This is a genomic window from Chitinophaga sp. (assembly GCF_039596135.1).
Taxonomy (GTDB): domain Bacteria; phylum Bacteroidota; class Bacteroidia; order Chitinophagales; family Chitinophagaceae; genus Chitinophaga.
In genome coordinates, this window is the sequence record NZ_JBCNKH010000030.1 from 1 (window position 1) to 57,671 (window position 57,671).

Genomic DNA, 57,671 nt, shown 5'->3' on the forward strand with positions numbered 1-57,671 from the left:
AGGGGGGATGGATGAATGCGGAGAGGCAAAAGATGTTTTTATCTTTTTTGGTGAGGGGGGATGGATGAATGCGGAGAGGCAAAAGATGTTTTTATCTTTTTTGGTGAGGAGGGATGGATGAATGCGGAGAGGCAAAAGATGTTTTTTGAAGTCAAATTAAAGGGAATTTATAGCGAATGAATAAATGCCGATAAGCTTTCCCCCTCATCCAAGCCTAACTTTTTCCGCAACCTATAACGGGATACTCTCAAACTATCCTGGGAAATTGCCAACAAAGTGGCCATATCTTTTGAGTTCATATTGAGTTTTATGAGTGCAGCCAACCGTACATCATTATAACTAAGATCTTCTTTTTTCTTACGAAGATTGGCAAAGAAATCCTGGTGAATCTGTTCAAATACATCCCTGAATTCATTCCAATACTCATCGTGGTTAAAACTGACATTAATCTGTTGAAGCACCTGCTGGATTTGTTTCTTCTGATCCCGTTTGTCATCTTTAGCCATCACCTCCAGTTTCCCCTTCAGTTCTTCCAATAACTGGTTCTTCTGGATCATATGGAGGGTATTGGAAGCCAGTTCTTTTCCCTTTATTTCCAGTTCCTGTCTTAATTTATCTTCCTGCAGATCTTTATTTTCCAGTTCCGTCCGCATCAGTGCCTGCTGTGTGGCATGCATTAACCGCTGGCGGCTCAGAATTACGCGACCCAATACCAATAATAATATAATAACAACGATGGTCGCAATGGTGACAATAATGTGGATATCCCTGGTATGTTCCAGGCCAATGATCTCAGCGTCTTTTTTATTAATATCAAATAAAACACTGAGAAAAGCGGTCTGCCTGTTATTTTCGAGGGAGTATATATCGATAGTGGCTTTGCGGGAGAGTTCTGCGTATAAATAAGCGCTGTCTTTTTGCTGCATGAGGGCATATGTCTTGCCTAGATCTCTATAGGCTGCTCCCTTTTCATAGAGATCATTGGTCTTTTCTGCCAGCAATAGTGCCTGGCGCGTACGAATGGCGGCATCACTGTACCGGCCGGTCTTGCGGAAAATGTCTCCGAGGTTATTGAGCACTTCTATACTGGCTACACTTTCATGCTCCTGTTCATACAGATCATAGGCATGACTATAATAATAATATGCAGAGTCGAAATGAGAAAGGTCTTCGTAAATGCTACCAATGTTCTCATAAATCTTGGCCATCCCCTGTTTCTTTGCAAGTTTGCTGTATTGCAACAAAGCCATGCGCTGGTAGGCAAAAGCACTGTCATACTTGGCGCTTTTTTCATATAAGTGCCCTATTTTTCCATAAGTCACGGCAAGGCCCTCACCATCTCCGGATTGTTTATATATAGAAAGGGCTTCATCATACTGCTTTCGGGCAATGGGAATCTGCCTGTTATAATAATATAAGATGCCCATATCATTCAGGTTGGCAGCAAGCAGGTCTTTCCGGTTTTGTTCACGAAAAATCTTGTCGGCTTTGAGATGATATTCCAAAGCCTGGGGATAATTGCCCAGGTAATAACAGATATTACCCATCTTTTGAAGAGACACGCCTGTGGTGACATGATCTTTCTCCTCAACAGATTTACTATAAACTTCTTTCAATTTCAAAAAGGCGGAATCGGGAAATTCCAGCGTAGTCTGTTCCGATTGATCTACGTCCTGTGCAAATGCACTGTTCACTGCCAATAATAAGCACAATAAGAAAATACGCATACTGATGGCAAAGAAACACCTTTAATATTAAGAAATTGTTAAGGCTTCCCATCCAGGACATCTCTGATCATTTTGCGGATCTCTAAACTTACAAGGGCGCTCTTTTTCAGTTCCGTTCTTGTAAAGATGATGCCAGCGACATGATGGACTTCGTCCTGCCAGGGATGTGTACCAAAAGCACCGGGGCTGCTTGTTTCCAGGACTTTTCCATCAGGGCTGACCACATCAATCCAATTGCCTATGCCGTAGCGAACTGGTTTATCAGGCGTGGGAGAAAAAGGATTTCTGGGATAAGGCGTGTTTTCTATTTCTGCACCATTCGTTTGGTCCAGCAGCATGGCAGCGATGGCAGTTTCGCTTAAGACGCGCTTATTATTATAGACACCTTTGTTCACAATCATTTCCAAAAAGTGCATATAGTCGGTAGCAGATGTTCTGACACCTCCCGCAATCATGGGATTACGAAAGCTCATAATAATATAATTAGCATTCATATCACAGGGTCTTCCTATTTTCTCATTGAAGAGTGCCTGCCAGGATTTGCCAGATACCACTTCCGCAATTCTACCAGCGATCTGCATACTTACACCACCATAATTAAATTTTGCACCAGGGGCATTGATCATATCGGTATATGCTGCGATGGAATCGACCGCTGAACTGAGTGTCATAAAACGGCTGGCTTCATAATGCTGAGGTCCATTGCCGGGGAAACCAGAAGTATGTGAGAAGAGCTGGCGAATGGTGATATTGCCTTTGTGATATGTCGTAAAGATGGGCAGGTATTTGCCGATGGTATCTGCCAGAGATAGTTTCCCTTCGTCGACTAATGACATGATTACTGCACCTGATAACCATTTGGAACAGGAAGCGATGAGCCGTTTATCATCTACGCGCAGGCCCAGTTCTTTTTTATAAATAACCTTTCCATTTTGAGAGACCATCACCGCTATACCATCATCATAGGCACCTGCATGCGCTTCGATAAACTTGTCGACAGCGGAGAAATCGTATTGCTGCCCACAGACGATTGTGCTGTACAGGCAGAGTATCGTGATTAGTATTTTGCTCATATATCGAAGGTACATGATCAGCGCCATCAGCTATTATTATTCCCCGTGAAGCTGTTAAATTCCACCCTGAAATTTCGTTTTCTTACAATACCGCCTCCTGGGAAAGTTAGAATTTTGAGTCATAAAAATACAAACAATATGATTCTGATTACAGGCGCTACCGGCAACATCGGTACTGAACTCGCAAAACAACTGGCTGCACAAGGTATTGCATTTCGTGCATTGGTAAGATCTCCCAAAACCATTGAAGGGGCTGAAACTGTCATTGGAGATATGGGTAATAAAGACAGCCTGGCAAAAGTATTGCAGGGAATAAAAAAGGCGTTTTTACTCACCAACTCATCTGAAGAAGCAGAACAATTACAAAGTAATTTCGTAGATGCTGCCGTTGAAGCGGGGGTACAGCACATAGTAAAACTCTCCCAGTTTGCAGCAGAAAAAAACGCTCCCGTTCGTTTCCTGCGTTATCACGCTGTTATCGAAGAAAAGATTATTCAATCTGGTATAGCCTATACTGTTTTAAGACCGAACTTATTCATGCAGGGGTTATTAGGATTTGCTGATTTAATCAAACATACGCACCAGTTTTATGCGACCATTGGAGAAGCGAAGGTGAGCCTGGTGGATATCAGGGACATTGCAGCTGTAGCGGCAATTGCATTGTCACAACCTGGCCATGAAAATAAGATCTATGACCTGACAGGACCGGAAGCAATTACACATGCACAGATTGCGCAATATTTATCTGAAGCAACAGGTAAGAAAATTTCATTTGTAGACGCACCTGCTGCTGCTATGCGCCCCGCATTAATACAGGCTGGCTTTCCTGAATGGCAGGCAGATGGATTGCTGGAAGATTATGCACATTATGCAAAAGGAGAGGCAGCGATTGTGAGTAATGTAGTGTATGACCTGACTGGACGACCTGCCCGCAATTTTGGTGCTTTTGCCAGCGATTTCGCCTCCTTTTTTTGACACTTCACCCGGAAGTTCCCCCACTGTTTTGTCTGTATGCATGACCTTTACACCATGCATACAGGACATTACAGAGGCAGCATATTGATATTTCTGACAATATTGATTATTGCAGAAATCATATGGAGCTGGAAGAAAGATAAAAAAGTCTACCAGCTGGATGAAACGATTACCAATATATTAATACTGGCAGGGTTTCATTTATCCAAGTTATTATTTGCAGGTTATCAGTTATGGATACTGAACATTGTAACAGACATTACACCATTTCATTTGCCACATACCTGGTACATTTTTATCCTCACTTTCATTGTCGCTGACTTTTTATATTACTGGTTTCACCGGGCATCGCATCACTGGGCACCCTTATGGGCCTTTCATCTGATTCATCATTCCTCGCCATTGATGAACCTCACAGCGGCTTACAGGCTAAACTGGTTCAGCGCATTAATCAGTCCTGTATTCTTTGTACCGGCGGCATTGATAGGATTACCGCCCGATTTTATTGTCCTTTCCTATGTATTGAATCTATTGTACCAGTTCTTTCTGCACACAGAAGCTGTGGGTAAACTGGGTCCCATAGAAGGCATACTGGATACGCCTTCTGCCCACCGGGTACACCATGGTGCCAATCCCCAATACATAGATAAAAATTTTGGAGGTGTATTCATGATATGGGACAGGATCTTTCATACATATCAGCCGGAAACGGAGAAGGCACAATATGGACTGACTACGGGATATATCAGTAAGAATCCTTTTGTACTGGTCTTTTACGGCTTCATTTCTTTATTCAGCAATAAATTAAAACCATGAAAAAAATCTTCATTCTATTATCTATGTGCATCAGTTCATTTGCCATGGCACAGACTGTGCCGCAAACGAACAGCGCAAATCGCCAGGCGACTGCTACACAGAATGCAAATAACAGACAATCTACCCGTACGACAAATGCTGCCAACAGACAGGCCGCCACTGCCGATAATGTTGTGACAAAAGAAGAAGCAAAACAAACAGCAACGGCCAATAGTGCCAACAGGCAGGCTGACCGTATAAACAACAGGAATAACCGTGCAGCTACCGTGCAGCAAAACAGGAATAACAGAAGAAATCATTGATAACCCGCAAGGAGGGGATGCCCATCACATCCCCCCTTTTATTAGTATATTTTTTTAGTAACAAAATAATAACCCTTTCTTCCATACCTCCGCCCCTCTAAATACCGTAAATTTCCAGTTTCGTAAAACCCTCATAAAAACCCTACGAATGAAAACTAATCTGTCGTCTCGCCTGCTATATATTATAGCAGCAGCACTTATCGTCGCATCCTGTCAAAAAGAGCAAGACCTCACTCCCATCGCGAACAAGGACAAAACCGTAGCAGCAACAACCGCAGCTACCACCACGACCTTAAGCGAATCTTTCGAGTCCGGCACTAAAGCCGCCTATGCAGCAGGTAACGTTACGCTCAGCAGTGGTAGCTGGAGCCTCAACGATGCCCTCATTGGCACACTGTCTACTGACGCAAAGAACGGTTCCCAGTCCGTTCGTATCCGCAACACCGGTTCCCTCGATATGAATTTCGATGCGACCGGGGGCGCTACTACTATCACCATTGCCCATGCTGTATTCGGCTCTGATGGCAGCAGTACATGGCAGCTCTGGATTTCTACCAACAGTGGCAGCTCTTACTCACAGGTAGGCAGCACTGTTACCAGTTCGTCCACTACCCTGTCTACTGCTACCTTCACCGTAAGCGTAACTGGTAGCTACCGTCTCTCTATCCGTAAAGTATCTGGTGGTACCAACAGGATCAACATCGATGATGTGGTGGTGACTACCGGTTCTTCAACCGGCGGCGGCACAGGCGGCACTACCGGCGACAACAGTCACCTGCTGTTAGGTAACCCAAGCGGTGCTGTAGCCAGCTCTGTGTACACGACCAACTACCTGTACGATGCTACTTATTACATCGAATCTTACAACAGTGTAAGAGGTACGCCTAACTGGGTAAGCTGGCACCTGAACAGTGCTGACATTGGCAGCGCTTCCCGCCAGGATGATTATCGTGCCAACACTGCATTGCCTTCCGGCTGGTACCAGGTAGGTGCTACCAGCTATTCCGGCAGTGGTTTTGACCGTGGTCACAACTGCCCTTCCGGTGACAGAACATCGTCTACCACCGCCAATTCTTCTACCTTCCTGATGACGAACATGATTCCACAGGCGCCTAATAATAACCAGGTGACCTGGGAAGGTTTTGAATCTTATATCAGAACCCTTGTGAGCGCAGGCAATGAGTGCTACATCATCATGGGTAGCTATGGTACAGGCGGCACAGGTAGTAACGGCGCTGCCTCCACGATCGATGGTGGCAATGTAACTGTACCAAGCAATATCTGGAAAGTAGTGGTGGTACTTTCTAATGGCAACAGTGATCTGAGTCGTATTACCACCTCTACCAGGGTGATTGCGATCAATACACCCAATAACAACTCTATTGGCAGTGACTGGAAGAGCTACCGTACCAGCGTAGATGCCATTGAATCTGCTACCGGCTACGATCTGCTGTCTGCTGTATCTACCACAATACAGTCGACCATTGAAGCCCAGGTTGATAACCAGTAATTTTTTGATAAAGCCCGCTTTTGTGCGGGCTTTATTTTTTGTCCTATCTAGTTCTCTGAAATTTTTATAGGGAGAATCCCCTACCTTGCTATCGCACAGCACACCACGTTACAAACCCAAATCACATCTATTTATGAAAAATTTACTGTACGCAGTAGCACTAGCGGTCGTTGTTGTAGCCTGTAAGAAAGACGCACAACCTTTAACAACTCCAGACACCGAAGCTGCCACACCACCCGCATTGCCCACACACTTTAAAGTAGCATACTACGCATACGATGCTACGCCTAACCTGCTCCCATTAACGAACTTCGCTAACGAAGCGAATGTAGTCGTACTCTTTGAAGGCACTCCTTATGAAATAGCCGATTCTACACATTATGGAAGTAGCAGTAGTTACATTCTCACAGTGAACCCTAATTATCATTCCTACAAATCAATCATGGATCACGTACATGTTCTGCAAGCCAGAGGCGTAAAAGTGCTGTACAATATCGATGATGCAAACTCCTGGAATACCACTACGCCATTTACTACCTACAATGGTACAGGGTTGACTTACACACAGTTTGCCGCTTTCGTAAAAACTATGGTACTTGACTCTCTGCACCTGGATGGTATTGCACTGGATGTAGAGCATATGGGTAGTACAGCTGCCAATACCAATTTCAAAAACCTCGTAAAGGAATTTGGCAAATACTTTGGCCCCTTGTCCTCTAATAGTACCACTACGGTATATACAGCAGCTATTTACAGCACCGCTACCGCAGGGTATGCCATTGGCCAGGATACATCTGTAGCCAGATACCTGAATTTTGTAGAAGATATGGGATACTTCCAAAACAATACCACCCGTTTTAACCGCTGGGCAAATGTGATTGGCAGTTCCAAAACCATGATTGGGGTCACTAAATCTTACAATTCATTGAGCAATGCGGTAGCAGCAGCGCAATGGTTGCCTTCTTCCGGCAATAAAGCAGGCATCATGGTGTTTGCAGGAAATGTAGATTCCTCTTATACCAATACGATTTTCAGAGCCCTGCAATAAGGCTTCAAACGCTGCTACCTGCCTGTAGCAGCGTTTTTTCCCCCGGTTTCCCTAATTTCGCACTCAAATGAGTGCTGTTTTTCTGATTACACCACCCTTCACACAGCTGAATACGCCTTATCCGGCTACAGCTTACCTGAAAGGTTTCTTAAATACAAAGGGGATCTCCTCCTTTCAGGCTGACCTTGGCATAGAAGTGACCGTGGCCTTGTTTTCCAAACGAGGTCTGGAAAATCTTTTTGCGCATATCAACCAGCTGGCAATTCCTCATTCAGAAAATATCAGCCGCATCATTGCATTACAGGACGACTATATCGCAACGATTGATGAGGTGATCGCTTTTCTGCAAGGGAAGAATCCTACCCTCGCCCATCGTGTGTGTAAAAGGGATTTCCTCCCTGAAGCCAGCCGCTTTGCCCAACTTGAAGACCTTGACTGGGCATTTGGCTCCATGGGTAACCAGGACAAAGCCAAACACCTGGCTACCTTGTACCTGGAAGACCTCTCCGACCTCATCATGGAATGCGTGGATGAGCACTTCGGCTTTAGCCGCTATGCCGAAAAACTGGGCCGGTCAGCCAATAGCTTCGACGAGCTCTACACCGCGCTTCAGCAGGAATTTACCTACGTCGACCACATCCTGATCGACATCCTCAGCAAACACATGGAAAGGGAACAACCACAACTGGTAGCTATTTCTGTTCCATTCCCCGGCAATCTGTACACCAGCCTCCGCTGCGGGCAGTGGATAAAGAAACATTATCCACAGGTGAAAGTAGCTATGGGTGGCGGCTTTGCGAATACCGAGCTGCGTTCCCTCACCGATCCGAGGGTATTTGAATTCTATGACTTCGTTTCACTGGACGATGGGGAAGCGCCGATCGAACAACTCATTGCGCATATCAATGGTACTCCAACTGCTGACCTGAAGCGTACCTTCACCCTTGTAGATGATAAGGTCACTTATATCAACAACACCAATTGTAAAGATTATAAACAATCACAGGTAGGCACGCCGGATTACAGTGACTTCCTGTTAGATCAATATATCTCTGCCATCGAAGTTGTCAATCCCATGCACCGCATGTGGAGCGATGGCCGCTGGAACAAGCTTACTATGGCACATGGCTGCTATTGGGGTAAGTGTACTTTTTGCGATATCTCGCTCGATTACATTCGTGTGTATGAACCCATTGCGGCAGCATTGCTTTGTGACAGAATGGAAGAGATCATTGCCCAGACAGGTCAGAACGGTTTCCACTTCGTCGATGAAGCGGCGCCACCTGCGCTAATGCGTGCATTGGCACTGGAGATCATCAAAAGGAAACTGAATGTAAGCTGGTGGACGAATATCCGCTTTGAAAAGAGCTTCACCCGGGATCTTTGTCAATTGCTGAAAGAGAGCGGTTTGATTGCAGTATCCGGAGGGTTGGAGGTAGCTTCTGACAGACTGCTGGCACTTATTCAGAAAGGGATCACCGTAGCACAGGTAGCACAGGTGAATAAACACTTTACAGAAGCCGGGGTCATGGTTCATGCTTACCTTATGTACGGCTTTCCTACCCAAACCGCACAGGAAACCATCGACTCGCTTGAAATGGTGCGCCAGATGTTCCAGGCAGGTATATTACAATCTGCTTTCTGGCACCAGTTTACCATGACGGCACATAGCCCGGTAGGACTGGAACCGGAGAAATTCAGCGTAAAAAAAGAGAGTGATATTATTGGCACATTTGCCAATAATGATATCATCCACATTGACGATACCGGTGCTGAGCACGAAACCTTCAGCTATGGATTGAAGAAATCACTGCTGAACTATATGCATGGTATCTGCCTGAATGATCCATTGCAGAAGTGGTTTGAGTTTAAAGTACCCAAAACGAAAGTAGCACCTGACTACATTGTGAAAGCCCTGGAAGAAAGCGAACTGGCATCTGCCAAACCTACTGCAAAAGTAGTATGGCTGGGCAGAACACCGTCTGTAGAAACCATGACTAAATCCAAGAAAGGTGCTACGTGGGAAGTAGCCCTCCTTACATTCCAGGGTAAAAAGGAAAAACATACCATCAGCGTTGAACCCGATAAGGGAAAATGGCTGGCGGGTATGCTGGAACAATTATCTGTACGGCACAGCAAGACCTATACGCTGAAAGAAGTAATGGACCATTATACCGCTGCCGGGCTGGAAGATTTTGAATTATTCTGGGACAATAAGCCAATCAATACCTTATATAAGTACGGTTTACTGCAATTATAAAGCGGTTCTTAATATGCCTCATTTATTTTAAATTTGATATGTACTCAAAGTTGAATGAATGCTTGCGCCGTCCTATGAATTATCAGCTGTGTTTGCCTATGCCAGGAAGTTTTCCCTGGAACGGAATCTCTATTACATTGATAGTCAATTGCTCCTATTAGGTATACTCGAAACCTGCACCAGCGATATTGCTATCGACACCCCCGATCGCGAAAAAATGATCTTCTGGCTCAAGGCGCTTTCATGGGAAAAAGGTGAGGAGAAACCTCATAAGGATACCCTGCCCCTCACTGCAGAAGCCGAAAGAATGCTGGAAAACGCCGTCTTCTACCAGAAAAGGTTGGGAGACAAGCATTTAAACCCACAGCACATTATTCTTTCTATCTTAACTATAGAAAACCGTTGTCAATATAAGCTGCAATCCTTAGGCATTGTTTATGCCTCGTATATAGACATACTGAAGGCGGAAAGGAATATCCAGCAAGACATTCCGCTGCACACGCCCAGCATTAAACTGCCATTTACCACCAGGTATTACCCATTTCTCCACTGGCTGTATGGCGCTAAAAAGAAAAAACAAATCATCGAAAAATACTTCAGGGAGGCACAATCCTGCCTGCAATATAATGAAGGCAAAAAGTGCCGTGCCCTTTGTCAGCACATTCTGCATATAGATCCTGAACATGTAAACACGCTCTGGCTCACAGGCGTGTCGTACAGGGCAGAGCGCAACTTTGTACAGGCACTTCCCTACTATGAAAAGGTATTGGAGAAACACAGCGCCCATACCGGCGTTATTGCCGAAGTAGCGCACTGTTACAGTGAGATGGGGAACCATCATCGCGCCCTGCAGCTTTATAACTACGCCCTTTCTCTTAATCCGGGATCGTCTGAACTGCTCAATAGTCTTGGGTTTACCTGCATTCATATGCAGCTCTTTGTAGAGGCAATTTCTTATTTCGATCAGGCCATCGCCTATGATGAAACATGTGCTTTTGCCTATAACAATAAGGGTTATGTGCTCATGCGCCTCGGCCACCCGGTACAGGCAGAAGAGCTGATGTACAGGTCTTTACAATACAATAAAGGCAATGCATACGCCTACAGGAACCTGGGTATCCTATACACGAAACAAAAGAATATTGCTGCTGCCAGAGACATGCTCCTCACAGCCAAGCGCTATTATTTTAACCGTAAATATGGTAATGAAGTAGATGAGTTGCTCCGCAAATTACCCGCGTACGAAACTGTATAACCACTGTATGCCCCTATCATAAAAAGATGCCTTCATCAGGAACTTCCTGTAAATGAAAATCCCCACAGCAGCTGTCGTAATCCCTGCCAGTACATCCACTATATAGTGGTGACTCAGGTAGACTGCGGCAAACCAGATACCCACCGTTACGGTTGCAAAAATAACCTGGAAAAAACGGTTTACATGGTGCCTGGAATAATACAGCACGATCAGTGGATAAGCAGAATGCAAAGAAGGCATAGCAGCAAATACATTCGAACCTTTGCTATATAAAGAATGGAAAATATTCACCTGAAAGTACGCGTCAAAGCGTGCTAACCCTGCTGTATTGCCCGGTGTACCGGGTATAAACTCAAACCCATGCAACTGCACGTACCATGGCGGTGCAGCAGGAAAGGTATAATATACCACAAATCCCAACAGGTTTACAAAGAAGAAAGTAGCCGCAAAATGCAGTAACGCCAGTCTGTCGGTAAAAAATAAATACACGGCAAACATCAGTGGCACCGGCACCCAGCACAGGTAAAAAATCCCTGTCATCACATCTATCCATGACTGGGAATGTGCGAGCCAGTATTCATTAGGCGTCAGTATTTGCCCGCCTTCATGAATACCAAACCAATGTTTCTCAAACCCATAGATATCCGCTATATGCACCTTGAAGAACATGTAGTTCGGCGCGGCCTTCATATAGTCGAATATAATCCAGTAAACTAAAAAAATGGAAAATCCTATAATGAACCTACGACTGATCCAGGAGGCGTAATAACAGCCGTTAAAAATGGCAATCAGCCACACCTGGTCGGTTTTGAAGCCAACCAGGAGGGCAGAAAGTAACAGGTAGGCTATACTTGCAAGTGTAGTAAATATGATATCTTTTCGTCCAAATCGAGTCTTATTGTTAGTCTCCACTTTCCTTATAGCTGTTCTTCTTTTTGAGGAAAATCTGATCCGAACACCTTATCCCATATTGCTGAACTTACACCATAACCTTTATCTGCATTTTGATAATGGTGTTTCATATGGTGCTTCTTCAGCTTCTTCCAGAAAGCGTTCTTGAAATTCAGATGATGTAATGCATAATGGGAAATATCATAAAACAGATATCCTATTATAAACCCGGCAAAGAAACCATACAAGAAGTTGACAGGTATGATTGCCTTAAACAGGAAATAAAAACCCAATGCCAGCGGAATGCTCACGGATGGTGGCATTACCAGTCGCAGCGCATCGTTTGGATAATCATGATGCACACCATGAAATATAAAATGCAGCCTCAGGCCCCATTTGGATTTAGGTACAAAATGAAATACAAATCTATGAAGCACGTACTCCGTCAAAGACCAGAAAAACAGACCTCCTAACAATGACAGCAGGAACACCGGCACACCAGCATTTGTATGGGTCAGACCGTAATAAGATACATATGAAATAACAGGAATATACAGGATCAGGGGTACACTGAAATGTACCTTGGATAATGCCTCCATAAGCCCATTTTTAAACATGGGTACCGACTCCGTTGAATTGGAAACATATTGCTTTTTCATCACTCTAAACTATTATGTGTGGTGTTTTTACTGGCTTAAGGTTTGATCTGTTCTTTTACTTCTTTGCCTGTAGCCATGTCTTTCCCTTTCAGCTCTATGTACAATACATTCGGATGCCAGAATGTACCACCATCGATCTCTATGTAAATACGGTCCAGCACAGCCATGGAATTTCCGATTTTAGCATATACATGGTAATCGGATTGCCCGGTAGGTTTCATCAGGTACAGGTCTTTTTTTGTATAAGCTACGGAATGTAATTCATATTTCCCCTGTCCCAGGTCCTTTACTTTAATTCCGTAGGCAAATTTACGTTGTATAAAATTCAGTGGTTTCTTTTCTCCCCCATCTGCATAGCGAATCCAGTAAACATTTACCGGTTCATCTGCATCCAGCTTACCATCTTTTACATTCAGGTCGTATACAATCGTATTGCTGTTTGGCGTACGCTGAATATAAAATAACTGTCTTGGTTCGTTTGGTACCGGAAAGTTCGGTTCACCGGTAGTGAAGGCCATGGCTGGCAATATTACAGCTGCTACCAGCAGTACCTTTACGGTAGTTGCCGCACCCCTGATTACTCTTGTCACCTGGTCCTGTTTGTCCAGCGCTTTCTTTGCATCACGCATTCTGCCAATGGCAGTAATGTTTGTCATCACCGCCATGATAAACAGCGGGAATGTAAAGATAGAAATGGTTTCAAAAATATGAAAAGGAATACCAGGTACAAACAGCTTATAATCGCCACCGATGAAGTGGGCTGTCACACCACAGGCAATCGCAGATAAAGAAATCACTACGATACGCTCCGGACGCTGCATCAGGCCACCTTTACACTCTATGCCCAGGCCCTCAGCCCTTGCACGGGTATAGCTTACCATCATAGAACCAATCATCGCTACAAATGCTGCCAGTGAACTCAGGAAATAATGATGCCCTACCAGATAATAACAGATACCCAGGAACAGTACCATCTCACTATACCTATCCAGCACCGAATCGAAGAATGCGCCGAACCGGGAACCCATGTTACCCAGTCTGGCTACCTGTCCATCCAGCATATCAAAAAGACCCGCAAAGAGGGTCAGCGCACCAGCCCAACCTACATACGACAGGTCACCCCTGTTACCTTCTTCCACGCCGGTCACAAAGATGATCACCACCCCTATGTTCAGCAGAAACCCAACCAGGGTCACGGTATTAGGCGTAAAGCCTATTTTGATCAACCCCTTTACTATGGGATTGATAATCAGATAAATCAATTGTTGCAACTTGTCTCTCAATGACTTTTTCATACTCAGACTTTTTAACCTTACTGTTAAAAATCGAACCGTACACGTGTTCTGATACCCCAGTTAGCTACTCCTGGATTATTCAGGTAAGTAAACCTTTTTACCAGGTCCACGCGGATCAGTTTAAAAATGTTAGAAATGCCCACACTACCTTCTATATAAGGCTCCCTACCCAATGTGTATGTAAAGGAGGAACCATCAGTATACTTTGAAAACTGAATCAGGTCAGGATTGGCGGAAGGGCTGTTTTCAGTACGTAAGCCGCCATACAAAATCTTTCCAGCGAGCACTTCACGCCATTTCAGTTTCCTGAACAGCGGAATTTTGTTAAAGATAAAACCATTAAAGTTATGGTCAATGTTTAATCCTATATAGTGATCACTCACAAACTCCAGGAAGTTCATGAGGTTGTAACTTTCCAGCTGGTAAGCATAGGTCTGGTTCGCCCTGTGGATGGACAGTAATGGATAAGGCAGGTGGCTGCCAAAGATATTACTGCCTTCCAGCACTACTTCACTAAAGCCCAACTGCCCCAGGTAACACATCTTATAAATATTCAGACTTACATTCTGGTAATTGTACGCACTATTCCCAATACCTTTCACCCCTGCAATGCCTCTGAGGGTGAAGATCGGATACTTGTTCGGCAGTGGAATACGGAAACTCTTACCCTGGTAGAATTTTTCATTTGGCGCCCAGCGCAGTTCCCCGCTAAACTCTGCCGTAGTCAGGTTTGTTACCGGGGTATTTGGTTCTGATCCCTTATAGTATGCCAGACTACCGGCAGGTGTCTGTATCCAATGTTTAAATCCTACCTGGTAGCTGAGGTGGTTGGTAAACTCCTGGATGAAGGTCAGGTTAAAGATTTTGTTATACAGCCACTTATCGTTGTTACCCCGTTTGAATGACAGCAGGAAGTTATCTTCCTGTACGAACTGCAATTCCTGACCCGGAATCTTGGTTTCGTGCTGATAGTTAGCTTTCAATGCCACTACCGGCCAGTCGTAAATAGACTTATGGTTAAAGGCATATGCACCGCCGAAGTAATACTTCCACTTATAATCCTTTAAACCATAAGCACCATATGATTCGAAATACAGGCTTTTGCTTAACCTTGGCGTGGTTCTGCCACCAAAACGGGGGCGGAAACCTTCTACCGGGTTGAAGCTATAGAATGTATTGACCGGACCTATTTCGAAATACGGACCTGCCTGCTTATAACCTGCCAGCAGCAGCGTAAGGAGGTCAGCTGTACGCCTGAACGATTTCATGTGTTGCAGACTGTCAATATTGGAATACACTTTGGATTCAGCAACCGACAGGGAATCGTGCCTGTTTTGCACCCAGAAGTCATCTCCTTTCTGCACAGCTTTCTCATCTTCTACCACAGAAGAACCGTTGTAGAATTCTGATGGCTTCGGCTGGTTGATAACCATATTCCTTTTAGATACTGTACGCTCACCATAGATACCGCTGCTACCTTTAAAGATACCGAAGTCCGCCATCAGCGTTTGTTTGTTGGTAAAGTAGCGGCCATCAGCTGTCTTCTCGAAATCAAAGTACAGGTGGAAATCCCTTACCCAGTTCAGGTTGATTTCTTTGTTCGCAGTCATATCTGCTTTCTGTACCGCGTAGTTACCATCCAGTGTGATGAACAGTTCACCTTCCAGCAGCAGGTCTGTCTTGTTGCGGGGGTAAAACTCCAGTTTAACCAGCTTGGTGCTGTCCGGGGCTACGATGGTATCGGCGATATAGAATTTATAAAAAGTAGGTGCTGTGTTGGCAATCGGACTCAGGAACTGGTTCGTGAACAACATCAGCTGATTATCGTAGATATCCACATCCTGGTAGATGTGGTTCAGGTATTGGCTAAGGCCCCTGTTATCAATAAAGTCTTCAAAGCTCACTTTTTTATCGCCAGTCACAATTGTTTTCTTCTTCTCCGGATCCCGGCGATAGTATACATCGGCCAGTTTTTCCTCCAGGTAGATAGGCAGAATAGATTTGCCAGCGAACTTGGTGGTATCCTGGTTCTCAAAAATGAATTTATACTTGCGGGTCAGACGACCGTTGCTAATCTTTTCAGAGAGGTTACTCAGCGCGAATTCCAGTTTTTCGTACTGGTTGTATTGGGCATAGTCATAATGCGTCATACGGTTTTTTTCCCTGTTCTCGACTACGAGGCGGATCAGCTCCACAGCTGGGTTATCTTTATTGCGATAACGCTCTTTTTTCTTTTTAACTACAAATTCATTCAGGGTCTTCGCAGTACTTTCCAGCTTAACATTGATCGTTTGAACCACCCCGGGACGGATCTTCTGGGTAATGCTCTTATATCCCATGTAGGCAAAGCGAATGCTATCCCTGGTAATGGAGACGTCTAACTGGTATTTTCCATCCGCATCAGTACCGGTACCGATGGAAGTGCCAGGAATAAAAACGTTTACAAAAGGTAGAGGGGCCCCTGTGCGGCTATCAGTAATAAGCCCTTTAACAGTGGTGGTCGTTTGTGCGAATACCGAACTAAAGCCAGAGACGAGCAATAAAAGAATTCCGGATACTATATTTTTACATCCATTCATTAACCAAAATCATTTAAAAACAAACCGCTTTTGCATTCCATAGTTATACCCAACGGCGGTGATAACCGATGCCATAACCACAGCCACACGCTGATCGATAGCGGTATAATTTGTCAATACCCAAAAGCAGGCGGTATTGACTATCAGGTTTCCGAACCAGACAATGATATATTTAATGGCTTGCCAGTTCCATGTGTCGTTTCCCTTTTGGTATACCCACCTCCTGTTGATCATAAAGTTGGTTATACCGCCACAGGTCACTCCTGTCACATTGGCAGCTACACCATATCCTTCCCATATATGCAATAGTAAAAAGGATACCGAAAATTGCACTCCGGTCGCTACCAGTGCCGAAGCTTGTGCTTTAATAAATCGCATAAGGTCTACAATTATGCAAAACGCGTACCCAATAACACTAAATCAAATGTATTACCAGTTGCAACAATAAATTGGAATAGATTCCGGCTACAATGTCGTCCATCATTACCCCTAATCCTCCCGGAAGTGCCTCTGTGCGCCTGATATATAAAGGTTTTACTATATCAAAAAAACGAAATAATATTAAACCGGCCAACATATATGCCGGAGTGACAGGCACAAACAGCACACTTACGAACATGCCGGCTACTTCATCTATTACTACTTTCTTGTCGTCTTTGCCCCAATATGGTTCTACTTCCGTACCAGACCAGATACCTAACAAAGTGATTGCCACTGTAAACAGCAAAGTCCAGACGTTGTTAGGATGGCCACCAGCCAATACAAGGTACCAGACCAGAGCGGCGACTGCTGCTGCAACCGTTCCTCCGCCCTTGCCAATGTAGCCAATGCCAAGGCTGGTGGCGATTAATTTGTGTATTCTTATCATTCAGTATCAAAAATTCCTTCGTAATAGTCCAGTCCCAGATGGGTGATCAGATCTTCACCCATCAGGTAGCGCAGGGTATTCTGCAGCTTGATAAGCTGTTTGAAAATATCATGTTCAGGACGTAAGCCAGGAGCTGTTTGAGGCGACTTCAGGTAGAATGAAAGCCATTCCTGTATGCCGCTCATGCCAGCACGCTTAGCAAAGTCAATAAATAATGCGAGGTCCAGTACGATCGGTGCAGCTAAAATTGAATCACGGCACAGGAAGTTTACTTTAATCTGCATTTTATAGCCTAACCAGCCAAAGATGTCAATGTTATCCCAGCTTTCCTTATTATCCTTGCGCGGCGGATAATAGTTAATACGGATTTTGTGGTAAAGGTCACCGTAAAGATCAGGATATTCTTCCGGACTTAAAATATCTTCTAAAACGCCAAGCTTGGAAACTTCCTTCGTTTTGAAGTTATCTGGATCGTCTAATACCCATCCATCGCGGTTTCCGAGGATATTTGTGCTGAACCAGCCTTCCATACCCAGGGCTCTCGCCTGCAGACCCGGAGCCAGAATTGTTTTCATCAGGGTCTGACCGGTTTTGAAATCCTTACCTGCAATCGGGGTTTTGGTCTGGTGAGCCAGCTCTACCAATGCCGGAATATCGCAGGTCAGGTTAGGCGCACCGTTGGCAAAAGGTACACCCAGCTTCAGTGCCGCATAGGCATAGATCATACTGGGAGCGATTCTGGCATCATTGTCTTTCAATCCCTGCTCAAATGCTGCCAGGGAACTGTGTACGTCTGCCGCCTCATGATAAATTTCAGTAGAACCACACCATACCAGTACTACACGATCACAGTTATTTTTCTCCTGGAAGGTTTTAATATCTTCCATAACCATCTGCGCCAGGTCATAACGCGTCTTGAAATCCTTTACATGTGTGCCATCCAGATTTTTAACAAAGTTTTTGTCAAAAGCTGCCTTCATCGGAACGATGGCTTCCAGCTCAGGTTTAATTGCTTCAATTTGAAACCTATCAAGTACTTCAGCTTTTACCGCTGCTGTATACACGTTATCCTCATAAACGTCCCAACCGCCGAATACAATATCTTCCAGCTTAGCCAGGGGAACAAAGTCTTTAATCAATGGATTTCTGTTGTCCGTTCTCTTACCTAAACGGATATGTCCCATTTGTGATACCGATCCGATTGGCTTGGAAAAGCCCTTGGTAACAGATAACACCCCTGCTATGAAAGTGGTCGCTACTGCGCCAAGGCCTGGCATCAGGACTCCCAGCTTTCCTTTTGCTTCTTTAATTTGATGTTTCATTTTCTTTTTTGCCTCTTTGTTTTTCAATTAGTGAACGTTTGTTATAACCAATGGTTCCCGGTATACCAATCCAGGGTTTCCCTCATTCCTTCCTCAAGAGTGAAGTCAGGTCGGTATCCAAGTTCCTTTTGTATACGTATTATGCTACAGTTCCAGTTTTGGGCAGTCAGCTCATTTAACCGGTCCCTATTTAACAACGGCATGCCCTTACTTGTTGCCTCAGCTATTCCAGCTATCCACCGGATCAATGTTAATGGCATGTGAATACGTAGTGTCCTGATGCCTAACAATCGTTTCGTCACTTTGGCCAGTGCATATCGATCATAACTATTCCCATCAGAAACATCATAACAGGTATGTATAATCTGTCCATTGAGCGCGCGAATGGCAGCCTGTGCCACATCTTTCACATAGACAAAACTTAACTGCTGGGGGCCTTTTCCCATATACGGCTCCAATCGCCAACCATATGTTTTAAACAACACGAACAGGTCCTTGTCCCGTGGCCCATAGATGGCCGTAGGGCGCAATACTACCCAGGGAATCTGTGCATATTGCTTCAGGATTCGTTCTGCCAGTAGCTTACTCTTACCATACAGCGTCACTGGGGCAGGCGATAATTCATCCTGCTCCGGCCATTTTGCCTCATAAGCCTTTGGCCCTACTGCTGCCAGGCTACTGAAATGCACAAACCTGTTCAGTGCAATACGGGATTGTACGATTGCCTGCAGGAGGTTTTCAGTATACGTAGCATTGACCTCGTTGAAAACCGCTTCATTTTTGGCCCGGGTGGCGCCAGCAGCATGAATAATGTCACTGTATTGCTGTTCCTGTAGCAAGGCTGCCATGGCAGGTACGTTGCGAAAATCCAGGTTCACGAAAGAGATCTCCAGATGTTGTAAATGCTCAACATTACTGGAGGGCCTTACTCCTGCGTGCACTTCCATTCCCGCTGCCAACGCAGCCTCGATTAAATGGAAACCCAGAAATCCACTTGCACCTGTAATCAATACCTTTTTACTCATATCGCTTTCTCATAAATCCTATATCGCTTGTATGGCACTCCGTTTACAGCCTTGATTGCACTGTTCATCAGGTCATTGTGTTCCAGTATCCAGGAGGCTTCTGCCACATTGATACCTTTTTTGCGGCAATCCCTGATGATCCGGCCATAGAATACGGCTTCCACACCCAGCTTGCGGAATGGCTCCAGTACACCCAGCGCCAATACACGTACCCCTTTAATCTTACCCTTGCCCAACAGTAGTTTGAAGAGGCCTGTGGGCAATAATCGTCCTCTGCGGATCTTGATCAGCACCTGGTTCAGGTCAGGAATACAGAGGGCAAAACCGATTGCCTGTCCATCCTTCTCTGCCACGATGCATAAATCAGGGTCCAATATTAATTTCAGGTCCTTTGCCAGATACGCGAATTCATTGTCCGTCATGGGAACAAATCCAAGATTCTTATCCCACGCTTTATTATATATTTCTCTGATCTTCACTACCTCTTCGTCGAACTTCTTCATGTTTACTGTGCGCACGGTGATGTTTCGCTGAGCGAGCCTGTTTTCCAGCATCTGCATCATACGCAGCGGTTTGTCTTCCACTGCCTCGGCAGTCACCTGCCATGCAATCAGTGTCACATTTTCTTCCAGCTCAGCTGCCTTCATCAGCTCTATATAATAAGGCGGATTGTAAGGCATCATCACTACCGGTGCACTGTCAAATCCTTCGATCAGTAAACCACAGGTTTCATTAGTAGAGAAATTCAATGGCCCTATGATGGTGGATAATCCCTGCTTTTTTAACCACTCTGCTGCTGCATTGAACAGCGCATTGCTCACTGTCACATCAGGAATACATTCGAAAAATCCGAAGCAACCATCATTGGTGCCATTAAACGCGTTGTGATTACGGTTGTTGATAGCGGCTATACGGCCTACTACTTTTTTGTCACGTAAAGCGAGAAACAGTTGTATTTGTGAATGTTCGTGGAATGGATGCTTGCCCGGAGTCAAAAGGTCGCGTTGTGCAATAAACAACTCGGGCACATATAAGGGATCATTGCTGTATAGATCATGCGGGAAGTCAATGAATAATTTCATTTGCTGTTTAGTGCTCACCTGTTCAATAACGGGTGCGCTTCCTCTGACTACAGTGGTTGTGGTGGAAACGGAAGGTGTCTGTATAGTGTCCATTATTATTTGCTTTAATTGTTACAGGCGTTATTGCAGCACGATGTTTCCATTATGTTTTTCTTTTAAAGGAATGCCTTCTTCTTTGAATGCTTTGATTAACTTTTCTACGGCGGTTTCAATCTGGCTGAAAGTGTGTGTCGCCATCAGGGAAAAGCGGATCAATGTAGCATCGGGAGGTACAGCAGGCGGCACCACAGGGTTCACGAATACCCCATATTCCTGCAATCTTTTGGTAATGCTGAATACCCCCTCTTCATTGCGGATATAAATTGGAATCACCGGGGTTTCAGATACTTCACCTGTGTCAAAACCAGCTTCTCTCAGCAGTTTACGGGCATGATCGGTATTGTCCCACAATCTTTTGATATGATCAGGTTCTGATTCAATTATGTCCAGCGTAGCCAGTACACTTGCCACAGCAGCCGGGGTCATGCTTGCACTGAAAATCAGGGCGCGGGCAGTGTGTTTCAGGTATTCGATAATAGTATTGTCAGCAGCAATAAAACCACCCAGGGAGGCAAAGGACTTGCTGAAAGTACCCATGATCACGTCTACCTTGTCAGTCAGACCAAAATGAGAAGCCGTACCTGTACCATTGATACCTAATACACCCAGACCATGTGCATCGTCCACCATGATATTCGCACCATAGGCATCTGCCAGGGAAACGATATCAGGCAGTCTGGCAATATCACCTTCCATACTAAAAACCCCATCCACAGCAATCAGGCGTACAGATGATGATGGTAATCCCTGTAGCTTGGCTTCGAGATCATCCATATCATTGTGTTTGAACTTGACTACCTTGGAAAAGGATAAACGGCTGCCATCAATAATGGAAGCATGATCCAGTTCATCCAGAAGGATGTAATCATTGCGGCCTGTCAGACTTGACAAGGCACCCAGGTTGGCTTGAAAACCAGTGCTGAATACGATCGCATTTTCTTTGCCCACAAACTTTGCCAGCCTCGCTTCTAACTCCAGATGTAAATCCAGTGTTCCATTCAGAAAACGGGACCCCGCACAACCGGTTCCGTATTTTTCTGTAGCCTTAATAGCAGCAGCTATTACCTGAGGATGGTTTGTCAGCCCGAGATAGGAATTTGATCCAAACATCAGTACTTTATTGCCATCAATTTCCACTTCAGTGTCCTGACCGGAAGAGATTGGCCGGAAGTAGGGATAAATCCCCCTTTCTTTTGCACTGTTTACTCTGGCTAATCCCGCCATCTTCGCACGTAACATTTTACTCATCTTTTTGCTCTAATTCGGTTGTTGTAACACAATACCTGTGCAATTTCAGATACTATGTTTTATGACCTGCACCTATTTCAGATCATAATTGACAGTATTTAATTCCCGTGATAACAGGCTGAAAAGCCAGCATCACACCACTGAATGCAGCGTTAAAAAAAAGGTCCAAAAGCAGTATGCGAGTTGCGGTTTAAGCACTGTTCACGAAAAATCGTAAACGGTTTTAAATATTAAGTATGTTTGAAAACAAAATGGTGATTATCATTTTTCAAACAATGTCCTAATTTGGTGGCCCAAAAAACAGTATGCGAGTTGCGGTTTAAGTAGCATGATCCGATAGCCCGGATCCTATGATTGACGGCACCAAATTAGGAAAAAAATTGAATTAAAATCAAAAAAAAATCTAAATCATCAAGAATTACAATCAGATAGACAAACAAAAATTATTTATACGTTCAACAACTTTATACTTAATTATCAACTAGTTATACTTCAAAAAGACCGGACCCGTCTAATTGGCACAGTTTTTATATAATATAATTAAACTATTTGTAATTTAACTTCCCTAACGATCTAAATACCATCGTATGAACCTTTCAAAAACCATTTCTGCACTGCTCCTCTGTTTTTCTATAGCAGTTTCCACCAGCGCACAGGACCAGGAAGCAGATTCTACCGGTTTGCCCGGGGACAATTTTAGTTTACAGGGAGCTTTGGATTTATTTAAAAAAGCAGGATCACCCGAAGAATTCGAAAAATTATTAAACACACAGGATAATAAGGTCAATAACCTCGACCTTAATGGAGACGGACAGATTGATTATATACGTGTTACAGGAAAAAAACAGGATGATGTACAGATCTTTGTATTGCAGGCCCTGGTTTCTTCCAGCGAAAGTCAGGACATAGCAGTGATCTCCCTCGAGAAAACGGCCGAAGACAATGCCGTAATCCAGATAGAAGGAGATGCGGATATTTATGGTGAGTCTACCATTGCAGAACCATTACCGGAAGCAGACAATGCCTTTAATTACAGCCCGGCCAGCCACGGGCCATCTGTTTCAAGCCCTGAGGGTATCATTGTAAATGTATGGTTCTGGCCATGTGTACGCTTTGTATATGCTCCGGCCTATGTAGTATGGGTTTCTCCATTTACCTGGGTAGCTCACCCGGTATGGTGGCGTCCATGGCGTCCAATGCCTTATTACCAATACCGTCCTTACTGCGTACATTACAACACCCGCTACGTAGTAGTGCCAACACGCAGAATACAGCCTGCACGTGTCATGTACAGACCTACCCGCATGACCTCTGTAACCGTAATTCAGCGGAACAGGGTAGTTGTGAATAACTATCGTAACACCCGTGTAAATCGTCCGGATACCCGTCAGAATTATGGCGGTGGCAGAGGCGGCTATACTCCAGGCAGAACTAATGGTAACTATACCCCCGGCAGAATTAACAACGGTGGTCGTAATTACACCCCTGGCAGGGTTAGTAATGGTGGTAACTATACTCCGGGCAGAACCTATAACGGTGGCGGTAACAGACAATCCGGCGGAAACGGTGGTGGTAACAGAACTTCCAATAATAATGGTGGAGGCCGCGGTGGCCGCGCTACCAGGAACTAATATACTTTTTCACAGGCAGTTTCCCTCAGGAAACTGCCTGGTCTTTTCGCTTACAAAATGCCAGATGCGCCGTTTTCTCCGGCAGCTCCACCAACCCCTGGTACTCAAACCCCGCTCTCTTATTCAACACATGTATCTTCTCATTCCTCGCATCCGGTTCCACTATTAACCTTTCCACCCTCGCATCACTAAATAAAAATGTCATAATCACCTGGAATACCCTGAAAGTAAAATCCGGAATCCGTTTCTCCACGGGCGCCATCAGGATATGAAAACCATAATCCCCGGGCAGCGCATCATAATACTCCCCTATCCTATCTTCCTGCGCCTTGTAAAACTCCACCAGGAAAGCAGGTTTGTCATTATAAAACCCCAGAAATGGCTGTACATGCGGCAAAGCAATCAGGTCCGCATACATTTTACGAACTGTCTCCACCGTACTATTCTGTAATTGCCAGTAAACTGCATACTCCCTGTTCACCCAATCATGGATCAAAGGAATATCAGTATCCAGCACCAGCGGCCGTAAATAAAACTCACCGGAGGTAAAAGACGAGCTTTCATCAGCACTTAAAAAAGCGGGTAATTGTTGCGTCATAGCGGAATGGGTTAAAAACAGCAAGCTATAACAATTCAAAATCATCCCTTGCTCAAAAATGGAATTTATTTTCCGGAACCAGCTGCCCAGCTAATAGCATTCCTGAATAACAACACATATGTGGGATTATCAAATAATTCAGGGGCATGCCCCATAAATATATATACATTGCGCGCTTTCACATACGGATTGGTCCAAATCACCGGGTGATCACCAACAATACGGGCACCCTCTTTTACATGTGCCAATACATGCACATCCGGTCGCGGACTTCTGTCATAACTATACCACTCTTCTTTCTTCACTAAAAATGAATCAGCCACTCCACACATCACAGGATGCTTACCATCCTCCACTACCACTTCCCCATCCGCAAAGTCAGGGATATAATCCTTCCACCTGATCTTCCCCATAAATTGATGAAACCAGTTCCACATGGGATACCCATCAAATTCTCCTAATAATGTAGCATGATGAAAACCAATCCACCCCCCTTTGCCATTATTGATATATTCTTCAAATGCCTTCGCTGCTGCCAGCTTCCAGGCATAAGGGGCATAATCCAGTTGAATAAACAATTGGTACTTTGCTAAAAACGACGCATCAATCTTATCTGTATTCTCAATATAATCAACCACAAAATTGCTGTCTTTCGCCTGCTGATTCAGCCACGCTTTCGCCCTTTGACTATAAGCAATATGATGCCCCCCATTCTCAGCCAGTGCAAGCACATGAAATCGCTGTGCCTGCACTGTACTGCAACAAATTAGAAGTATCATGATTGACTTTATCATAATTAAGCTTTTTTCGCTTTCCCTAACCCTACCTTAAACTTATCTGGCGTACCTGTCACTTTAATATTCATAAACCGGACAGTCTTGTTCTTATCCCTATACTCAATCGCATCTTCCTGGTCCGGATCCACCTCTTCTTTCTTCCTGCCAAATAAGCCCTGCCATCCGGCACTCGTCACAATCTTCATCGGCACCCTCAGGTAATATTCCATATTAAAATCCAACCCCTGCTTACCTGATATTTCTATAAACCCAAGGGATGAGTTGATATTCATTTTCGGAATATCCAGTACTCCATTCTTCAGGGTCAGCTTATTCTTCAACGTATCAAAGTTAATCTTGTTCAGGTTCTTGTCTTTAAAATAACTCGCCATCGCCTGCATTGGACTAAAGTTCACCAGGCTACCATTCCTGATATCCACATCCAGCGTAGCCTCCGAGTCTTCTAGCCGGGGTGTCAGATCCGGATGCATCAGCACACGGCACCTTACCTGACCAAACAATCTTCCCTTCACATTCTTATTAATCACATAATCCTGTCCAAAGTAGTCCAGCTTCAACATCATCTTCTCGATATTCACATCATTGAAACGGGTCCTGCTCCTGAACATAATCTTAGCCGGATCAGATCCGTCAAAATGGCCCCTCATCCCGATTGTGCCCTCTGCAATATTCATTCCCAGGGTGTCAATATACAGATGGTGATTACTCTGCATCCGCATCTTTGTCGTAAAGTTCTTTATCCACAAATGATGGTACTTCACCTTTCCTACTTCCGCATTCACTGTAATATCTGTAAACGGTACATTGAAAATGTTAAACGCACTCTTATGTATAGAATCCGTTACCGTATTTCTTACAGCCGTAGGCGCTACCAGCGGCTTATCGTCTTCCTCCTCCACACCAGAGAACTTGTAATTCGTCAGCTGATCCACATCCAGTTTCTGAGATTTGAATGTGAAGAAATTCGGCTTCTTTCGCTGTGTGGTATCCTTTCCTAAAAACAGTCTGCCACTGATGTCAAAGTCACTGTTACCAATCTTTCCTGTCAGCGTATCTACACGCACAAAACGGTTATTACCATACATGATCGTACCATTGATCTTCTCCAGTTCAATCGGATGTACTTTCAATGATCCGGATATATTCGCAATGTGCAGTTTCGCAAATTTAAAGATAGAATCGTACCTCATATCACACTTGGCACGCAGCCAGATATTGCTGCCTACTTCATGCTGATAATCTTTTGGTATATATGTTTTGCTGATCTTTCCCAACAGGTCATTCATAGCCAGATGCTGTGACTTCAGGTCAAATGCAACCTGTGTTTTTCCCCTTTTTACATTCTCAAACCACAACTGGTAGTTAATCACTCTCGCACTCAGCTTCAGGTCCGTACTATCAATTAATCCACCAAAATTACGCATCAGCAACGCGGTATCATTGATGGATACTTCTGTACCAAAATCATGAAAAGCATGCGGATAATATTTAAATGCGGCATTCAGTTTCTCCATCCTGAAAGTACCTTTCGGCAATGGAGACGGGTGCAGTAACTGGTTCACTGAAGTTTCCAGCGACAGGGCGATGTTAAACCCATTGATCTCTTCTTTTGCCTTTCCTGCTTTAGCTGAATCAAATGCCAGCACATCGCTCATCAGCACCTTATTACTATGCACATTCAGTGTTACCTTTACCGGCTGCTGGTGCTTATGGAACACCGCAGGCAGGTCACTCAGGGAACCACTCAGCATCACATCAGATTGTCCTACCCGCAGGGCAAGACTATCCAGGGTCACCATTCCATTCTTCATGTTCGCATGCAGGTTCATATTGCGTACCATATGCGGATACCCAGGAATCCGGAAGGTCAGGTTGCTTACGGTCAGTTCACTCTGGATACCTTCTTTCAGTTTACCCAGCGAAGCTTCCGGCAGCTGCATATCTACCAGCTCCTTGAAGTTCATGTTCAGGCTGATGTGCCCTGTTACCTTCTGCAGGTCTTTAATACCCAGGAAGGCGCCGATGAATTCCAGTTCCAGTTCTGAATTTACCTGCATCACAATCTTTGGATCGGTGAAGTCACGCATTACAAAGTTGCCTTTGAACACACCTTTATCAGGCAGTGCACTCATATTCAGAATGTGCAGCTCAGAGGTCCTGAGCGAATGCTCCGCACCGTTGGTATAATATCCTTTAAAACTCAGACTGTCTACTTTCTTATTGGCGTCGGGGTTCAGGAAGTAAGCATTCTCACAACCGAAGTTCACTGAGATAAAAGGCATCTGGCCATCACCCAGTTTTCCCTTCATCATACCTTTGAAAGAAATCCGGCCATCGTATTTAAAATGATTCAGCTGTTCGGTCACGCTCGCCGGTGCGAAAGACAATAACAGGTTGATATCCGGCTTGTCTCCTTCCAGCTTTACGTCTACCAGGTTACCATTAGACATATCCAGGGAACCGGTCACATTAAAGCGTGCCTGCTCCAGCTTTAGTTTGCCCACAGGCAGATTCAGCAACTGCTTTTTGCTGTCATAAGTGAGCTTCAGGTCAGTCTCAATATTTTTATGCCGGAACAGCACAGTATCTGATGGAGTGGTATAATCTATTATCTGTTTACCTTCCATAGCTGCATCGATCAGATCGCCATCCATTTTGAATGCCGTTTTGATCTTATCAATATGCGTAGCCACATGCGACCCCATTACCTTGTCGGTATACGAGATATCCAGGTTTCTCAGGATGATCTTCTTAATATCCAGCTGCATAGGCGCCGATTCACCACCGGTGGCAGTAGCAGGATCAGATTTGATGCGATTGGCTTCCACGATATCGATCGTACCGTTTTTCTCTTTTACAAGGTGCAGGTAACCATTTTTCACGGCCAACACCTTTACATTGTATTGCTGGCGGATAATATCCGGCAGACTAAATCCTACAAACAACTTTTCTACCTGGTACAAAGGTTTGCCTGTATGCTGCTTATCGGCATAAAATGTTACATTCTGCAGTCCAATAGATACGTAAGGAAAGTTTTCAAATGGGGCAATATTGCTGCCGCCCACTACGAGGTCACCCGGCAACTGCTTATTCAGCTCCTTCAGTGCCATTTGTGTCAATCGTTCCTGCTGAGTGTACAGAATAAGAGAGGCGATCCCTAATAATGCCAGCATAGACCCTAATACGATATACAGGATACGAAAAATACGTTTCCGTGTCTTCATCTTCTTCTAAATGATGTAGGTTGAGACTTATATAATTTCGCAAAATTAACCAGAACCATATAAAATAAAAATATTTTATATGTATATAAGACGCCTGCCAGGGTCCTGAACCCCTATTAGTTACCGAATCAGTAAAAAGTACCATAATACCCCCTTATTTCACCATCACATACCTGCAAATTCCGGTAATTTTGTACAATTAATTACAATCGCACAATGGCTCGCGCTACAATACCGGTCTACGATGTATGCACCATAGACAAAAACGGGCAACCCCTGCAGCTCATGGTAGAAGACTTCGCCGGTTACCTCGACAAACACTACCAGGCAAGGCACCATCCTCACCGTCATGCCTTCTATCACCTGGTGATGTTCACCAAAGGTAGCGGATCCCACACCATAGACTTTGTCAGATTCGATGTGCAGCCCTTCCAGATCTATTTCATGACACCAGGCCAGGTACACAGCTGGGACTTTACAAGCCGTACCGACGGATATATTGTTCATTTCGCCGCCGACTTCTTCCGTTCCTTCCTGCTCAATCCAAATTACCTGGACCAGTTCAGTTTCTTCAGTGGCAACAGCCAGCTATCCGTTTGCCAGTTGCCGGGATATATTCATGCTGAAGTAACCGAACTGTTCGAAAAACTGCTGCGGGAAGCTAACCAGCATCCCCTGCTCAATATGGATATGATCTGCCTGCGGCTGCTGGAGCTCTTTGTCACCGTAGAGCGACATACCACCAGACCGGGAACCACTACCCTGACAGGACATACTTCCATGCAGCTCCGCAACTTCCAACAGCTGATCAATCAATACTTTCGTACCAAAAGGCTGCCTAAAGACTATGCCACGCTGCTGTACATAACGCCCAACCATCTCAATGCATTGTGCAGGGAGCTGCTGGGCAAAACAGCCGGCGATGTCATTCGCGACAGAATCCTTCTGGAAGCTAAACGCCTGCTAACCAATGCAGACATGAGCATACTGGAAATCGCCTATGACCTCAACTTTAAAGACAACTCATACTTCACCCGTTTCTTCAGAAATTACGAGGGAATTACTCCCGAAGAATTCAGAAAGAAATTCATTACTCAATAATATGTGTGCAGAAAAAATCGAAAAACGGCCCAACTTCCTCCTTGGTATCTTAAAAAACAGGTGCCCTGCCTGCCGGACAGGGAAACTCTTCAAGACAGATAATGCATATGATCTGAAGCACTTTACAGAAATGAACGAAAAATGCCCTGTATGTGGAGAAGATCTGCAAAGGGAAATCGGTTTCTATTTTGGTACCGGTTATGTAAGCTATGCCCTCACCGTAGCCATCAGTGTGGCCACCTTTGTTGCCTGGTGGGTACTCCTGGGTTTCTCACTCTATGATAACAGAATTTTCTGGTGGATTGGTGTCAATGCCGTGCTGCTGATCCTGCTTCAGCCACCTATCATGCGTATATCCAGAACTATCTGGCTGGCATTCTTTGTCAGGTATAACCCTGCATTGAAAACAGGACACTATCACCACTAACGTGGTTCAGGTCCTTAGGTCAGCTCAGAATATCGAAACAATAAATATAAGGTGAAGATCGTTTATTATTTAAATACAGGCAGCGGGTGTACGAATCCCGCTGCCTTGTCATCTCTGGGGTTTGTTCAATAAAATCTATGGCCTCGTGAATATTTTTGATTAGTATATCGTCATTGTTGTAGCCTTTCGGCGTATTTCGTTTTCACATTTCCCTTTCGACATCACAAAAGTAGTACCTGTTCTCCCTGAAAAAAATCCCGGAAAACAGGGGTTTTCTTACCTGATCATATTAAAAACAATCTAAATCCAATAATCTCAACCAATTAGCTATATTTATAAAATATTTTATATATTTCCATCCGGATGGGAACATTATTTACTTACAGGCGGGTACTAAGCATACTCATTATCATGCTGTTAATTGCCAACAGCGTATTTATCACCAGCTGCTCCAGGTCCAAACCGACCTACCTGGATAGCCTTCAGAGTGCTATCCGTCGGGTACCCGACGAAGCATCCAGGGTAGAATTATTCCTCCGGCTTGCAAAAAAATTGCAGACCACCGACAGCGCTTTAGCCTTCTCTTACATACAACAGGCACTTAAACTGGAAGAAAAACGGGACAACAAGCTCGGAATCGCCAGTGCTCATCTTGCCCTGGGCGAATGGTACCGCACGTACCACGACCCCCAGGAAGCGGAAAAGTACCTGATCCTGGCCAAAGAGGCCCTCAAAAAGGACACTGCCAGGGAAAGCCGCAAGCTCATGGCCATGACACGGATCAATCTCGCCATGGTCATGGGCGACAAAGGCTATACCCAACTCCAGGTAGAAGAATTCCTGAAAGCCATCCCCATACTCGAACAACTCAATGAACCCAAAATACTGGGTGCCACCTACCAGAGCCTGGGTGACATCTTCTTTAATAAGGCCCAATACAAAACTGCCACTACTTATTATAATAAGAGCCTGGATACCTACGCCGACGCTGCGGCATTTACAGAAGATATCATCAGCCGCCACCTGAACCTGTCCAGCTGTATGTTTTACCTGGATAGTCTGGCGCAGATGCAACAACACCTTACAGACGCCCGGCAAAAACTGGATTCCATGCCTGGTGACTCTTCCATCCTCTGGGCTTCCTGGTTCGACTACCAGGGGCAGCTGGATCAGAAACACCAGATGTATGTTCATGCTACCACCATGTTCAACAGTGGATTGTCCATTGCCCGTCGCTACCAGGACAATCCCACCATCTGTCAGAACCTCTACTCCCTGGCCAAACTCCATAACCGCCTTGGCCAGTACGATATAGCCATGTCTTTCATGAATGAATATACCACACTGGCCTCCTCCCTCAGGGATTACCCCCTGCATATGCCGGCGCTGGACCTCATGGCCGATATCGCTTACAAACAAAGTAATGCTGATCAGGGCTACCGGTTCCTGAGAGAATATATCACCCTTTCCGATAGTATGCAGGAGCAGGAAGTAACTGCCAAACTGCATGAACTGGAAACCCAGTTCCAGACTTCCGAAAAGGAAAGACGCATTCTGCAACTGCAACATGAAAACGAAAGACAGGAATTTGCCCTGCAAAAAAACAGGTTGTTAATTTCCCTGATGATCGTAATAATGATCTCGCTCCTGGTGGTAGCTGGCTTGAGTTATCTCTTCTACCGCAATGGCCGCAAACTCCTTGCACAACAGGAACAACTGCACCAGTTCGAAGTAGACCGCATCCGCCAGGAACACCACATCTCCCTGTTGAGCGCCATGCTCGAAGGCCAGGAACAGGAACGAACCCGCCTGGCCCGGGATCTCCACGATGGATTGGGGGGATTATTATCTGGTATCAAACTTGAGCTATCTACTATTCCTACCATAGATGATATTGAGATCAAGCATACCAAGGTAAACAATACGCTCCAGCGACTGGACGGTGCCATGGATGAACTGCGCCGCATAGCCCGCAGCATGATGCCTGAAATCCTGATCAAATATGGGCTGGGCGAAGCAACCGTAGAATACTGCCGTGGACTCAAAAAGACCGGCGTTAATAATATCGTATGCCAGGTATACAATTTCCATACAGATAGTATGAAACATACCCGCCAGGTAGTACTGTACAGAATTATGCAGGAACTGGTGAACAATGCCATCAAACATGCCAATGCCTCCCAGATCCTCGTACTCCTCCAGCAAACCGGCAACACTATCTTCCTCACAATAGAAGATGATGGCGCAGGCTTTGATACCACGCAGGGAAATAAACTAAAAGGCGCCGGCCTCGCCAATATCCAGGCCCGTGTAGACTTCCTCGGTGGAAAAATGGAAATTCAATCAGAAATAGGAACAGGAACCACCATCACAATCGAATGTGCAACAAGCGAAAAAAATGATGCATGATAAAGGTTATAGTTGTCGAAGACCACCCCATTATGGTGGAAGGACTGAAGAACATACTGCGTACTGACCTGACCATTGATGTAATCGGGGATTATGGCAATGGAAAAAGCGTACTACAGGCCCTGGAAGAAAAGGTTCATCCGGATGTCATCCTCATGGATGTAAACCTTCCGGATGTAAGTGGTATAAACCTGACCACTGAAATCAAAAAGAAATACGAGGATATCAAGATCATCGCCCTCAGCGTGCACGATGAGCAACCTGTAATTCACAGCATGCTCCAGAACGGGGCCAGTGGATATGTGTTGAAAAATGCGCTGGGCAATGAAATCATTAAAGCCATCAATACCGTGATGGATGGAGAAGAATACCTTTGTACCAGCACCCGCGAAGCACTGAAAAGCGCCGACCAGGACCTGCTCAAAGCCATTCCCCGTATTACCCGCCGTGAAAAGGAAATTCTCCAGCTCATAGGCAAGGGCCTCACCACTATTCAGATAGCAGAACAATTATTTATCAGTACCCATACAGTAGAAAGCCATCGTAAGAACCTGATGGAAAAATTTGGTGTGAACAATACGACTTCGGTTGTAAAACTCGCTGCTGAATACAAATTATTGTAATTGGGAATATACCTGCAGCTTCGCTGTATCTGTCACGGCTATGCTCTTGCCGGATACAGCGATGGCCTGCTCCTGTATCAGTTCACTCATCACCCTGAATGCCGTTTCATACGTCGTACCTATGTAAGAAGCCAGGTCCTGCCTGCTTAGTATCAGGTCTATATTTCCCTCTGCATCCTGCCCAAACTTCTCTGATAATAATAACAAGGCATAGGCAATTCTCCCCTTTACCGGCATATTCACCAGGTTCCGCATCTTCTGTTCCGATTCCTGCAACTCAGCGGCATAAAAGAGCATCATGGCATAAAGGAATTCATGGTTGACTTTCAGTGTGGTCTGGAAAAAATCAATGGGAATAAAACAAACTTCCACAGCTTCCAGGGCGGTAGCCGATACGGGGTAAAACTGGGTCATGCCTACCCCACGGTGACCTACAATGTCTCCCTTGCGGGCAAAACGGACAATCAGTTCCTTCTCTTCCCCCCAGTGCTTATGCACCTTTACAGAACCACTATACAAAAAGTAAATGCCCTGCACAGGTTCGCCCTCCTTAAATAATAATCCGCCTTTTTTGATAGTATAGGTTTGTTTGTGTGCCTTAATAGCCGGTTTCCATTCGGGAACACAAAGCCGGCATATCATGCAGGTGGCAATATCGCAACCTGATTTATCTTTCTTCATCATTCTTCTTTTTAATCATCGCCTGCACTTCGGCAGCGATATTACGCAAACGTACTACTTCTCCAACTACTATCACAGCAGGATTTGCCAATCCTTCATGTTGTGCTTTATAATAGATATCCTTTACTGTACCCACTACCATTTTGTCCCTGCCTGTAGTAGCTTCCTGGATAATAGCCACCGGCAGATCCCGCTTACCATATTTGGAAAAGATCTCCATGATTGCTTCCAACCGGCTCATGGCCATTAATATAATAACAGTAGCAGTAGAACGTGCCGCCAATTCAATATCTCCTGATATATCGCCGGTCAGTGTGGTTCCGGTCGTTACCCAGAAGCTTTCTGTTACCCCCCTGCTGGTCAGTGGAATCATCTGTGACTCCGCCGCTGCCAGGGCACTTGAAATACCCGGAATCACCTGCACCGGTATACCCGCTGCATTAGCTGCCGCAATCTCCTCCCCTGCACGACCAAATACAAAAGGATCTCCCCCCTTTAGTCTTACCACATGCCCATGACTGAAGGCATACTCTACTATCAGGTGGTTGATCTCCTGCTGAGACAAAGAATGGCACCCATACCGTTTACCTACAAACTTCAGCACCGCTCCCGGCTTGGCATAACTCAGCAATGCCTCGTTTACCAACGCATCATATAATATTACATCTGCCTGTTTTAAAACATTTACTGCCTTTAGCGTAATCAGTTCCGGATCGCCCGGACCAGCACCTACCAGGGATAAATATGCCATACCTCCAATATATTAAAAATAAAATTATGTGATACAAATCATCCAAACTACTATAAAATTACATTCATTCTTTGTAATTTCATGATGCAAGTCATACAAAAAGGAAGAATTTTAGAGTCAAGCCAAAGAAAAGCTATCATATTAACTATTTCGTAATAAATAACCTTCTGCTTCTTATCAACCATGAAAATAGTAATCATTGGCAATGGAATGGTGAGCTACAAGTTTTGTGAGAAAATAATCTCAAAGACACACTCAACACCACTACAGATCACAATATTTGGCGAAGAGCCACGCCCGGCTTACGACCGTGTGCACCTGAGCGAATTTTTCGCTGGCAAAACTGCGGATGACCTCCTCCTCGCCCCCTCCTCCTGGTATAGCGAAAACAATATTCGCCTGCACCTCGGAGACCCTGTTCAAAATATTGACCGCGAAAATAAGACCGTTCACTCCTACAAAGGTATCAACGAATCTTATGATTATCTCATATTCGCCACAGGTTCAGCTGCTTTTGTTCCTCCCATTCCCGGTGTAGACAAAAAAGGCGTATTCATTTACCGCACCATCGAAGACCTGGAACTGATGCGCGACTATGCCCCCAAAGCTAAGCGTGGCGTAGTAATAGGTGGTGGCCTGCTGGGCCTGGAAGCGGCCAAAGCCCTCCTGGACCTCGGTATTCCCGATACCCACGTTGTCGAATTTGCACCCCGGCTCATGCCCCGCCAGATCGATGACGCCGGCTCCCGCATTCTTCAATCCAAACTCAACCAGCTGGGACTGGAAATTCATACCAATAAAAACACCTCTGTTATATTAGGCGACGATACCATCACCGGTTTGCAATTTGCCGACGACTCCATCCTCGAGGCAGACATGCTTGTGATCTCTGCAGGCATCAAACCCAGGGATGAACTCGCAAAATTGTGCGGACTGGACACAGGTCACAGAGGTGGCATCGTAGTCGGCGACCAGTTGCAGACCACCGATCCCGCCATCTTTGCCATCGGTGAATGTGCATTATATAATGGTATGGTCTACGGCCTCGTAGCCCCCGGCTATGAAATGGCAGAAGTTGTGGCCTCCAACCTTACCGGCGGCGATAAGACCTTCACCGGCTACGACATGAGCACCAAGCTCAAACTCATCGGCGTAGATGTAGCCAGCTTCGGCGATCCTTTCTCCGGCCGTCCCATTGTATATGAAGACACCATGAAAGGCATCTACAAACGCATCAATGTCTCTGACGATGGTAAGACCCTCATTGGCGGTATCCTCGTAGGTGAAGCAGAAGCCTACAACATGCTGCTGCAGACCGCCAAAAACAAGGTAGTACTGCCACCTAATCCGGAAGATGTACTTCTCGGTGCCCGCGGCGGCAGTGCAGAAGCAGGTGCCGGCGTATTGGGACTGCCGGACGAAGCCATTATCTGTAGCTGTGAGAGTGTAACAAAAGCCACCATCTGCCAGGCTGTAGAAGCAGGTAATGAAACACTGAATGATGTAAAAAAATGTACCAAAGCCGGTACCTGCTGTGGAGGTTGTGTACCAATGGTCAAAGACCTCATTACCTCTACTATGAAGGCCCAGGGCAAATACATCCGCAATGTGCTCTGTGAACATTTTAACTACTCCCGCCAGGAATTATACGATCTGATCAAAGTAAATGAACTCTATACTTTCGACGAAGTCCTGGACACTTACGGTCACGGCGATGGCTGCGAAACCTGCAAACCCGCAGTCGCCTCCATCCTGGCCAGCCTCTGGAACGAACTTATTCTCGACAAAGGCAATGACACCGTACAGGATTCAAACGACCGCTTCCTCGCCAATATCCAGAAAGGTGGTACCTACTCTGTAGTACCCCGCATCCCTGGTGGCGAAATCACTCCTTCTAAATTACTGGTCATCGCAGAGGTGGCACTCAAATACAATCTCTACACCAAAATCACCGGTGGTCAACGTATAGACCTGTTCGGAGCTCACCTCAGCGATCTGCCTTCCATCTGGGAAGAATTGATCGCTGCGGGCTTCGAAAGCGGCCATGCCTACGGTAAAGCACTGCGTACTGTGAAAAGCTGTGTAGGCTCTACCTGGTGCCGCTTTGGTTTGCACGACAGTGTAAGCTTTGCTATCCAGATAGAAGAACGCTATCGTGGGTTGCGCGCCCCACATAAAATTAAGTCTGCCGTATCCGGGTGTATCCGTGAATGTGCAGAGGCACAAAGCAAAGACTTCGGCATCATCGCTACCGAAAAAGGCTGGAACCTCTATGTAGGTGGCAACGGTGGTTCCAAACCACAGCACGCCATCCTGCTCGCTTCGGACCTGGACAGCGAAACCTGCATCCGCTACATCGACCGCTTCCTCATGTTTTATATCAAAACTGCCGATCCCCTTACCCGTACGGCTACATGGCTCAATAAGCTGGATGGTGGCATCACCTACCTCCGCAATGTAGTGGTAAACGATAGCCTGGGTATCGCGGGCCAACTGGAAGCAGAAATGCAATCCCTCGTAGACAGGTACAAATGCGAATGGAAAGAAGTGGTTGACAATCCGGAGCTGCGCAAGCGATTCAATCACTTCGTAAACGCCCCCGGCGAAAAAGATCCTACCGTAAAATTCGATAATCTCAGAGAACAAAAAAAAGCTGCCGAATGGAAATAACTACCGACACCCAGAAAGATTGGGTACTTGCCTGCCATACCACCGACGTGCCAGCCAACGGTGGGGTATGTGTAAAACTGGGTGATGAACAGATTGCCCTGTTCCACTTTGCCCGCAGAAACGAATGGTATGCCACTCAGAACCTTTGCCCGCACCGCCAGCAAATGGCCCTGAGCCGTGGCATGACCGGCACACAGGAAGGAGAGCCCAAAGTGGCCTGCCCTTTCCATAAAAAGACATTCTCACTGAAAGACGGCCGCTGCCTCACAGACGAACATGAGTGCAGCATCACGACTTATCCCGTGAAAGTGGTAGAAAATAAAGTGTATATAGGAGTATATAATCCGGTGGCGATCTTGTAAATTACGATTGTACCTGTCATGTACTGAATAATAACAGTGAAACAATCGTCATTAACACCACTCAACCAAAATTTATGAAGCTACTGTTCCGTGCCGGAGCAATCTCCATTTTACTGAGCGCTATCTCCTATCTCCATGCAGATGCGCAGTTTACCATAGGGGCACAATTAAGAACCCGTACCGAGTATCGGGATGGACAAGGGGCACCGCTACCAAAGGGATCAAACCCTGCCGTATTTACATCGCAGCGTACACGCCTCATGGCAGGCTTTTCCGGTTACCGCTTCAAACTGGGCGCTACTATCCAGGATGTAAGAGTATGGGGACAGGATGTATCGCTGATCAACAGAACCACCACCCAGGACCTGAATGGCCTGATGGTACACGAAGCCTGGGCAGAAGTAATGTTGCTCGACACCGTTTATAAAAACAAAACCCTGAACCTAAAGGTCGGCAGACAGGAAATTGCCTACGACGATATGCGGTTACTGGGTAACCTGGACTGGCTGCAACAAGGTCGTCGCCACGATGCAGCTATCCTGAAGTATGAAACAGGCCCTTTCCAGTTACACCTGGGCGGCGGCTTCAATCAGAACAAGGAAAATACCACAGGCACGATCTATAACGAAACACCTCCAGGCAACTATACAGCTACCACCAATGCTGGTACCATGTACAAAGCCATGGAATTCCTCTATGCCGGCAAGAAATTTCAGAAGGGTAATGTATCATTCCTCTTCTTCGCTGACCAGTTCTCTAAGTATCACATCGATACTGTGGCCGGTGTAGCGACTAAAACATACGAACAGGCTACCTACACCCGCATGACCACCGGGCTGTTTTATACCAACACGTTCAATAAGTGGACGGTAACAGCCTCTGGTTATTACCAGTTTGGTAAAGGTGCTACTGGCCTGAAGCTGAATGCAGCTACCCTGAATGGTAACTTCATGTACCAGGTATCCAAACCATTCAGCGCCGGTGCCGGTGTAGACTTTGCCACAGGTGGTACATCGTCGGATGGCAAGACCAGCAATGCGTTTGACTTCCTGTACGGTACCCCACATAAATACTGGGGCTATATGGACTACTTCTATGTAGGTAGCCCGTTTGGCAACAGGGGCTTACAGGACTACTATGTCAAAACGAAATTCAAACCAAATACCAAATGGACACTCACGGGCGATATTCATGAATTCCTCGCCAGCAGTGAGATTCCGGGGTATGACACCCGCCGTTTTGGGGAAGAGCTGGACATCGTAGCCAACCTTGCCCTCACGAAGGTAATCAGCTTCGAAGGTGGTTATAGCCACTTCTGGAGCACCAATGCATTAACATCCGCAGGCGTTAAAAATGTCGCAAACGCAAAAAGCAATAGTAACTGGGCTTACTTAATGATCATCATCAAACCGGATTTTATTTTCAAGTAAAGGATTAAGATTCACCGTTCGCCAGCCATAGCAGAAAGCATACTTCCTGCTAAACGGCACCGCCATGCCATTACTCAACCAAAAAAAACTCATTGCACTATGTCGCAAAACAACCAGCTCAAAACTCTCCCGCTATTCTCCCTGAATAGTGTTAACATGCGCACCTTTCACATTACGTGGCTCATGTTCTTTGTTTGCTTCTTCGGCTGGTTCGGTCTTGCACCGCTCATGCCCACCATCCGCGAAGACCTGGGTCTCTCTAAAGGCCAGATAGGCAATATTATCATTGCCTCTGTATCAGGCACCATACTGGCGCGTCTCATTATTGGTAAACTCTGTGATACCTGGGGCCCCCGCAAGACGGCCATCCGCCTCCTGATCGCAGGTTCATTGCCTGTGTTCCTCGTAGGGCTGGCCAGGGATTATACCACTTTCTTACTTTTCCGCTTAGCTATCAGCGTAATAGGCGCCTCTTTTGTGGTTACACAATATCATACTTCCATGATGTTTGCAGCCAATATCAAAGGCACTGCCAATGCGGTAACCGGTGGCTGGGGCAATCTTGGTGGTGGTGTGACCAATATGGTGATGCCGGTTATCTTTGCGACGATTGTAGGCTTTGGGTTTACAAAGTCTGAAGCATGGCGGTATGCTATGATCATTCCCGGCATTATGATGCTGATCGTGGCCTGGCTCTATTCCCGCTTTACAAAAGATACACCTGATGGGAACTTTGACGAGATAGATTACCATGCGAATAAAACAAAAACTGATTACACCATCCTTGCAGACTGGCGCATATGGGCGCTTACCATGGCCTATGCCATGTGCTTTGGTATGGAAATCACCTTTGACAATGTTGCGAGCCTGCACTTCGTAGACACCTTTCATTTGTCACAGAGCAGTGCCGGTTTCTGGGCAGGTGTATTTGGATTTATGAACCTGTTTGCCCGCGCAATGGGTGGTATCGTTTCTGACAAAGTAGGTGCACGCTTCGGTCTCAAAGGCAAGGGCCGTTTGCTGGCTATCGTATTATTACTCGAAGGCATTGGCCTGTTGCTCTTTGCACAGGCTGGCAATCTCACACTGGCCATCATCTCTATGCTCACCTTTGCCCTCTTCCTCAAGATGGCCAATGGTGCTACTTACGGTATAGTACCTTTCATCAATGAGAAAAACATTGGACTGGTCAGCGGCATCGTAGGTGCAGGTGGTAACCTAGGTGGTATGCTCTTCGGCTTCCTGTTTAAGTCTGAATCAATCTCCTATATACAGGCATTCACTTACATCGGTTACATCGTGATTGGTGTATCGCTCATCGTGATGCTCACAAGATTTATCAGTAAACCAGCGAAATCATGGCTTCATACAAAACAACCTGTTGCTATTGCGGAGTAGGATGTGGGATCGTCGTGCACCAGGACAGGCAGGGAAAAATCCAGGTAGAAGGAGATAAAGATCATCCTGTAAACAGGGGCATGCTCTGCTCCAAAGGGATGAACCTTCACTATACCGTGATGGACACCAGCGACAGGTTGCTCTACCCTGAAATGCGCTACAACCGCCACCTACCCAGGCAACGCGTATCATGGGATCAGGCGCTTGACCGCACTGCCGCAGTCTTTACACAAATCATTCAACAATATGGCCCGGATGCAGTAGCTTTCTACGCATCCGGGCAATGCCTTACAGAGGAATACTATGTAGTCAATAAACTCATCAAGGGGTTCATCGGCAGCAATAATATAGATACCAACTCCCGCCTCTGTATGAGCAGTGCTGTTGCTGCTTACAAACTGGCCCTGGGCGAAGACAGCGTACCCGGTACTTACGATGACCTTGAACTCGCTGACTGTATCTTCGTAGCCGGTGCTAACCCTGCATGGTGTCATCCCATTCTCTGGCGCCGTGTGGAAGCTGCCAAAGCTGCTAATCCTGATCTGAAAATCATTGTCAGCGATCCCCGTGTTACGCAAAGTTGTGCTACGGCAGACCTGCATTTGCAGATTCATCCCGGTACTGACATTGTATTACATCATGCCATCGGTCGTGTTTTAATAGAACAGGGGCATATCGATCCATCCTTTATACGCGATCACACAGATGGTTTTCAGCAATACCGGGAGATCGTGATGGAACGCAGCATTGCCAGTGCTGCCGAAATATGCGATATACCTGAAAGCGCTATCTACGAAGCTGCCTCCTTAATTGGCAATGCAGCTGGCTTTATGACCCTCTGGACCATGGGCCTCAATCAAAGCGTAGTAGGTGTGCGCAAGAATCTTAGCCTGATCAACCTGCACCTCATCACAGGGCAGATAGGCAAACCCGGTGCCGGACCTTTCTCCCTCACTGGTCAACCCAATGCCATGGGCGGTCGTGAAGTAGGTGGCCTGTCTAACTTACTGCCGGCACACCGTGTATTGGACAATCCTGCACATCGCAAAGAAGTACAGGAGTTCTGGGGTGGCGTGCCGCTCTCAGAAAAACCCGGCCTCACAGCCACAGAGATGTTCGCAGCGCTCAATGACGGCAAACTGAAAGCCATCTGGATCATGTGTACAAATCCATTGGTAAGCCTGCCCGATGCCCGCCTGGCAGAAGCAGCTTTAAAGAAAGCAAAGTTTGTAGTGGTACAGGAAATTTCCAATCGCCCTGAAACCCTGCAATATGCTGATGTAATCCTCCCTGCCGCTGCCTGGACGGAAAAGGAAGGAACTATGACGAATGCAGAACGTCGCATCAGTTATCTCCAAAAATTGACCACGCCCCCTGGCGAAGCACTGCCTGACGCAGAAATCATCTGCCGTTTTGCACGCAAAATGGGCTTCCATGGCTTTGACTACGAAAATGCTGCCGCTATCTATGCTGAACATTGCCGCCTCACAGCCGGCACCAACATCGATGTAAGCGGTTTAAACTATACAACCTTACAGGAAAAGCGTACAGTGCAATGGCCTTATCCACAGGGAGCAAAAGGCGATGGCACCCCCCGTCTTTTCACAGATCATACTTTCTATACCAAAACCGGCAAGGCAGTGATTCACTCCTTCCCGGACGGAAATAACTCTACTCCTCCTGATCCTGAGCTGCCCCTCATTCTCACCACAGGCCGTATCCGCGACCAGTGGCATACCATGAGTAAGACAGGAAAAGTAAGCAAACTGAAACAACACATTCCCGCCCCACTGCTGGAAATTCATCCTGACGATGCAGAAGAAAGAGACATCAAAGCAGATGACATCGTCGAGATTTACAATGCTAACGGCAATGTACGTGTGAAAGCTCAGCTTAGTACCAATATCAAGAAAGGTGTGGTCTTCCTGCCCATGCACTGGGGCAAGACGCTCAACAGTGACCTGAACAGGGCAAACAATCTCACCCATACACTGGTAGATCCTGTTTCCAAGCAACCTGACCTGAAATACAGTGCTGTACAGGTACGGCGTTTTCAAAAGCCCCCGCAGCGCATCATTATTATTGGCGCGGGCGCAGGCGCCCATGGATTTGTAAAGTCGTACCGCACACTCAACACGACAGATGAAATCACCGTGTTCAGCAAAGAGAACTTTCCGTTCTACAACAGGGTGATGCTGCCTGATTATATCAGTGGTACACAGCAATGGCAACAACTGGTAAAGATGTCAGATGAGGAAGAAGCTGATTTGAATGTCAACCTGCTCAGGGGCATCAGCATTGTGGATATTGACCGTAAGAACAAAACAGTAACAGATAGCCTGGGCAATGAGCACCAGTATGATATCCTCATTCTCGCTATGGGCTCACGGGCCGCAATGCTCAAAGGTGTACCGCCGCTACACGGCGTGTTCACCATGCGTAACAGGTTAGATGCCGATGCCTTTATCAAACATATCGATCCTGCTAAGGGCAAGGTGATGATAGCAGGTGGCGGCCTCTTAGGCATCGAACTCGCTGCATCCCTCAGGGAAATTGGGATAGAAGTAGGTGTATTACAACGTACCTCCCGCCTCATGTCTGCCCAACTCGATAAACTGGGTAGCCAGTTATTATATGAGGAGCTGACAGACCGGGGCATTGAAATATTGTACAATGATGAAATAGAGCGTTTTACCGGCATAAAAGAATTGGACGGTATCAGGTTAAAAAGTGGCAGACATGTACCCTGCCAGGCCGTAGTACTCTCCATAGGCACCACGCCAAATATAGAGCTGGCACAGGCTTCACAACTAACCTGCAACAGGGGCGTAATTGTGAATGACTACATGCAAACCAGTGATCCCGATGTATTTGCGATAGGTGAAATCGCAGAATTCAAAGGCACCCTCTATGGTATCACAGCAGCTGCAGAGCAACAAGCCGCCGTGGTAGCAAAGTTTCTGAGTGGGGATATCAGTACGTACTACCAGGGCTCCCTTTTCATGAACATCCTGAAGATGCATGGCACAGACCTTTGTTCTATGGGTACGGTAGAAACGCCGAACGATCCTGCTTATGAAGAAGTCGTGTTCATAGATAAATCCAAACGGTATTACAAAAAATGTGTTATTCACAATGACCGGCTCATTGGTGCTATATTAATAGGTGATAAGTCAGAGTTCCTGGAATTCAGGGACCTGATTGCGAATAAGATTGAATTATCAGAAAAACGCCTGGCACTGCTGCGTTCCAACAAGAAGGCGACACCGGTAATCGGTAAGCTCATTTGCAGTTGTGGCAGTGTGGGAGATGGGAATATAAAGGAGAAGATCAAAGAAGGGATGCATACGCTGGAAAGCATCTGTCAGGCTACAGGTGCAGGTTCCGGCTGTGGTAGCTGCAGGCCGGAGGTAAAGGCTATTCTTGAAAAGGTATTACAACCATGCTAAAGAAAACACAGACCATACAGATCAATTTTACGGGTGGGATTATCTCTCCCGGCCATTTGCTGTCCATATTGGAGATTGCGGAAACCGCGAAAGTATCGGAAGTGAGGTTTGGACAGCGGCAACAGTTGATCATAGAAGTATCTTCCCAAACAGCTCCATTGTTTGCTGATCATGTCAGTAAGACACCCAATATCATCAGTTCTTATCCGGCTACCGGCATTTTCATTTCGAATACCTGGCTATCTGAGGGTATTTATAAAGATGTCTTCGAAATGCTGAACTGGGAATCAAAGCTGAAGATCAATGTCTGTGATAGCCGGAATACGTTTACACCATTCTTTACAGGGCATCTGAACTGGATAGCGGGTGCACAGCCCAATTACTGGCACCTGGTATTTCGCTATCCCAAAAGCAACCAGCTCTTTGCATGGCCGGAGCAATTGTATACAAATCATATCGGTGAATTGAGCAGGCAGCTGGAAACACAGTTGCTTAACAATGAGCCGATTCAGGGTGTACCCGTGGAGAAAGAAGTGAAGCTGCCAGACTTTCACCTGCCCTACTACGAGGGCTTCAATAAGTACGATCAGTATTACTGGCTGGGCATTTACCGCCGGGATGAATATTTCCCTGTCTCATTTTTAAAAGGGCTCTGTCATATCTGTCTTGAAACGAAGACGGGACAACTCTATGCCACACCGTGGAAATCGTTGATCATCAGGAACATTGAGCAGGAACACAGGCCGCTGTGGGATTATCTTTTAGGAAAGTATGGTATCAATGTACGGCATGCAGCAAATGAGCTGAACTGGCAGATACCAGATAATAATGAAGATGCACTCGTGCTCAAGCGGCACATCATCCGGCACTTTGATAATGCAGATGTAAGAACTTATGGTCTTTGCTTTAGTGTAGGCCATCACTGTTTTGGCAGCATCGTGATCACACAGCAGGAGGCAAAGTACAAGACAGTGCTCAAAGGACAGCTTCGTTACGATATCAGCTATACGCCGGATTTTAATCCTAACTCGGGCACCTTGATCAATTACCGCTCCGGTGTAGCCAAAGAACATTTAGGTCCTTACATCACCTCTCTCTGCAAGTATTTTTACGAAAGGCATAACACCGACGATCCGCTGCCAGGCTATGTTGCAGCGCATACAGCACCTATACCACCTGTTGAAAAATATGTGCATCAGTGCCCGGCATGCCTGAGTATCTATGATGAGCAGGTGGGTGATCCTGATCAGTCAATTGCTCCCAATACACCATTTGATCAGTTACCTGACCATTATCAGTGTTCACTCTGCGAAGGACCGGTAAAGGCTTTCAACAAAGTAGCGTATTCCGCGCTGCTGGTGTAAAAGCGTAAAAAGCGCGCTCTTCCTTGCTGCCGCGGGCTCCTCCCGCTTTAACAATACATTTGCAATTTTCAGTCAAAAAACGGTGAATTCACTACAAAATCCGATCATTAAGTATTATTTTTGCGCTGCAAATCGCGTAAAAAAAATAATATGTCTCCTAAATCGGCGCCTGACATCGTATTGATCGGTGCAGGCATAATGAGTGCAACGCTAGGCGTATTGCTGAAAGAATTACAACCGGAGCTGACAATAGAAATCTTCGAACGGCTGGACGTGATCGCCGGGGAAAGCTCGGATGCCTGGAACAATGCTGGTACAGGCCACTCCGCTTTCTGTGAGCTGAACTACACACCTGAAAAGCAGGATGGATCTATCGACATCGGAAAAGCGATCAAGATTGCAGAATCATTTGAAATCTCAAAAGAGTTCTGGTCGTTCCTCGTGCAGGCTGGTTGCGTGAACTCGCCGGGCAATTTCATACAGAGCGTTCCTCACATGAGCTTTGTATGGGGAGAAGACAACGTAGAATATCTTAGAAAACGTCAACAGGCGCTTTCTGCCAATAATCTCTTCAAAGGCATGGAATTTTCCGAAGACCCCGAGGTGATCAGACAATGGATCCCCCTGGTAATGGAAGGCCGTGACCCTAACGAAAAAGTAGCAGCTACCCGCATGGAAGCTGGTACTGATATCAACTTCGGCGCCCTCACCCGCTCTCTCATCGCTTATCTGCAACAACAACCTGGTGTACATCTTCACCTCGAACACGAAGTAAGAGACCTGGACCAGGACGAAGATGGCAAATGGAGACTGAAAGTGAAAGACCTGAAAAATGGTAAAAAAAGAACATTACACGCGAAATTTGTATTCATCGGCGCCGGTGGTGGTTCACTCCCTCTGCTGGACAAATCTGATATCCCAGAAGGTAAAGGTTTCGGTGGCTTCCCTGTAAGCGGCCAGTGGCTGGTTTGTAAAAACCAGGCCATTGTAGAACAACATGCGGCTAAAGTATACGGTAAAGCTTCTGTAGGTGCACCTCCAATGTCTGTACCTCACCTCGATACCCGTATGATCGATGGTAAGAAGGCATTACTGTTTGGCCCTTATGCAGGCTTCTCTACCAAGTTCCTGAAAAACGGTTCCTGGCTGGATCTCCCACGCTCTATCAAATTCAATAATATTCGCCCGATGCTGGCGGCTGGTCTTGATAACCTTCCGCTCACCAAATACCTGATCGACCAGGTACGTCAGTCGCCGGAAGAAAGACTGGAAGCATTGCAGGCGTTCCTGCCTGAGGCAAAGATCGAAGATTGGGAACTGGAAGTGGCTGGCCAGCGTGTACAGGTCATTAAGAAAGATCCTGAGCATGGTGGTATACTGGAATTTGGTACTGAGGTGGTAAGTGCTGCAGATGGTACTATTGCTGCCCTGCTGGGAGCTTCTCCCGGGGCTAGTACAGCCGTGTCTATTATGCTGGAGCTGCTGAACAGGTGCTTTAAGAAGGAATTGGCCACAGAGGCATGGCGGGACAAGCTGCTGCAAATGATACCATCCTACGGCCAAAAACTGGCTGATGATCCTGAACTGCTGGAGCACGTGAGATCCTGGGCAAACGATGTTTTAGAATTGAAATAAATAAAAAAGCTGACCGTTTGGTCAGCTTTTTTTATGCCCTACCATACTGCTGATATCTTCTGTACAACAGGTATCCTGAATATTGCATCTACTATCGGATCACATACCAGCTGCCGCACCTTCTCAATACTGATACCCACTACAAACACTACGATCGCTACACCCAGCAAACTGCTGAACAATTCCACATCATTATGTATAACACTGTTCAGATACCCCACAAAGTCCCTTATCATAAAACAAACATCGTGCTGCTCATGTATCAGGTACGTTCCAAACACCAGCGTGGCAATTGAATTAATAAATCCACTTCTGATAGATATATTCCTGAATGTATAAAACAGGAATACCGCTGCCAGGATGATGAACGGACTATTGTAGTTATACACATTCCATGCCGTACCATATTTCCCCATTCTGAATGCTGTATAAGCCAGCGCAAAGGTCACAAGGCTGCACAGAATGTACCACAACCAGGGCACCCTGATCACCGGCACATAATAACGACAGAAATAAGCCAGTATATAAATGAAGATGAAATTACAAATCCCAAACCCTCGTTCGGAAATAAAGTTCCCCGGAATGTATTTAATATTGCAGAATACCAGCAGGATAAGCAGTATCCATATCAGCTGCCCTTTACTCATCGCTGCCAACCCCTTATTCAATATCGGAGAGATAGCATACAACACTAAGAACACCGGAACAAACCACCATCCTTTATAAATAAAAAAGAACGTGGTAATAAAAGTGACTTTATCAAAATGCGCCAGCCCTGTAACTACAAACAACAGGTACAATACCACAGAGTACACCAGTGCCTGGAAAAACAGTGCAAAGAATGATTTCACCTTAAACCTGATCTGAAAATAACCGGAGATGAAAACATAAGTGTTCACGGCCACAATCAGAAAACTATTCAGTAATAACTGGAATCCCGTAGAGGAAGTAGGTACATACCCACCTGTGCCCAGCTCTCGCAACCTTAATCCTCTTGTTACCACATGATGCAAAATGATCATAAACATGAGCACAATACGCAATAGCTCAATATTAGAGTCCCGCTGGACTTTCTCAACTTTCATTGGCAAATTATTGTTAGGAATGAATGTGAAAGACAAAAAAATAGGGGATATCGATATATCCCCTTTGTTTTAACCTTATCTTATTGTTTCTAAGAGACTCTTTTTTTCTCAACCCTCACGGCTTGTAAGGTATCCTGATAACGATACTTACATTCTTCCCCGGCTCTACGATGATCTCAAAAGTACCATCATGTAACGCAGCCAGATAAGACATCAGGTAGCACAAAGGCTGATTGAGCAATTCATTATCTGTATCCCTTACATCCAGCATACTGCTCTTGAATGGAGAAGGGAAAATATAACTTGCATAAAAATTACCCTTTATCTCAAAATAAGTGTCTTCAAAGCTAAACACCATCCTGGGTAATTGATGACTCGTTGAATGCCGGTTCATCCAGAAATAAAGATTCAACACCAGCTGACGGATCACAAATTCATCTATGTAAGCATCTATCACCTTCTTTACAGCTGGTAACTCTGTCACGGAGTACAATACTTTATTATATGGCTCATCCCGGATCAACTGGTTTAGAAATAAATGCAGGCTCGTTTGCTTCCTCTTAAACTGAAAACTTTTGTTTAGCATATATTGTACGATCCGTACGTTCTGCAACTGGAAGTCTAATTCGATCACCTGCGATTTGATGGCTTCTGTCTGGCGGGTTATTCTTCCTTCAACTGATTTCCCATCATATAACGCGATCAGCTCTACGCTGGAAAGGATACTCGCTACAATGGATTTCAATTCGTGAAAGATATCCTCAATAAGCCGGTTGTCCTCAAGAAAATTTTGTACTGACACAGAAGTTTTCATTTACAACGCTGTTTACAGGCTCCCTAAAGTTGGTCGTCGGCTTACAATAATGCCGGAGCATAAAACTAACACTTAATGCCTGTTGTTTTGTATTAACATTATTACTTATATTAGTAAAATATGGCCAAACTGATGTTTTTTCTCAAGATTGAAGCATGTCAGCCTATACATACTATACAATCCAACTGCCTTTCACTATATTCAAAAAAAAGTTAAAATGCGTTTTTATCACCTCTGATCGTATTAAACACTGTCAGGAAAATGATTTTTAAATCAAGATATACTGACCAGTTCTCCATATACCAGATGTCATGTTCTATTCGCCGGCTCAGGTGCAAATCGTCGGTAATCTCGCCCCTGTAGCCATTTACCTGTGCCCAGCCTGTAATACCCGGCTTTAAAAAATGCCTGATCATATACTTCTGAATAATCGCTGAATATTCTTCTGTATGTTTCAGCATATGCGGCCTCGGCCCTACGATCGACATATCTCCCCACAATACATTCAGGAACTGTGGCATCTCATCCAGGTTCGTCTTTCTCATAAATTTTCCCAGCCTGGTAAATCGCTTGTCGTTCCTCGTGGCCTGCTTACTGTTCGCATCATTGTTTACATACATACTCCTGAACTTCAGGCAACGGAAGGTTTTATTATTGCGACCGGTCCTGTTCTGGATAAAGAATACAGGCCCCCTGCTTTCCAGCTTCACCAGCAATGCCAGTAAAGGTATCAGCCAGCTCAGTAAAAAGATGGTTACACCCAGGCTGAACACAATGTCGAAGAACCGCTTCCGGATCCTGTTCGCAATATCATCCAGTGGCTCAGACCGCAGTGAAATGATTGGAATATTATCCAGGTAGTCAATATAGATCTGCCTGTTTACAAACATCCTGAAGTCCGGCACAAAGCGAAAACGGATAAAATGCTGCTCCGCCTCATGGGCCAATGTATACAGGTAAGGAAACTGCTCCGGTGATAAAGTGGAATAAATCTCCCTGATATTATTTGACTGCGCATAATTGATACATTCCTGCAGGTTGCCAATCACGGGGTAATAAGACAACTCATGCACATTGCTGTATTCTTCAAAATAACCCTCAAAACGGAGGTTACTCTTTCGGCCCAGCAGGTTGTCTACCAGTTGCTTGGAAAGGTCGTTATAACCCACGATCACCACTTTTCGCTCTATTTCTTTTCGCCGCAGCAAATAATGGGTCAGCATGTAAAAAAAGAGCCGGTCTGCCAGCACGATAATGAGGAAAAGCGCACAATACGTAATGATGAAAATACGGTTATAGGCTTCTTTATTTAAAAATACGAATAGCAATATCAGGAGCAGGTAGAGCAGTATGCCCTGGATCGTTTTCCTGGCTATCCTTTCATAAGACATTTGCTGACTCATGAAATAAATACCCGTAGTATACAACGCAATAACCCACGCAATATTTGAAGCAAGTAAAAAAGTGTCTCTATCCAGGTGTACTGGTACCTCTTTTTGCTGTAACCAGTAGGAAACAAAAAAGAAAAAGGCATTCAGGCAAAAGAAATCCATGATCAGGATCTGAATGCTGCATATTTTTAAATAACGGTTCAACATAAAATAAGTTTTATCCTACTACTACATGTTCTTCGAATCGACCCATAATCCTTCCGACTGACAAATAATTCTCTGCATACGACCTGCCATTTCTCGCTATCTCTCTCACATCTCCACTCACTGACCGCAGTATACCTTCATTGAGCGCCTGTTGATTTTCTGCATCCACCAGTATCCCCATGTTATGGGTGCTCACCAGCTCATGCAGGCTCGTGCCGCTATTGGCCGTAATCAAAGCCAGGCCACCCACTGCCAGAATTGTTGTGAGCTTGCTCGGCATCACCAGGTCACTGGCATTGGCCTTCTGTATCACCAGGTGCACATCGGCCATATTCAGGAAGTGATTAAACCGCTCTATCGGCTGCAACGGGAAAAAGATTACATTCTGCAATCCCATCTCCTCCGCCTGCGCTACTAACCGCTCTTTATAAGGCCCCGACCCACAGATCAGAAATTTCAGATGCCTGTCCTGTTGTAGCGTCTGTGCTGCATGAAGAATGGATTCCAGTCCCTGCTTCTCCCCGATCGCCCCTGAATACAGGACAATCTTATCTGTCGCCGCAAATCCATATTCCGTCTTCAGCAACAACCGCTCTTCGATGGGATGAAACTTGTTTACATCTACCCAGTTCGGGAAAAAGAAGATATCTTTCTTCGCCTTTTCCTGGATCTTCTTCATCATACCATCCGAGATACTACCCACCATATCTGCCTGCCTGAAAATGTACCGTTCCATTTTGAAGAGTATATTGATCAGCTTTGGCGAAGCAATCATCTTCAGATCTCTTGCTGCTTCTATCTGCATGTCCTGGATATGATAGAATACTTTCGTACCTCTCAGTTTCTTATAGATCACCGCCAGCAATCCCAGGTGGAATGGTGGTACTACCGTAATCACCACATCATACTTCTTCTTCGGCAGCAATGTCAGCAACTTAAAAAATGCAGATACAGCAAATGAAAAGTCGAGCAGGATCCGCGTCTTGCCCGTTGGCTTTGCCGGCACATATTGCGGACATCTGTGTACCGTCAGGTTGCCCTGCTGCTCTTTGGTATACCAGTTCTTCTTTCTGTCGTAAGGGGGCTGCACCTTCCACTCCGGGTAATAAGGATAACTGGTGATCACTGTACAGTCATATCCATTCTCTGCCAGCCATTTCATCATCTCACCATTGTATTTCCCTATACCCGTAGGTTCTGGTGAAAAGTTCCCGCCTATCAGTAATATTCGCTTGGACATAACTATGCTAAAATCTCTCTTTTACGTACTGAAATAGCAGGGTTCCCTGCATAAATAACCCAGGCATCCATATCCTTTGCCGCTACTGACTTTACCGTCAGCACCGCATGGGTACCACATACTATACCGGGACATACCACTGACTGCGCACCAATCCACACCCCATCTTCGATCCTGATACCTCCCAACCTGTAAGGGAAATCGCTGCGTTTGTAATCATGATTGCCTGTCAGCAACATTGCACCCTGTGATATACACACATGATTGCCGATGTATACATCATCCAGGTTATCAATCCACACACTTTCCCCAATCCAGCAGTGATCGCCTATTGCTAACTTCCACGGGTATTTGATCCTCACTTTGGTCTTGATCACAAGACCTTTGCCCACTTTGGCGCCAAAGGCGCGCAACAGCCTCCGCTTAATGCCATAGGGCCATGGCAAAGCGCTGTTAAAAACGTAATAGTTAACCAGGTACCATAATCCGATTTTCCACTTGGGTCCGGCTGCATAGTTACCTGTGTTAAACCTGGATAGATCGGTGTTCATCGGTGTATGAAGTATTTGATTTGTTTTGGAAAAAGCGGCATAAATAAACTCCGGCAATAGCGCCTATCGTATTGAGCAATACATCGTCGGCATCAGCGACTCCACTTTCGGTATAATACTGTATGATTTCAATGGTCAGGCTTAACAAACAAGCTAATACGGCTATCTTCACTACACTCCTCATTTTCAATACCTGCATCATTACAAAGGAAAATGGCAGGAACAACACGATGTTGCCAAATAGGTTGCCGAAGAAAAAGAAAGCATGAATCCACCATGTACCTCCATGCGGATTAAACAACTCCTTCACACTATCTACGATCGGGTGCAATCGCAAACGCTCTGCCTCCGACAACTTCACTCCTTTTCTCCACGGCGCCCAAAACACGATATAAAACAGCACTGCGAAATAACCGCCACTATAAAAGATCCTTTTCATTAATTAAGTACGATATTGTAATCCTCCTTCAGCACTGCAAGCATTTTCTCCTTTCCCTTATCCCCGTTCAGCTTCCGCTCAAACTCTTCCAGGTTCACATCCACCAGTAAGCGATACCAATACCCCTGCATAAAGTGAAACACAAATCCATGATACCCATCCATAAACCCAAACCGCAACACATACCTGTACAGGAAGTAAAAGGAAGCCCGCATACCGGGTGATAAAGCAGCATATACCCGCTCTTTCAGGAATCGTTTTCTCCTGGCCTGCGTGCTTTCCATTTCCAGCAATCGCTTGTCTGCATTCAGCAGGCCGTATTTGATATTCAGCAGATCCACCATTTCACGGATCGCATAGTTATTATGCTTATTCACCCACCAGTGGATCGCATTCAGGTTGTAATCCACAATGTGCTCTTTGAACTGTACCGTCTTCCCTTCAGACAGTACGATGTGTTCATCCATCCAGCGTTGCTCTATACTGCCTATCTTATTTCGCCAGATGCGCAGCAGGTTGTGTGGATAGAAACCACCATGCTTGATCCACTTGCCTTTGAACAATACTTTTCTGCGGATGTATACACCACTCACTGCTGCCGGCAGCTCTGCTACCTTTTCATTGATCTCTGCTATCAATGCCGGCTCCAGGTATTCATCACTGTCCATGCGCATCACCCACGAAGCTTTGATACCACAGTTATCCAGCCCCCATTGAAACTGCTGCGCATAATTTACCCACTTGTGCTGGAATACCGTTGCACCATAGCTTTCTGCAATCGCCACTGTATCATCTGTAGAAAATGCGTCTACGATACAAATCTCATCCGATACCTGTCGCATACTTTCCAGGCAGCGACCGATATGTTTTTCTTCGTTGTATGTAAGAATAATAACTGCCAGATCCATATTATATTACCTTTTTCGCTGTTCCTGAACTTTGATATAATGTGACATAATCCCCTGCCAGCTTGTTTTCATTGAAATCCCGGTTGATGATCTCCCTTGCTGTAGCTGTGATGCGGTTCCGTTCCAGCTTATCGTTGTAAGCCAGTGTCAGCTTCGCTCTTACTTCTTCAATATCTTCAATACCTGTGATCCATCCCAGCCTGTTTTGTTCTACATAACCAGACAATCCTACGTTGTTGCTGATCAATACAGGTGTTCCTACATACAGGGACTCTATCACCACGATCGCAAAGTTTTCATTGTGCGAAGTGAGGGCGAACAAATCTGTATTTGCCAGGAAGGGAAACTTCGTTTCTGAATTCTTCCATCCTACCCACTCTACATGATCTTCCATATTCAGTGTTGCTACGATCGATTTCAGTTCTGCCACATACGCTTCTTCACCGGAACCTGCTATCTGTAATTTGTACCTGAATGGCACTTTAGACAATGCAATGAGTAAAATATCCAGCCCCTTCTTGGGATCTACGCGGGAGAGAAAACTAATGGTAAATACCTCGTTTTCCTGGCGGGGACACTCTACTGCAGGCAGGTCTACAAGGTTAAAGATCTTTGCACCCTGCCAGCCGTTATTGATGCGCAGGCACTCATTCCACTCCATGGGTGAAGAGGTATGCAGGTAAGTATGCTTCAGCAAACTCTTACCAATTACATTGTGCAGTACCCTTTTCTTTGCCTGGTTCTTTGCCGTGAGTACATAATCGCAGAACATACCATGTGGAGAAAGCACCGGTTTAATGCCTCTCAGTCTGCACATGAGCGAAGCACCCAATACCAGGAAACTCCACCATGAATGAATATGTACCACATCATACGACTTCGCTGTTTTCCAGGTATGTTTCCACAGGGCAGGAGATACATGTGTATGATCGCCTGTAATTCTTGGGAAGTAGTACACCCTCACACCATCTACCTGCACAGGTGTCTTTATTGGTACCTCCAGTTCCTGGTGGCCGTTTGCAGTTGTTGTATACACGGTCACCTCATGCCCAAGGCGTACCAGTCTCTCTGCCAACCTGGCTATCACTACTATTGGCCCGCCGTATATAAAAGCCGGCTTGTAAGAAGGAACAATAAATAAAATTTTCATTATGATGCTTTTGCGCTGATCACCGGCATGGCTACAGCTGCTTTCTTACGTTTTTTTATCAATAAGGGTATAGCCACTCTTTTCTGAAAATGTATCTCCAACAGGTAAGCCATTAATAAAGTCAGTCCTGCAAAACAGAGCCATGTCAGCGCACCGGGGCCCATGTAGTGCTTCACCAGCCGTAGCAATGGCACATGCACTATGTAGATACCATAAGAGATCGGCGCCAGGAACGACAATGGTTCCAGCCATCTGAATTTATCAGCATTCACAAATCGCTGTGCAGCTATCCACACCACCGCAAATCCTATCGCTGCCATAAAATGCCTGATTTCAATAAAAGGATGTAACCCAATAGTACCATGACTGGCCCTGATCACGGGATAACTGGCAGCGACATATGCAGCCAGGGTAACCAGTAAGCTCCCCATGCCTTTCCAGAACGGTGCATTACGACCAGCAAGAGCAGCCTCCGCCAGCGCAGCACCCAGCCACCAGATAGGCAGGTATAATAATGTGAGACAAGCTTTGTTCGGGAAGAAACTAAACACGACCGCAGCTGCCACAGAGAGGACGGTCACTGCCAATAAATTCCTGTTGAACCGCGCAGCACCTGTAATCGCATAGAACAGGTAAAACCATACCTCATATCCCAAACTCCACAAAGGATCATTGTCCCCAAAGGTGGGATATCCAATTCCCGGTTTCTGTAACTGCGAATCCTGCAGTCCCAGCATATTGTAAACAAAACTGCGCAGGTCTGTATGTGCATCTCCATTACCTGTAGCCATATCAATACCCACACTCAATATCATCACCACGATAAAAATGGGATAGATGCGCACAAAACGTTTCCACAAAAAATCTTTCCTGTCAAACGCTGACTTCGTGCTATAGTTATAATGAATCACAAAACCGCTGAGCAGGAAAAACAAAATCACGGCCTCCTGACCGAACAATAACAAAGGTCGTATCGGTGCAGGCAACAACTCCCGCGAGTGGTGCATGACCACATACAAGGCTGCCAATCCCCTGCACACCTCTAAAGGCCACAACTTATTTTGCGTCTTCATGTAGTACCGGCTTGGGTGAAGAAATATGTCTGATGGCAGTCACTGCATTGTCCGCCATTGTATCCATGGTTAATTCTTTTCTGACATAAGCACGGGCATTCTCGCCCATTCTGCCTATCTCCTTTTCTGTAGTCAGCGCCAATGCATCTATACAATCCCGCATGCTGTCGAAGATCATTCCGTTGTGTCCGTGTTTGATGTAACTATATTCCACACATTGCAATACAGATTCGGAACGCTTGAATGTAAACACCGGTTTGCCGTAAGACATCGCTTCCACTATCGATAACCCCACCCATCCCGGCTGAAAATAGACATCCGCCATACTGAACAACTCATCCTTTATTTTCCTGTCGTACAGTGCGCCAAAGTCATGCACATGTGTATATCGGGAGAAATCCGGTTTCAGTCTGCCATCGCCAATGATCACAAAAGCAAATCCTTCGGGAGATAATCTTTCTATCAACTCTACCAACAGATCTACCCTCCTGCCCGGCTCATTGAATCGTGCACAATAGATGAGCACCCGTTGCTGTGTAATACCATATCTTTCTCTCAAAGACTGCTTATCCGGCATATCCAGTTCAAGAATCGCATCCACACCTGAGATGGTATTATTCAATGCATGACCGTTCAACTTCGGCATAAAGGTTTTCCACACATCCAGTTCTTTCTTTGTGTAGAACCACACACCATCTGACAAAGCAATCATCCAGCGCAGTAACAGGTGTGGTTTCTTTTCTTCCTTCACATATCGCTTTACAGAAATGCCGTGCCCCCACAGCACAATCTTTTGTTTGATGAAAGGCTTCAGTAATAAAATCAGCCAGGTGCTCAGGTGACCAAAGTTCAGCATCAGCACCAGCACATTGTATTTCCTGTTCAGCAATGGAAAAGGATTATACAAAACGAATGGCCCTTTCATCCATGCACGCAAAGGAATGATGCCGGTATTACCCTCTTTGAAATGATGCTTGCCAATATCGGCCTGCTTCTCATAACAATACAGGTCCATTGGCAACTGCTCCCTCAGCATGTTGAAAAACTCCTCCCTGTAGTGAGGTATATATGGTTGCAAAATGCCGATCATGTTAAAAGTTTAATTGCCCATCAGGTACTTTCTCAATATGTCATTCTTCGATAAGATTTCAGACACCACAAAGCTGAGCAGGTAAGTCACAATAATGGATCCCAGTGTCAGCGCCAGTCCCTGTACAGGATGATGGATCAGCTGCATGCCTGTTTTAATCCCTTCTAAAAACACACCGTGTATGAGATAGATCCCCATTGAATTTCTCGACAGCGCCATCATACCCGGATAACTACCATGTACCTGGAACAGCAGCAATGGAAATAACACCGCTACAAAAGCCAACCCTATCAATACATGAGGTATAAACAGCTGTGCAAAAAACAGCGCCCCTGCACATATCGGTACCAGTACCTGTACGCTGGTGCCATACCTGGCCCTGACCGTTTCATAGTTGATGTAAAACAACATCCCTATGGATGCAGAGATCAGCGAAGGCACGAAGTACAATAATATGTGCCGGGTGAACCAGTCTGCCTGCCTGATATCTGCCGGTGTATACCACAGCACGATAGCTGCAATGAGCACAATGCAGCAAATCATCACACTGGCTATCTTCCGGTTGCGCACAGCCACATTCAGCAAAGGAAAGAACAGGATACTCAGGTAGAAGAGGTTCGGCAGGTACCACAACTGGTAAGAACTGCCTTTGAACACGAACGTTTCTATCCACTTCATTTCAAAAGGCTCGTGTACAAACCTTGCTTTAAACAACCTGATCCCCAGGTAAATCAGCGTCCACAAAAAGAAAGGGATCATCAGTCGCTGAATACGGGTCACCAGCATTTCTTTAAAATCCCGGCGCCCCTTTCCTATGATCTGCCAGGCAAAGAGGAACATGGAGATGGCGATAAATACCGGTACCGCATAACTATTCAACGGGTTCAATTTTTTCGTCCAGAAGCTGCCGGCACAGCCATGTATCCATACAACACTAAAAGCGGCGATAGGTCTGATAAAATCAAATCCCGTAATGTGCTGCCTGTCGTTCATGTGCAGGGGTTGTGTCTTTTGATTTAATAATGTCGCTTACATCGAATCCATAAATTTGTCTGCTACCTTCATGAATAGAATCAAACGCTACCATGGTACCGTCTCCTTTCCATCTTGGGTGCAGGTCACAGTGCAGACCACTGCGT

The 57,671-nt window shown here is 45.5% G+C and carries 48 protein-coding genes (1 of these 48 running past the window's edge); 19 read left to right on the plus strand and 29 right to left on the minus strand.

Annotation, left to right across the window (positions count from 1 at the left end; all coding sequences use genetic code 11):
* Positions 1-167: 167 nt before the first annotated feature.
* Together ABDW16_RS17715 and ABDW16_RS17720 are read right to left on the minus strand one after the other, a co-directional pair.
* Positions 168-1,727: a tetratricopeptide repeat protein gene (locus tag ABDW16_RS17715; RefSeq protein WP_343671550.1), complete on the minus strand. Its 1,560-nt coding sequence runs from the start codon at positions 1,725-1,727 to the stop codon at positions 168-170.
* 38 nt (positions 1,728-1,765) lie between these two features.
* Positions 1,766-2,800 carry a serine hydrolase domain-containing protein gene (locus ABDW16_RS17720; protein ID WP_343671552.1) on the minus strand — a complete coding sequence of 345 codons (1,035 nt, stop codon included), beginning with the start codon at positions 2,798-2,800 and terminating at the stop codon, positions 1,766-1,768.
* 138 nt (positions 2,801-2,938) lie between these two features.
* Between ABDW16_RS17720 and ABDW16_RS17725 the strand changes: the two genes are divergently transcribed.
* The 7 genes from ABDW16_RS17725 to ABDW16_RS17755 all read left to right on the plus strand — a co-directional run bounded on the left by ABDW16_RS17725 (position 2,939) and on the right by ABDW16_RS17755 (position 10,966).
* Positions 2,939-3,775 (plus strand): SDR family oxidoreductase, encoded by an 837-nt coding sequence (locus ABDW16_RS17725; protein WP_343671553.1) that lies wholly within the window; start codon positions 2,939-2,941, stop codon positions 3,773-3,775.
* A gap of 54 nt (positions 3,776-3,829) precedes the next feature.
* On the plus strand, positions 3,830-4,591 hold the full coding sequence (locus ABDW16_RS17730; RefSeq protein WP_343671554.1) for a sterol desaturase family protein: 762 nt from the start codon (positions 3,830-3,832) through the stop codon (positions 4,589-4,591).
* Entirely contained in the window at positions 4,588-4,893 is a 306-nt protein-coding gene (locus tag ABDW16_RS17735; RefSeq protein ID WP_343671556.1) for a hypothetical protein, read from the plus strand. Before ABDW16_RS17730 ends, ABDW16_RS17735 begins: the two co-directional genes overlap by 4 nt.
* Positions 4,894-5,041: 148 nt before the next feature.
* On the plus strand, positions 5,042-6,403 hold the full coding sequence (locus ABDW16_RS17740; RefSeq protein WP_343671557.1) for a DNA/RNA non-specific endonuclease: 1,362 nt from the start codon (positions 5,042-5,044) through the stop codon (positions 6,401-6,403).
* Positions 6,404-6,536: 133 nt separating this feature from the next.
* Complete coding sequence (locus ABDW16_RS17745; protein ID WP_343671559.1) at positions 6,537-7,451, plus strand: glycosyl hydrolase family 18 protein; 915 nt, start codon at positions 6,537-6,539, stop codon at positions 7,449-7,451.
* Positions 7,452-7,518: 67 nt separating this feature from the next.
* Complete coding sequence (locus ABDW16_RS17750; protein ID WP_343671560.1) at positions 7,519-9,711, plus strand: B12-binding domain-containing radical SAM protein; 2,193 nt, start codon at positions 7,519-7,521, stop codon at positions 9,709-9,711.
* A 58-nt stretch (positions 9,712-9,769) separates the two neighbouring features.
* Entirely contained in the window at positions 9,770-10,966 is a 1,197-nt protein-coding gene (locus tag ABDW16_RS17755; RefSeq protein ID WP_343671561.1) for a tetratricopeptide repeat protein, read from the plus strand.
* On the opposite strand, the gene ABDW16_RS17760 is transcribed toward ABDW16_RS17755, so the two are convergent.
* The 10 genes from ABDW16_RS17760 to ABDW16_RS17805 form a co-directional block, all read right to left on the minus strand.
* Positions 10,943-11,656 carry a phosphatase PAP2 family protein gene (locus tag ABDW16_RS17760; protein ID WP_343671563.1) on the minus strand — a complete coding sequence of 238 codons (714 nt, stop codon included), beginning with the start codon at positions 11,654-11,656 and terminating at the stop codon, positions 10,943-10,945. The genes ABDW16_RS17755 and ABDW16_RS17760 overlap by 24 nt on opposite strands.
* 227 nt (positions 11,657-11,883) lie before the next feature.
* A complete protein-coding gene (locus tag ABDW16_RS17765; protein WP_343671564.1) occupies positions 11,884-12,456 on the minus strand; it encodes a sterol desaturase family protein in 573 nt (190 codons plus the stop codon).
* 95 nt (positions 12,457-12,551) lie between these two features.
* On the minus strand, positions 12,552-13,811 hold the full coding sequence (locus ABDW16_RS17770; protein WP_343671566.1) for a DUF4833 domain-containing protein: 1,260 nt from the start codon (positions 13,809-13,811) through the stop codon (positions 12,552-12,554).
* 23 nt (positions 13,812-13,834) lie between these two features.
* Positions 13,835-16,390, minus strand: a complete 2,556-nt coding sequence (locus ABDW16_RS17775) for a DUF5686 family protein (protein ID WP_343671567.1) — start codon at positions 16,388-16,390, stop codon at positions 13,835-13,837.
* A 9-nt stretch (positions 16,391-16,399) separates the two neighbouring features.
* On the minus strand, positions 16,400-16,768 hold the full coding sequence (locus ABDW16_RS17780; RefSeq protein WP_343671568.1) for a GtrA family protein: 369 nt from the start codon (positions 16,766-16,768) through the stop codon (positions 16,400-16,402).
* Positions 16,769-16,805: 37 nt separating this feature from the next.
* A complete protein-coding gene (locus ABDW16_RS17785) occupies positions 16,806-17,258 on the minus strand; it encodes a phosphatidylglycerophosphatase A (protein ID WP_343671569.1) in 453 nt (150 codons plus the stop codon).
* Positions 17,255-18,580, minus strand: a complete 1,326-nt coding sequence (locus tag ABDW16_RS17790; RefSeq protein WP_343671570.1) for an inositol-3-phosphate synthase — start codon at positions 18,578-18,580, stop codon at positions 17,255-17,257. Before ABDW16_RS17790 ends, ABDW16_RS17785 begins: the two co-directional genes overlap by 4 nt.
* 41 nt (positions 18,581-18,621) lie before the next feature.
* Positions 18,622-19,605 carry an NAD(P)-dependent oxidoreductase gene (locus ABDW16_RS17795; RefSeq protein WP_343671572.1) on the minus strand — a complete coding sequence of 328 codons (984 nt, stop codon included), beginning with the start codon at positions 19,603-19,605 and terminating at the stop codon, positions 18,622-18,624.
* Positions 19,602-20,780: a hypothetical protein gene (locus tag ABDW16_RS17800; RefSeq protein ID WP_343671574.1), complete on the minus strand. Its 1,179-nt coding sequence runs from the start codon at positions 20,778-20,780 to the stop codon at positions 19,602-19,604. Before ABDW16_RS17800 ends, ABDW16_RS17795 begins: the two co-directional genes overlap by 4 nt.
* A gap of 27 nt (positions 20,781-20,807) precedes the next feature.
* Entirely contained in the window at positions 20,808-22,034 is a 1,227-nt protein-coding gene (locus ABDW16_RS17805) for an aminotransferase class I/II-fold pyridoxal phosphate-dependent enzyme (RefSeq protein ID WP_343671575.1), read from the minus strand.
* A 587-nt stretch (positions 22,035-22,621) separates the two neighbouring features.
* Between ABDW16_RS17805 and ABDW16_RS17810 the strand changes: the two genes are divergently transcribed.
* Positions 22,622-23,665, plus strand: a complete 1,044-nt coding sequence (locus ABDW16_RS17810) for a hypothetical protein (RefSeq protein ID WP_343671577.1) — start codon at positions 22,622-22,624, stop codon at positions 23,663-23,665.
* Between the two features lie 25 nt (positions 23,666-23,690).
* Here ABDW16_RS17810 and ABDW16_RS17815 read toward each other — a convergent pair whose 3' ends face one another.
* The 3 genes from ABDW16_RS17815 to ABDW16_RS17825 form a co-directional block, all read right to left on the minus strand.
* Positions 23,691-24,263 carry a GNAT family N-acetyltransferase gene (locus ABDW16_RS17815; RefSeq protein WP_343671579.1) on the minus strand — a complete coding sequence of 191 codons (573 nt, stop codon included), beginning with the start codon at positions 24,261-24,263 and terminating at the stop codon, positions 23,691-23,693.
* Positions 24,264-24,328: 65 nt separating this feature from the next.
* Positions 24,329-25,042, minus strand: coding sequence for a ThuA domain-containing protein (locus ABDW16_RS17820; RefSeq protein ID WP_343671581.1), 714 nt, complete (start codon positions 25,040-25,042; stop codon positions 24,329-24,331).
* A gap of 17 nt (positions 25,043-25,059) precedes the next feature.
* Positions 25,060-28,284, minus strand: a complete 3,225-nt coding sequence (locus ABDW16_RS17825; protein WP_343671583.1) for an AsmA-like C-terminal region-containing protein — start codon at positions 28,282-28,284, stop codon at positions 25,060-25,062.
* Positions 28,285-28,500: 216 nt separating this feature from the next.
* On the opposite strand from ABDW16_RS17825, the gene ABDW16_RS17830 reads away from it, so the two are divergent.
* From ABDW16_RS17830 to ABDW16_RS17845, 4 genes are all read left to right on the plus strand, one after another.
* Positions 28,501-29,385, plus strand: a complete 885-nt coding sequence (locus ABDW16_RS17830) for a helix-turn-helix transcriptional regulator (RefSeq protein WP_343671585.1) — start codon at positions 28,501-28,503, stop codon at positions 29,383-29,385.
* A 1-nt stretch (position 29,386) separates the two neighbouring features.
* Positions 29,387-29,812, plus strand: coding sequence for a DUF983 domain-containing protein (locus ABDW16_RS17835; RefSeq protein ID WP_343671587.1), 426 nt, complete (start codon positions 29,387-29,389; stop codon positions 29,810-29,812).
* A 363-nt stretch (positions 29,813-30,175) separates the two neighbouring features.
* A complete protein-coding gene (locus ABDW16_RS17840) occupies positions 30,176-32,221 on the plus strand; it encodes an ATP-binding protein (RefSeq protein WP_343671589.1) in 2,046 nt (681 codons plus the stop codon).
* The gene (locus tag ABDW16_RS17845; RefSeq protein WP_343671591.1) at positions 32,218-32,844 is read left to right on the plus strand and encodes a response regulator transcription factor; all 627 of its coding nucleotides are present in this window, start codon (positions 32,218-32,220) and stop codon (positions 32,842-32,844) included. Before ABDW16_RS17840 ends, ABDW16_RS17845 begins: the two co-directional genes overlap by 4 nt.
* Here the strand turns inward: ABDW16_RS17845 and ABDW16_RS17850 are convergent.
* Both ABDW16_RS17850 and cobA read right to left on the minus strand, forming a co-directional pair.
* A complete protein-coding gene (locus tag ABDW16_RS17850) occupies positions 32,836-33,528 on the minus strand; it encodes a Crp/Fnr family transcriptional regulator (protein WP_343671593.1) in 693 nt (230 codons plus the stop codon). The two genes, ABDW16_RS17845 and ABDW16_RS17850, sit on opposite strands and share 9 nt — an antisense overlap.
* Complete coding sequence (cobA, locus tag ABDW16_RS17855) at positions 33,512-34,276, minus strand: uroporphyrinogen-III C-methyltransferase (RefSeq protein ID WP_343671595.1); 765 nt, start codon at positions 34,274-34,276, stop codon at positions 33,512-33,514. Before cobA ends, ABDW16_RS17850 begins: the two co-directional genes overlap by 17 nt.
* A 183-nt stretch (positions 34,277-34,459) precedes the next feature.
* Here cobA and nirB point away from each other — a divergent pair, with 183 nt between their 5' ends.
* The 7 genes from nirB to ABDW16_RS17890 all read left to right on the plus strand — a co-directional run bounded on the left by nirB (position 34,460) and on the right by ABDW16_RS17890 (position 46,584).
* Positions 34,460-36,946, plus strand: a complete 2,487-nt coding sequence (nirB, locus tag ABDW16_RS17860) for a nitrite reductase large subunit NirB (RefSeq protein WP_343671596.1) — start codon at positions 34,460-34,462, stop codon at positions 36,944-36,946.
* Positions 36,937-37,308, plus strand: a complete 372-nt coding sequence (gene nirD, locus ABDW16_RS17865; protein WP_343671597.1) for a nitrite reductase small subunit NirD — start codon at positions 36,937-36,939, stop codon at positions 37,306-37,308. The genes nirB and nirD overlap by 10 nt, the downstream gene beginning before the upstream one ends.
* 74 nt (positions 37,309-37,382) lie before the next feature.
* A complete protein-coding gene (locus ABDW16_RS17870) occupies positions 37,383-38,738 on the plus strand; it encodes an alginate export family protein (RefSeq protein WP_343671598.1) in 1,356 nt (451 codons plus the stop codon).
* Between the two features lie 99 nt (positions 38,739-38,837).
* Positions 38,838-40,136 (plus strand): MFS transporter, encoded by a 1,299-nt coding sequence (locus tag ABDW16_RS17875; protein ID WP_343671599.1) that lies wholly within the window; start codon positions 38,838-38,840, stop codon positions 40,134-40,136.
* Positions 40,097-43,585: a molybdopterin-dependent oxidoreductase gene (locus ABDW16_RS17880; protein WP_343671601.1), complete on the plus strand. Its 3,489-nt coding sequence runs from the start codon at positions 40,097-40,099 to the stop codon at positions 43,583-43,585. Before ABDW16_RS17875 ends, ABDW16_RS17880 begins: the two co-directional genes overlap by 40 nt.
* The gene (locus ABDW16_RS17885) at positions 43,579-44,949 is read left to right on the plus strand and encodes a rubredoxin (protein ID WP_343671602.1); all 1,371 of its coding nucleotides are present in this window, start codon (positions 43,579-43,581) and stop codon (positions 44,947-44,949) included. Before ABDW16_RS17880 ends, ABDW16_RS17885 begins: the two co-directional genes overlap by 7 nt.
* Before the next feature lie 120 nt (positions 44,950-45,069).
* Positions 45,070-46,584 (plus strand): malate:quinone oxidoreductase, encoded by a 1,515-nt coding sequence (locus ABDW16_RS17890; RefSeq protein WP_343671603.1) that lies wholly within the window; start codon positions 45,070-45,072, stop codon positions 46,582-46,584.
* 38 nt (positions 46,585-46,622) lie between these two features.
* Here the strand turns inward: ABDW16_RS17890 and ABDW16_RS17895 are convergent, their stop codons facing one another.
* The 12 genes from ABDW16_RS17895 to ABDW16_RS17950 all read right to left on the minus strand — a co-directional run.
* Positions 46,623-47,669 (minus strand): acyltransferase family protein, encoded by a 1,047-nt coding sequence (locus tag ABDW16_RS17895; protein ID WP_343671605.1) that lies wholly within the window; start codon positions 47,667-47,669, stop codon positions 46,623-46,625.
* A gap of 115 nt (positions 47,670-47,784) precedes the next feature.
* A complete protein-coding gene (locus tag ABDW16_RS17900; RefSeq protein WP_343671606.1) occupies positions 47,785-48,483 on the minus strand; it encodes a hypothetical protein in 699 nt (232 codons plus the stop codon).
* Positions 48,484-48,695: 212 nt separating this feature from the next.
* Entirely contained in the window at positions 48,696-50,081 is a 1,386-nt protein-coding gene (locus ABDW16_RS17905) for an undecaprenyl-phosphate glucose phosphotransferase (RefSeq protein WP_343671607.1), read from the minus strand.
* Positions 50,082-50,091: 10 nt separating this feature from the next.
* Positions 50,092-51,321, minus strand: coding sequence for a WcaI family glycosyltransferase (locus ABDW16_RS17910; RefSeq protein WP_343671608.1), 1,230 nt, complete (start codon positions 51,319-51,321; stop codon positions 50,092-50,094).
* 2 nt (positions 51,322-51,323) lie between these two features.
* Positions 51,324-51,872 (minus strand): WcaF family extracellular polysaccharide biosynthesis acetyltransferase, encoded by a 549-nt coding sequence (locus ABDW16_RS17915; protein WP_343671609.1) that lies wholly within the window; start codon positions 51,870-51,872, stop codon positions 51,324-51,326.
* Positions 51,847-52,311 carry a VanZ family protein gene (locus ABDW16_RS17920; RefSeq protein ID WP_343671610.1) on the minus strand — a complete coding sequence of 155 codons (465 nt, stop codon included), beginning with the start codon at positions 52,309-52,311 and terminating at the stop codon, positions 51,847-51,849. The genes ABDW16_RS17915 and ABDW16_RS17920 overlap by 26 nt, the downstream gene beginning before the upstream one ends.
* Positions 52,311-53,219 carry a glycosyltransferase family 2 protein gene (locus tag ABDW16_RS17925; protein WP_343671612.1) on the minus strand — a complete coding sequence of 303 codons (909 nt, stop codon included), beginning with the start codon at positions 53,217-53,219 and terminating at the stop codon, positions 52,311-52,313. Before ABDW16_RS17925 ends, ABDW16_RS17920 begins: the two co-directional genes overlap by 1 nt.
* 1 nt (position 53,220) lies before the next feature.
* Positions 53,221-54,369: a glycosyltransferase gene (locus tag ABDW16_RS17930; protein WP_343671613.1), complete on the minus strand. Its 1,149-nt coding sequence runs from the start codon at positions 54,367-54,369 to the stop codon at positions 53,221-53,223.
* Positions 54,369-55,442 (minus strand): acyltransferase, encoded by a 1,074-nt coding sequence (locus ABDW16_RS17935; RefSeq protein WP_343671614.1) that lies wholly within the window; start codon positions 55,440-55,442, stop codon positions 54,369-54,371. The genes ABDW16_RS17930 and ABDW16_RS17935 overlap by 1 nt, the downstream gene beginning before the upstream one ends.
* A complete protein-coding gene (locus ABDW16_RS17940; protein ID WP_343671616.1) occupies positions 55,426-56,532 on the minus strand; it encodes a glycosyltransferase in 1,107 nt (368 codons plus the stop codon). The genes ABDW16_RS17935 and ABDW16_RS17940 overlap by 17 nt, the downstream gene beginning before the upstream one ends.
* 9 nt (positions 56,533-56,541) lie before the next feature.
* Positions 56,542-57,525 (minus strand): acyltransferase, encoded by a 984-nt coding sequence (locus ABDW16_RS17945; protein WP_343671618.1) that lies wholly within the window; start codon positions 57,523-57,525, stop codon positions 56,542-56,544.
* A protein-coding gene (locus ABDW16_RS17950) for a hypothetical protein (protein ID WP_343671620.1) crosses the window boundary here: on the minus strand, positions 57,494-57,671 show its 3' portion. The gene runs 1,208 nt beyond the window's last position; the window shows 178 of its 1,386 coding nt (coding positions 1,209-1,386); its start codon lies beyond the right edge, outside the window; it ends in the stop codon at positions 57,494-57,496. Before ABDW16_RS17950 ends, ABDW16_RS17945 begins: the two co-directional genes overlap by 32 nt.

What these genes read in the sequence shown, in the direction of transcription:
- ABDW16_RS17715 (WP_343671550.1), bottom strand. Translation starts at nt 1,727, where the DNA reads ATGCGTATTTTCTTATTGTGCTTATTATTGGCAGTGAACAGTGCATTT.
- ABDW16_RS17720 (WP_343671552.1), bottom strand. Translation starts at nt 2,800, where the DNA reads ATGAGCAAAATACTAATCACGATACTCTGCCTGTACAGCACAATCGTC.
- ABDW16_RS17725 (WP_343671553.1), top strand. Translation starts at nt 2,939, where the DNA reads ATGATTCTGATTACAGGCGCTACCGGCAACATCGGTACTGAACTCGCA.
- ABDW16_RS17730 (WP_343671554.1), top strand. Translation starts at nt 3,830, where the DNA reads ATGCATACAGGACATTACAGAGGCAGCATATTGATATTTCTGACAATA.
- ABDW16_RS17735 (WP_343671556.1), top strand. Translation starts at nt 4,588, where the DNA reads ATGAAAAAAATCTTCATTCTATTATCTATGTGCATCAGTTCATTTGCC.
- ABDW16_RS17740 (WP_343671557.1), top strand. Translation starts at nt 5,042, where the DNA reads ATGAAAACTAATCTGTCGTCTCGCCTGCTATATATTATAGCAGCAGCA.
- ABDW16_RS17745 (WP_343671559.1), top strand. Translation starts at nt 6,537, where the DNA reads ATGAAAAATTTACTGTACGCAGTAGCACTAGCGGTCGTTGTTGTAGCC.
- ABDW16_RS17750 (WP_343671560.1), top strand. Translation starts at nt 7,519, where the DNA reads ATGAGTGCTGTTTTTCTGATTACACCACCCTTCACACAGCTGAATACG.
- ABDW16_RS17755 (WP_343671561.1), top strand. Translation starts at nt 9,770, where the DNA reads ATGCTTGCGCCGTCCTATGAATTATCAGCTGTGTTTGCCTATGCCAGG.
- ABDW16_RS17760 (WP_343671563.1), bottom strand. Translation starts at nt 11,656, where the DNA reads ATGAAGGCCGCGCCGAACTACATGTTCTTCAAGGTGCATATAGCGGAT.
- ABDW16_RS17765 (WP_343671564.1), bottom strand. Translation starts at nt 12,456, where the DNA reads ATGGAGGCATTATCCAAGGTACATTTCAGTGTACCCCTGATCCTGTAT.
- ABDW16_RS17770 (WP_343671566.1), bottom strand. Translation starts at nt 13,811, where the DNA reads ATGAAAAAGTCATTGAGAGACAAGTTGCAACAATTGATTTATCTGATT.
- ABDW16_RS17775 (WP_343671567.1), bottom strand. Translation starts at nt 16,390, where the DNA reads ATGAATGGATGTAAAAATATAGTATCCGGAATTCTTTTATTGCTCGTC.
- ABDW16_RS17780 (WP_343671568.1), bottom strand. Translation starts at nt 16,768, where the DNA reads ATGCGATTTATTAAAGCACAAGCTTCGGCACTGGTAGCGACCGGAGTG.
- ABDW16_RS17785 (WP_343671569.1), bottom strand. Translation starts at nt 17,258, where the DNA reads ATGATAAGAATACACAAATTAATCGCCACCAGCCTTGGCATTGGCTAC.
- ABDW16_RS17790 (WP_343671570.1), bottom strand. Translation starts at nt 18,580, where the DNA reads ATGAAACATCAAATTAAAGAAGCAAAAGGAAAGCTGGGAGTCCTGATG.
- ABDW16_RS17795 (WP_343671572.1), bottom strand. Translation starts at nt 19,605, where the DNA reads ATGAGTAAAAAGGTATTGATTACAGGTGCAAGTGGATTTCTGGGTTTC.
- ABDW16_RS17800 (WP_343671574.1), bottom strand. Translation starts at nt 20,780, where the DNA reads ATGGACACTATACAGACACCTTCCGTTTCCACCACAACCACTGTAGTC.
- ABDW16_RS17805 (WP_343671575.1), bottom strand. Translation starts at nt 22,034, where the DNA reads ATGAGTAAAATGTTACGTGCGAAGATGGCGGGATTAGCCAGAGTAAAC.
- ABDW16_RS17810 (WP_343671577.1), top strand. Translation starts at nt 22,622, where the DNA reads ATGAACCTTTCAAAAACCATTTCTGCACTGCTCCTCTGTTTTTCTATA.
- ABDW16_RS17815 (WP_343671579.1), bottom strand. Translation starts at nt 24,263, where the DNA reads ATGACGCAACAATTACCCGCTTTTTTAAGTGCTGATGAAAGCTCGTCT.
- ABDW16_RS17820 (WP_343671581.1), bottom strand. Translation starts at nt 25,042, where the DNA reads ATGATACTTCTAATTTGTTGCAGTACAGTGCAGGCACAGCGATTTCAT.
- ABDW16_RS17825 (WP_343671583.1), bottom strand. Translation starts at nt 28,284, where the DNA reads ATGAAGACACGGAAACGTATTTTTCGTATCCTGTATATCGTATTAGGG.
- ABDW16_RS17830 (WP_343671585.1), top strand. Translation starts at nt 28,501, where the DNA reads ATGGCTCGCGCTACAATACCGGTCTACGATGTATGCACCATAGACAAA.
- ABDW16_RS17835 (WP_343671587.1), top strand. Translation starts at nt 29,387, where the DNA reads ATGTGTGCAGAAAAAATCGAAAAACGGCCCAACTTCCTCCTTGGTATC.
- ABDW16_RS17840 (WP_343671589.1), top strand. Translation starts at nt 30,176, where the DNA reads ATGGGAACATTATTTACTTACAGGCGGGTACTAAGCATACTCATTATC.
- ABDW16_RS17845 (WP_343671591.1), top strand. Translation starts at nt 32,218, where the DNA reads ATGATAAAGGTTATAGTTGTCGAAGACCACCCCATTATGGTGGAAGGA.
- ABDW16_RS17850 (WP_343671593.1), bottom strand. Translation starts at nt 33,528, where the DNA reads ATGATGAAGAAAGATAAATCAGGTTGCGATATTGCCACCTGCATGATA.
- cobA (WP_343671595.1), bottom strand. Translation starts at nt 34,276, where the DNA reads ATGGCATATTTATCCCTGGTAGGTGCTGGTCCGGGCGATCCGGAACTG.
- nirB (WP_343671596.1), top strand. Translation starts at nt 34,460, where the DNA reads ATGAAAATAGTAATCATTGGCAATGGAATGGTGAGCTACAAGTTTTGT.
- nirD (WP_343671597.1), top strand. Translation starts at nt 36,937, where the DNA reads ATGGAAATAACTACCGACACCCAGAAAGATTGGGTACTTGCCTGCCAT.
- ABDW16_RS17870 (WP_343671598.1), top strand. Translation starts at nt 37,383, where the DNA reads ATGAAGCTACTGTTCCGTGCCGGAGCAATCTCCATTTTACTGAGCGCT.
- ABDW16_RS17875 (WP_343671599.1), top strand. Translation starts at nt 38,838, where the DNA reads ATGTCGCAAAACAACCAGCTCAAAACTCTCCCGCTATTCTCCCTGAAT.
- ABDW16_RS17880 (WP_343671601.1), top strand. Translation starts at nt 40,097, where the DNA reads ATGGCTTCATACAAAACAACCTGTTGCTATTGCGGAGTAGGATGTGGG.
- ABDW16_RS17885 (WP_343671602.1), top strand. Translation starts at nt 43,579, where the DNA reads ATGCTAAAGAAAACACAGACCATACAGATCAATTTTACGGGTGGGATT.
- ABDW16_RS17895 (WP_343671605.1), bottom strand. Translation starts at nt 47,669, where the DNA reads ATGAAAGTTGAGAAAGTCCAGCGGGACTCTAATATTGAGCTATTGCGT.
- ABDW16_RS17900 (WP_343671606.1), bottom strand. Translation starts at nt 48,483, where the DNA reads ATGAAAACTTCTGTGTCAGTACAAAATTTTCTTGAGGACAACCGGCTT.
- ABDW16_RS17905 (WP_343671607.1), bottom strand. Translation starts at nt 50,081, where the DNA reads ATGTTGAACCGTTATTTAAAAATATGCAGCATTCAGATCCTGATCATG.
- ABDW16_RS17910 (WP_343671608.1), bottom strand. Translation starts at nt 51,321, where the DNA reads ATGTCCAAGCGAATATTACTGATAGGCGGGAACTTTTCACCAGAACCT.
- ABDW16_RS17915 (WP_343671609.1), bottom strand. Translation starts at nt 51,872, where the DNA reads ATGAACACCGATCTATCCAGGTTTAACACAGGTAACTATGCAGCCGGA.
- ABDW16_RS17920 (WP_343671610.1), bottom strand. Translation starts at nt 52,311, where the DNA reads ATGAAAAGGATCTTTTATAGTGGCGGTTATTTCGCAGTGCTGTTTTAT.
- ABDW16_RS17925 (WP_343671612.1), bottom strand. Translation starts at nt 53,219, where the DNA reads ATGGATCTGGCAGTTATTATTCTTACATACAACGAAGAAAAACATATC.
- ABDW16_RS17930 (WP_343671613.1), bottom strand. Translation starts at nt 54,369, where the DNA reads ATGAAAATTTTATTTATTGTTCCTTCTTACAAGCCGGCTTTTATATAC.
- ABDW16_RS17935 (WP_343671614.1), bottom strand. Translation starts at nt 55,442, where the DNA reads ATGAAGACGCAAAATAAGTTGTGGCCTTTAGAGGTGTGCAGGGGATTG.
- ABDW16_RS17940 (WP_343671616.1), bottom strand. Translation starts at nt 56,532, where the DNA reads ATGATCGGCATTTTGCAACCATATATACCTCACTACAGGGAGGAGTTT.
- ABDW16_RS17945 (WP_343671618.1), bottom strand. Translation starts at nt 57,525, where the DNA reads ATGAACGACAGGCAGCACATTACGGGATTTGATTTTATCAGACCTATC.